The 57,671-nt window shown below is 27.0% G+C and carries 43 protein-coding genes, 1 other RNA gene and 2 pseudogenes (2 of these 46 cut by a window edge); 15 read left to right on the top strand and 31 right to left on the bottom strand.

The window, feature by feature from the left end:
• A protein-coding gene (locus tag T324_RS17830; RefSeq protein WP_156920183.1) for an alpha/beta hydrolase family protein crosses the window boundary here: on the bottom strand, window positions 1–10 show its 5' portion. It extends 488 nt beyond the left edge of the window; 10 of the gene's 498 nt are visible here — the first part of the coding sequence; the start codon lies at window positions 8–10; the stop codon falls past the left edge of the window.
• Between the two features lie 176 nt (window positions 11–186).
• On the opposite strand from T324_RS17830, the gene T324_RS0115665 reads away from it, so the two are divergent.
• Window positions 187–1,788 (top strand): peptide ABC transporter substrate-binding protein, encoded by a 1,602-nt coding sequence (locus tag T324_RS0115665; RefSeq protein WP_028331110.1) that lies wholly within the window; start codon window positions 187–189, stop codon window positions 1,786–1,788.
• Window positions 1,789–1,871: 83 nt separating this feature from the next.
• Window positions 1,872–2,312 (top strand): MarR family winged helix-turn-helix transcriptional regulator, encoded by a 441-nt coding sequence (locus tag T324_RS0115670; protein WP_028331111.1) that lies wholly within the window; start codon window positions 1,872–1,874, stop codon window positions 2,310–2,312.
• Between the two features lie 626 nt (window positions 2,313–2,938).
• Here T324_RS0115670 and T324_RS17580 read toward each other — a convergent pair.
• Both T324_RS17580 and T324_RS17585 read right to left on the bottom strand, forming a co-directional pair.
• Window positions 2,939–6,336: pseudogene (locus tag T324_RS17580) on the bottom strand (DUF4132 domain-containing protein).
• Window positions 6,337–6,717: 381 nt separating this feature from the next.
• Window positions 6,718–10,177 (bottom strand): annotated as a pseudogene (locus T324_RS17585) (DUF4132 domain-containing protein).
• A gap of 520 nt (window positions 10,178–10,697) precedes the next feature.
• Here T324_RS17585 and T324_RS0115685 point away from each other — a divergent pair.
• Together T324_RS0115685 and T324_RS0115690 are read left to right on the top strand one after the other, a co-directional pair.
• On the top strand, window positions 10,698–11,564 hold the full coding sequence (locus tag T324_RS0115685) for an ankyrin repeat domain-containing protein (RefSeq protein ID WP_028331112.1): 867 nt from the start codon (window positions 10,698–10,700) through the stop codon (window positions 11,562–11,564).
• 307 nt (window positions 11,565–11,871) lie between these two features.
• Window positions 11,872–12,657 carry a hypothetical protein gene (locus T324_RS0115690; protein WP_028331113.1) on the top strand — a complete coding sequence of 262 codons (786 nt, stop codon included), beginning with the start codon at window positions 11,872–11,874 and terminating at the stop codon, window positions 12,655–12,657.
• Between the two features lie 27 nt (window positions 12,658–12,684).
• Here T324_RS0115690 and T324_RS0115695 read toward each other — a convergent pair whose 3' ends face one another.
• Window positions 12,685–13,551 carry an Rpn family recombination-promoting nuclease/putative transposase gene (locus tag T324_RS0115695; RefSeq protein WP_028331114.1) on the bottom strand — a complete coding sequence of 289 codons (867 nt, stop codon included), beginning with the start codon at window positions 13,549–13,551 and terminating at the stop codon, window positions 12,685–12,687.
• A gap of 140 nt (window positions 13,552–13,691) precedes the next feature.
• Between T324_RS0115695 and mutS the strand changes: the two genes are divergently transcribed.
• Window positions 13,692–16,355, top strand: a complete 2,664-nt coding sequence (gene mutS / locus T324_RS0115700; protein ID WP_028331115.1) for a DNA mismatch repair protein MutS — start codon at window positions 13,692–13,694, stop codon at window positions 16,353–16,355.
• 60 nt (window positions 16,356–16,415) lie between these two features.
• Entirely contained in the window at window positions 16,416–16,739 is a 324-nt protein-coding gene (locus T324_RS0115705) for a cupin domain-containing protein (RefSeq protein ID WP_028331116.1), read from the top strand.
• A gap of 45 nt (window positions 16,740–16,784) precedes the next feature.
• On the opposite strand, the gene T324_RS0115710 is transcribed toward T324_RS0115705, so the two are convergent.
• From T324_RS0115710 to dcd, 6 genes are all read right to left on the bottom strand, one after another.
• On the bottom strand, window positions 16,785–17,585 hold the full coding sequence (locus tag T324_RS0115710) for a MetQ/NlpA family ABC transporter substrate-binding protein (protein WP_028331117.1): 801 nt from the start codon (window positions 17,583–17,585) through the stop codon (window positions 16,785–16,787).
• Between the two features lie 34 nt (window positions 17,586–17,619).
• On the bottom strand, window positions 17,620–18,420 hold the full coding sequence (locus T324_RS0115715) for a MetQ/NlpA family ABC transporter substrate-binding protein (RefSeq protein ID WP_028331118.1): 801 nt from the start codon (window positions 18,418–18,420) through the stop codon (window positions 17,620–17,622).
• Window positions 18,421–18,450: 30 nt separating this feature from the next.
• The gene (locus tag T324_RS0115720; protein ID WP_028331119.1) at window positions 18,451–19,257 is read right to left on the bottom strand and encodes a DUF169 domain-containing protein; all 807 of its coding nucleotides are present in this window, start codon (window positions 19,255–19,257) and stop codon (window positions 18,451–18,453) included.
• Between the two features lie 10 nt (window positions 19,258–19,267).
• A complete protein-coding gene (locus T324_RS0115725; protein ID WP_028331120.1) occupies window positions 19,268–19,924 on the bottom strand; it encodes a methionine ABC transporter permease in 657 nt (218 codons plus the stop codon).
• A 2-nt stretch (window positions 19,925–19,926) separates the two neighbouring features.
• Window positions 19,927–20,889, bottom strand: a complete 963-nt coding sequence (locus T324_RS0115730; RefSeq protein ID WP_028331121.1) for a methionine ABC transporter ATP-binding protein — start codon at window positions 20,887–20,889, stop codon at window positions 19,927–19,929.
• A gap of 298 nt (window positions 20,890–21,187) precedes the next feature.
• A complete protein-coding gene (dcd, locus tag T324_RS0115735) occupies window positions 21,188–21,706 on the bottom strand; it encodes a dCTP deaminase (RefSeq protein WP_028331122.1) in 519 nt (172 codons plus the stop codon).
• 104 nt (window positions 21,707–21,810) lie between these two features.
• Between dcd and T324_RS0115740 the strand changes: the two genes are divergently transcribed.
• From T324_RS0115740 to T324_RS0115750, 3 genes are all read left to right on the top strand, one after another.
• Window positions 21,811–23,142: a glucose-6-phosphate isomerase gene (locus T324_RS0115740; RefSeq protein WP_028331123.1), complete on the top strand. Its 1,332-nt coding sequence runs from the start codon at window positions 21,811–21,813 to the stop codon at window positions 23,140–23,142.
• 107 nt (window positions 23,143–23,249) lie between these two features.
• Entirely contained in the window at window positions 23,250–23,894 is a 645-nt protein-coding gene (locus T324_RS0115745) for a cyclodeaminase/cyclohydrolase family protein (protein WP_028331124.1), read from the top strand.
• Between the two features lie 343 nt (window positions 23,895–24,237).
• Window positions 24,238–24,534: a helix-turn-helix domain-containing protein gene (locus T324_RS0115750; protein ID WP_028331125.1), complete on the top strand. Its 297-nt coding sequence runs from the start codon at window positions 24,238–24,240 to the stop codon at window positions 24,532–24,534.
• Window positions 24,535–24,548: 14 nt separating this feature from the next.
• On the opposite strand, the gene T324_RS0115755 is transcribed toward T324_RS0115750, so the two are convergent.
• Genes T324_RS0115755 through T324_RS0115765 form a run of 3 tightly spaced genes read right to left on the bottom strand, consistent with a single transcriptional unit; the run spans window position 24,549 to window position 27,788 of the window.
• On the bottom strand, window positions 24,549–25,649 hold the full coding sequence (locus T324_RS0115755) for a glycoside hydrolase family 3 N-terminal domain-containing protein (protein WP_028331126.1): 1,101 nt from the start codon (window positions 25,647–25,649) through the stop codon (window positions 24,549–24,551).
• On the bottom strand, window positions 25,613–26,569 hold the full coding sequence (locus T324_RS0115760) for a glycoside hydrolase family 3 N-terminal domain-containing protein (RefSeq protein ID WP_028331127.1): 957 nt from the start codon (window positions 26,567–26,569) through the stop codon (window positions 25,613–25,615). The genes T324_RS0115755 and T324_RS0115760 overlap by 37 nt, the downstream gene beginning before the upstream one ends.
• A 7-nt stretch (window positions 26,570–26,576) precedes the next feature.
• Window positions 26,577–27,788, bottom strand: coding sequence for a DegT/DnrJ/EryC1/StrS family aminotransferase (locus tag T324_RS0115765; RefSeq protein ID WP_028331128.1), 1,212 nt, complete (start codon window positions 27,786–27,788; stop codon window positions 26,577–26,579).
• Between the two features lie 251 nt (window positions 27,789–28,039).
• Here T324_RS0115765 and T324_RS0115770 point away from each other — a divergent pair, with 251 nt between their 5' ends.
• Window positions 28,040–28,807: a sulfite exporter TauE/SafE family protein gene (locus tag T324_RS0115770; protein ID WP_028331129.1), complete on the top strand. Its 768-nt coding sequence runs from the start codon at window positions 28,040–28,042 to the stop codon at window positions 28,805–28,807.
• Window positions 28,808–29,468: 661 nt separating this feature from the next.
• On the opposite strand, the gene T324_RS0115775 is transcribed toward T324_RS0115770, so the two are convergent.
• Window positions 29,469–30,932, bottom strand: a complete 1,464-nt coding sequence (locus tag T324_RS0115775) for a PDDEXK-like family protein (RefSeq protein WP_028331130.1) — start codon at window positions 30,930–30,932, stop codon at window positions 29,469–29,471.
• A 316-nt stretch (window positions 30,933–31,248) separates the two neighbouring features.
• Here T324_RS0115775 and rnpB point away from each other — a divergent pair.
• Window positions 31,249–31,594: RNase P RNA component class A (gene rnpB, locus T324_RS17835), an RNA gene on the top strand.
• Window positions 31,595–31,599: 5 nt separating this feature from the next.
• Here the strand turns inward: rnpB and T324_RS0115780 are convergent.
• Window positions 31,600–33,243, bottom strand: coding sequence for an FAD-binding protein (locus T324_RS0115780; protein ID WP_028331131.1), 1,644 nt, complete (start codon window positions 33,241–33,243; stop codon window positions 31,600–31,602).
• Between the two features lie 206 nt (window positions 33,244–33,449).
• On the opposite strand from T324_RS0115780, the gene T324_RS0115785 reads away from it, so the two are divergent.
• The 3 genes from T324_RS0115785 to T324_RS0115795 all read left to right on the top strand — a co-directional run bounded on the left by T324_RS0115785 (window position 33,450) and on the right by T324_RS0115795 (window position 37,692).
• The gene (locus T324_RS0115785; protein ID WP_028331132.1) at window positions 33,450–34,166 is read left to right on the top strand and encodes a 5'-methylthioadenosine/adenosylhomocysteine nucleosidase; all 717 of its coding nucleotides are present in this window, start codon (window positions 33,450–33,452) and stop codon (window positions 34,164–34,166) included.
• Between the two features lie 320 nt (window positions 34,167–34,486).
• Window positions 34,487–36,253 (top strand): phosphoenolpyruvate--protein phosphotransferase, encoded by a 1,767-nt coding sequence (ptsP, locus tag T324_RS0115790; RefSeq protein WP_028331133.1) that lies wholly within the window; start codon window positions 34,487–34,489, stop codon window positions 36,251–36,253.
• Complete coding sequence (locus tag T324_RS0115795; RefSeq protein ID WP_028331134.1) at window positions 36,250–37,692, top strand: hypothetical protein; 1,443 nt, start codon at window positions 36,250–36,252, stop codon at window positions 37,690–37,692. Before ptsP ends, T324_RS0115795 begins: the two co-directional genes overlap by 4 nt.
• Before the next feature lie 73 nt (window positions 37,693–37,765).
• On the opposite strand, the gene pta is transcribed toward T324_RS0115795, so the two are convergent.
• The 16 genes from pta to T324_RS0115880 all read right to left on the bottom strand — a co-directional run bounded on the left by pta (window position 37,766) and on the right by T324_RS0115880 (window position 56,385).
• Window positions 37,766–38,773, bottom strand: coding sequence for a phosphate acetyltransferase (gene pta, locus T324_RS0115800; RefSeq protein ID WP_028331135.1), 1,008 nt, complete (start codon window positions 38,771–38,773; stop codon window positions 37,766–37,768).
• 159 nt (window positions 38,774–38,932) lie between these two features.
• Window positions 38,933–40,153, bottom strand: a complete 1,221-nt coding sequence (gene arcA / locus T324_RS0115805) for an arginine deiminase (protein ID WP_028331136.1) — start codon at window positions 40,151–40,153, stop codon at window positions 38,933–38,935.
• Window positions 40,154–40,196: 43 nt separating this feature from the next.
• Window positions 40,197–41,663: a sodium:solute symporter family protein gene (locus tag T324_RS0115810; protein WP_038375363.1), complete on the bottom strand. Its 1,467-nt coding sequence runs from the start codon at window positions 41,661–41,663 to the stop codon at window positions 40,197–40,199.
• A 179-nt stretch (window positions 41,664–41,842) separates the two neighbouring features.
• Entirely contained in the window at window positions 41,843–42,997 is a 1,155-nt protein-coding gene (locus T324_RS0115820; protein ID WP_028331138.1) for a serine/threonine protein kinase, read from the bottom strand.
• Between the two features lie 97 nt (window positions 42,998–43,094).
• Entirely contained in the window at window positions 43,095–44,027 is a 933-nt protein-coding gene (arcC, locus tag T324_RS0115825) for a carbamate kinase (RefSeq protein ID WP_028331139.1), read from the bottom strand.
• Window positions 44,028–44,107: 80 nt separating this feature from the next.
• The gene (gene argF / locus T324_RS0115830) at window positions 44,108–45,106 is read right to left on the bottom strand and encodes an ornithine carbamoyltransferase (protein WP_028331140.1); all 999 of its coding nucleotides are present in this window, start codon (window positions 45,104–45,106) and stop codon (window positions 44,108–44,110) included.
• 359 nt (window positions 45,107–45,465) lie between these two features.
• Window positions 45,466–46,344 (bottom strand): DMT family transporter, encoded by an 879-nt coding sequence (locus T324_RS0115835; RefSeq protein WP_028331141.1) that lies wholly within the window; start codon window positions 46,342–46,344, stop codon window positions 45,466–45,468.
• A 50-nt stretch (window positions 46,345–46,394) separates the two neighbouring features.
• Entirely contained in the window at window positions 46,395–48,035 is a 1,641-nt protein-coding gene (locus tag T324_RS0115840) for an ankyrin repeat domain-containing protein (RefSeq protein ID WP_028331142.1), read from the bottom strand.
• Between the two features lie 142 nt (window positions 48,036–48,177).
• On the bottom strand, window positions 48,178–49,539 hold the full coding sequence (mgtE, locus tag T324_RS0115845; RefSeq protein WP_028331143.1) for a magnesium transporter: 1,362 nt from the start codon (window positions 49,537–49,539) through the stop codon (window positions 48,178–48,180).
• A 62-nt stretch (window positions 49,540–49,601) separates the two neighbouring features.
• Entirely contained in the window at window positions 49,602–50,270 is a 669-nt protein-coding gene (locus tag T324_RS0115850) for a hypothetical protein (protein ID WP_028331144.1), read from the bottom strand.
• Between the two features lie 121 nt (window positions 50,271–50,391).
• Window positions 50,392–51,150 carry an MBL fold metallo-hydrolase gene (locus T324_RS0115855; protein WP_028331145.1) on the bottom strand — a complete coding sequence of 253 codons (759 nt, stop codon included), beginning with the start codon at window positions 51,148–51,150 and terminating at the stop codon, window positions 50,392–50,394.
• Window positions 51,151–51,245: 95 nt separating this feature from the next.
• Window positions 51,246–52,439, bottom strand: coding sequence for a class I SAM-dependent RNA methyltransferase (locus T324_RS0115860; RefSeq protein WP_028331146.1), 1,194 nt, complete (start codon window positions 52,437–52,439; stop codon window positions 51,246–51,248).
• 8 nt (window positions 52,440–52,447) lie between these two features.
• Complete coding sequence (locus T324_RS0115865) at window positions 52,448–53,326, bottom strand: Rpn family recombination-promoting nuclease/putative transposase (RefSeq protein WP_028331147.1); 879 nt, start codon at window positions 53,324–53,326, stop codon at window positions 52,448–52,450.
• Between the two features lie 50 nt (window positions 53,327–53,376).
• Window positions 53,377–54,654 (bottom strand): GNAT family N-acetyltransferase, encoded by a 1,278-nt coding sequence (locus tag T324_RS0115870; protein WP_028331148.1) that lies wholly within the window; start codon window positions 54,652–54,654, stop codon window positions 53,377–53,379.
• A gap of 57 nt (window positions 54,655–54,711) precedes the next feature.
• Window positions 54,712–55,542 carry a RecB family exonuclease gene (locus tag T324_RS0115875; protein ID WP_028331149.1) on the bottom strand — a complete coding sequence of 277 codons (831 nt, stop codon included), beginning with the start codon at window positions 55,540–55,542 and terminating at the stop codon, window positions 54,712–54,714.
• A 21-nt stretch (window positions 55,543–55,563) separates the two neighbouring features.
• Window positions 55,564–56,385 (bottom strand): ankyrin repeat domain-containing protein, encoded by an 822-nt coding sequence (locus T324_RS0115880; RefSeq protein WP_028331150.1) that lies wholly within the window; start codon window positions 56,383–56,385, stop codon window positions 55,564–55,566.
• 261 nt (window positions 56,386–56,646) lie between these two features.
• Here T324_RS0115880 and T324_RS0115885 point away from each other — a divergent pair, with 261 nt between their 5' ends.
• Window positions 56,647–57,671 carry the 5' portion of a hypothetical protein gene (locus tag T324_RS0115885; RefSeq protein WP_245580749.1) on the top strand. 199 nt of this gene lie beyond the right edge of the window, so the window shows 1,025 of its 1,224 coding nt (coding positions 1–1,025); it begins with the start codon at window positions 56,647–56,649; the stop codon falls past the right edge of the window.

Consider the following 57,671-nt stretch of genomic DNA (forward strand, 5'->3'; position numbering starts at 1 on the left):
AAAACCTCATAATTAAATCTCCTAATTAAAATTGTCTATATTATAATTAATTAAATTTTACTGTCAATGCTGAAAAATAAATATATATTATTATTTATGTAATATTATAAATTTATTTATAGTTGACAATACTAAATTATGAAATATAATTCTAACTAAAAAACTACTATACTAAGGCTAGGTAAAATGAAAAAGTTTTATTTAATTTTAATAGTTTTTGTTATTGTTATTTCATGTTCTAATAATAAGTCTATTGATGATAATACGGTATATGTAAATCTTGGTGCAGAGCCAAAGACAATAGATCCAGCATTAAATATAACATTGCAGGGTTCTACTTATGTAACACATTTGTTTGAATGTTTAACCACAAAATATAAAGATATAGAAATTCAGCCAGGGGCTGCTGAAAGCTGGGATATATCCGAAGATGGGCTTACGTATATATTTCATTTAAGAACCAATGGAAAATGGTCTGACGGAAAACCTTTAACTGCTCATGATTTTGAATATTCATGGAAACGTGTTGTTGATCCGGATACAGCCAGTGAGCCTAGCTATTTGTTTGAACCTATACTAAATTTTTCTAATGTTAATGGCGGATATATGCCTGTTGATGAATTTGGTATAAAAGCTATAGATGATTATACTTTAGAAGTGAAATTGGAATATCCTACAGCTTATTTTTTGGAGCTTGTTAACTTACCTGTATTTTCACCTGTTAGAAAAGATATGGTAGAGCAAGACCCGGATAACTGGACTAGAAATCCTAAAACTTGCGTTGGTAATGGAGCTTTTGTACTAAAAGAAAGAAAGCCTGATGAAAGTATTACAGTTGTAAAAAATACTAATTATTGGGGTGCTGATACTATAGTTGCTGAAAAAATTAAATTTGTTCTTATGGATAATCCTAATTCTGCTGTTGCAGGTGTTAAAGAAGGTTCATTACATTTTTCTGATCAATTTCCATATCAAGATATAGATACTCTTAAAGAGGAAGGATTAATCGATATTGCCACTAGAATAGGTACTCAATACTATGCTTTAAATACAACTAATGCAACTTTAAAAGATAAAAGAGTTAGAAAAGCATTATCATTGGCAATAGACAGAAATTATATAGTAGATAATGTACTTAAATCTGGAAAGCCTGCTGGTGCATTAGTTCCTTGGGGAGTTACTGATGTTGAAGGATATTTCAGAGATAATGCTGGTGAATATATAAGCACCAATAAAGAGGATTATCAAAAAAATGTAGAAGAAGCTAAAAGATTAATGGCTGAGGCTGGTTATCCTAATGGAGAGGGCTTCCCTGTACTAGAGTTTTTCCTTACTTTCAGCAATGATATACCTATGTTTGAAGCTGTTCAGAATATGTGGAAAGTTAATCTCGGAATAGATGTAAAACTTACTCAGATGGAATTTGCTCCGTTTATTCATGCATTTAGAACAGAAAGAAATTATACTATGGCTGGTGCAAGCTGGACTGGAAGTTATAATGATCCTACTACATTTTTAGGGATGTTTGTAAGCTATTCATATAAAAATCACTCATTATTTACAAATGCAGCATTTGATGAGGCTATAAGTATTGCATCCAAAACTATAGATCAGAATATAAGAATGAAAGAATTACACAAAGCAGAAAAAATACTTATAGAAGATGAGGCTGTTATAATACCTATAGCATATTTTGAACCTGCTGTATTAAAAAGTCCAAATTTGAAAGATGTATTTTATATACCTTTTGCTCAATATAAATTCTCATATTCATATTTGGAAAAATAAAATTTAATGCATTATAAAATGGTATACTGCTTGTTTTTTATATAAAATTTCATATAATATAATATGAGGATAATGTCAACTTTATGGAAGATATTTTTATAGGTAAATTAATAAAAGAATTACATACAGCTTTAGATAATAGGTTCAATAGATTTTTAGAGAAACATAAATTAACTGCGTCTCAAATGGATATAATTATGTTTCTATATCATAATGAAAATAAAATAGTTAACCAGAGAGATATAGAAGGTTTTTTAGGACTGAGCAATCCTACCATAGCGGGTACTTTGTATAGATTAGAAAAGAAGGGTTTTATAAAAAGAAAAGTAAGCAGTGAAGATAAAAGATATAAAGAAATATATCTCACAACAAAAAGTAAAAAACTAAAAGAAATTGTATTCGAAGATATTAGAAAGAATAATGAATTAATGTTTTCTAATATGTCAGCTAAAGAAAAGGAAACTTTGGTATTCATTATAGAAAAGCTGCTTAACAATATACAAAATAAAGATAATCCTTTTTAATATAACTTTAATTTTTTATATACAAGTTATATTTCTATTTGTATAAATAAAACTTTTACTCTAATTATCACTCTTTAAGTTTTATTATTTTATTTTTATATTTAATATTATTTTCATTAAATGATTAAATAAAAAACAAGCCCATCAAAAATTTAAATTTAGCGTTCATTTTATCCGCACGGTAAATAGATTTTTTATATAATAAAAATTGTATTATTAATTTATTTATAAACTTCATTTAATTTAACGTGCGTTGTATGGTATGCATTCCAAATTTTAAAAAAATCTTGGGCGGGCAGCTAAAATTACAGTAGAAGTAAAAAAGAAAAATAATATAGAAATGAGAGAAAAGATTGAAAGTTTAAAGGGTGGGCAAATGTAATTAAATTTTAAAACTTTTATTACAAACCCGCCCATTATTCTTTATTAATTTCATTTGCAATTTTAATTTTTTCTTTCTTATTTGCTTAAACAGAATTTTAAAGCCCCACCCTAGCATTATTTAAATTTTTCGCGAATAAACCGCACGATAAATAAAAAACTAGTTAATAATTAAGCTTTGAATTATTAACTAGTTTATTTTTTTAATCTATTTACCGTGCGTATTTGCTATTAATAAATAAAAATTAATCTCCGAAAACACTTTTTACTATACTATAAATAGAAGAAGCAAATCTCTTATTAACTTTTAAAGGATTAATCAAAGTTTCAATGCCGTCAGTAATTTCACAAAACTCAATATCACCGAAATTAATATCTTCATTAGCGTCCATTCCAAAATACATATAGTCGAATGAAATGTGAACTGATATGTTGAGGTAAGTATCTTTTAATATGTACTCGCAGAAAGTTCCTCCATCCATAGCCTCGCCTCTAGCCATATCATACTTGCTTGCTAATGACATTAACACTCCTGCTTTTATTGTTTTGGAGTTTAGAGAATTAATTTTGTCTTCATTAATGTCTTTCTCTGTAATCTCTTCATATTTGAAATCAAGCTGCTCTATTGGCTGAACTATCTCATAATCGGATAACTGAGTTTTCCATTTTGCTATAGTGTTAGAATCCAATTCTGAAGGGTGAACCAGAGTTATTAAACTATTTTCTTTTAGACTGTATTCTTCTTCGTCAACTGTGTTAAATGTGCCGTCTTCCATATATCTAAAACTTTCTATTAAATTATTGTTCTCATCATAAGCACCCCAAATGAGTTTTAAAGCAAATATGTTCATTATTGGGTTTTCTACAAATACGGTTTTGAAATTGTTGTAAGTCCATTTTCTTCCGTTTAATAACACTCTTTGAAGTCTTATTTTCTGATTCTGTATTAAAGTTTTTATCTCTTTTTTGAGAGTGGTGCATTCTTTTTTGGCACTGTCAGCTTCTGCTTTATCATCTTTGCTGTTTGGTGCAGGGAGTGATTTTATTATCTTTCCTTTTTCATTATCTGTAATTGTAAGTTCAAGGTCATTGTTTATCGATAATGTAAAAGTTCTTTTTGCCTCTCCGCCGTAGTTTAGAACTTTTTCGCCTTTTTGACTAAATCCAAAATTAGGTATTATTCTATCCGAAAGCTCATCGGCGGTCATATCAAGCATATAAGCAGCATTCTCCATTGTTTCTATTGCTACTTCTTTTATCTTTGCAGTAGGTGCTTTTCTTGTGAGTCCGTCTACCAATATTAAGGCATAATTTTTTCCGTTTAATGCCATACATCTTATAATAAATGCCGCCATAACAGTACGTGAACTTTTTGCAAACTCTTTTACAAGAGGATAAACTTTATCTACTTTCAAATCATCAGAATATATTAAATAAGGTATTAAAATATTTTTCTTTGTTGCTTCGTAGTTAGAATCTCTCCAATGAATATATAATATTTCCAAAGCATCGGTAAATGAAGCAGTATCAAGAATACCCGCAATCATATCGCAGTCTTTTAATTTTGCAGGCTCTACTAAATTCATATATTCCATAATAATATATTTAAATATTCTCTCATCAGCCTCTTTGCCGTTCATGTATAAAACTTTTGTAAGCTTAATATCATCCAAAAACTTTATATTTTTCTCATAATTTGTATTGTAGTAAGTGTCAATAAACTCTAATCTTCGTCAATACTCTTAAAATTATCGCCGTATTTTTTTAAGTTCCAATTCTTAATAATATTTTTTAAAGCCCCTTTAAGTTCTGATGATCTTGCTTTCTCTGACATCTTCTCAACATATTCTCTTGTAATAGATTCATTGTCAGAAATAACTTTAATACAATGCCTTTTTACTTCTACTCTCTTTGTATTTTCAAGAACTGTATAAATTAAATGATAATCATTATAATTATATTTATTATATAAAGTCTTTAATATATCTAAGGCTGTATTTTTATTGCCTGCTATATTATCCTTTATAAACTTATCATCATTTAATATATTTAGCACTTCATCAAAATAGCTTTTAAATAATTCATCTTTCACACTATTTATAATAACATTATTATTTTCATCTAAGCATCTAAGCTCTCTATATAATGTAGGAAGAGATTCGTCGCCATATTCATAATCCCAATTTGAAATATCTCCTACATAATCAAAATAGTATGATAATAAAATTTCTTTTAATGTAACATTCAATTCTTTATTATTTAATAAGCTATCAATAACTTCTTTTAAAGTTTTACTTCCTACAGATGCCTGCACTTCTATATATTTTCTTATTCCAATCTGAATTGGTAAATATTTAAGAATATCGAGAGCAAACTTTTTATAGTTTTTCATTTCAGGAATGTCATAATTAAATAAAGAGAATAAATAATAAAGATCTGTATTAAGACTATATCCAGGGAGAGTATTTCCCCATCTGTATGTACTGTATAGATCGTATGTATTTTTTTTGTCTGTATAATAATCTATAAGCGTATCAAAGAGTTTATTTTTATCTTTATCAAATATTTCTTCAATATTTTCTGTAGAAGTGAGAGTAGGTCTTGGATTATATATATCAGAGGTGTCTTTTGTAAATTCATTAACTATAGTTTATAATACAGCTGCAGATTTTTTTAAATTATTTGTATCTATTTTATTATCATTATGCTCTAATAAAACACTGCTAAGTATTATGAATATTCTTTTGTTTCTATCATTATTTCTATCACTATTTAAACTGTTTTCTACAAAATTATAAATTTTATAAAAATCTTCTTTATGATTTAAATATAAATCTCTTGCTCCATAAATGAACTCATAATGATAATAGTTATCAAAATGCTGTGCTATAAATGTGAAATCATTTGGATAATTTATAGCTTTAAAGAATTTCTCTCTAGCTTTATAAGGATTTTTATAGTCTAATAATCTTAAATGGTATCCAAGTATAATATTAATATCAATTATATATTCTTCATTTTTATTAAGCACTTCTATAAATTTATTTTTTATAGCCTCATTTTTATCTAAAATAGCAGCAATTACATTTAAAGTGTCATAAAGATTAGGAAGAACATCGAATGATTTTACAGCTGCATTAATATATTTTTCATCACATTCTTTATTATTTTTTATCACAGAACATATTGCAATCAATGGTATTACAGCATCTCTGTCCATTTTTTTTAATATTTTTTTATTATCATTGTTATTAATAATATCAACATATTTATCTGTATATTCTTGAAACTCTTTACTGAAGTATTTATTAAAATTTTCAAAAACTTTATATATTGAACCTTGACCATATAGAGTTCTTACATTCTCTTTATATTTTTTCTCATATCCATAAAGAAGATATCTGAGTGATTTTTCAAAATCTTTATTGACTATATAATCAAAAATAACATATTTAGTTCCGCCTTCTCCTCCCTTATCTCTTCCATAAATAATTATCTTCATTAAATGTTCATATCTTTTCTTTAATTTATCATCTTCTATAGAAAAATAATCTTTCAAAAAATCATCTTGTTGTCCACGAAAATAATCATAAGTACTCCTATTTATTTTGCTTAAATCATTTGTAGATTCGCATTTTGCCATATCATCTTTTATAGAAGAGCTTTGATAATATTGTTCAAGTTTTTTTCTAAATCCATAACATCATCCATAATTTTTTATTATATATGTTTTTAAAAATTATGAAATACTAAAATATATATAAAATTATAAATTACTCTTTTAAAGAATAGCACTTTCGCGAAGCGTGCCCGAAGGGCGAAAACTTTGACGAAGTCCGCAGAGCGAAGGCGGGAAAAAGTGGAATAAAAACAGAAAGCCTAAAGGACGGGAAAAAGAACAGCAAAAAAATTAAATTTTTTTAGTCTACACACCGCACGACAAACAAAAAGTAGTTAACAACACAAATTGCATTATTAACTACTCTGTCTTTTTTAATCTAATCACCGTGCGTATTAAATAAATTTACTCTCCAAAAATGCTTTTAACTATGCTGTAAATTGATGAAGCAAATCTCTTGTTCACCTTTAGAGGATTAATCAAAGTTTCAATGCCGTCAGTAATTTCACAGAACTCAATGTCCCCGAAATTAACATCTTCATTAGCATCCATTCCAAAATACATATAGTCAAATGAAATGTGAACGGATATATTGATGTAAGTATCTTTTAATATGTACTCAGAGAAAGTTCCTCCGTCCATAGCCTCGCCTCTAGCCATGTCGTACTTAGTAGCTAATGACATTAATACACCAGCCTTTATTGTTTTAGAATCAAGAGAATGAATTTTATCTTCTTTTATGTCTTCTTCTTTAATCTCCTCGTATTTAAAATCAAGCTGTTCTATAGGCTGTGATATCTCATAATCTGATAACTGAGTTTTCCATTTCTCTATAGTATCAGCATCTAATTCTGAAGGGTGAACCAAAGTTATTAAACTGTTCTCTGGTAAAGTGTACTCTTCTTCATCAACTGTATTGAAAGTGCCGTCTTCCATGTATCTGAAACTTTGTATTAAATTATTGTTCTCATCATAGGCACCCCAAATAAGTTTCAAAGCAAATATGTTCATTATTGGGTTTTCAACAAATACAGTTTTGAAATTATTGTAAGTCCATTTTCTGCCGTTTAATAAAACTTTTTGAAGTCTTATTTTCTGATTCTGTATCAAAGTTTTTATTTCTTTTTTGAGAGTAGTACATTCTTTTTTAGCACTGTCCGATTCTGCTTTGTCATCTTTGCTGTTTGGTGCTGGAAGTGATTTTATTACTTTTTGTTTTTCATTATCTGTAATTGTAAGTTCAAGATTATTGTCTATTGATAATGTGAATGTTCTTCTTGCTTCTCCGCCGTAGCTTAAAATTCTCTCCCCTTTTTGACTAAATCCGAAATTAGGTATTATTCTGTCTGAAAGTTCATCGGCTGTCATATCAAGCATATAAGCAGCGTTCTCCATAGTTTCTATTGCAACTTCCTTTATTTTTGCTGTAGGTGATTTTCTTGTAAGTCCGTCTACTAATAGTAAAGCATAATTCTTTCCGTTTAATGCCATACATTTTACAATAAATGCTGCCATAACAGTACGCGATCCCTTAGCAAACTCTTTTATGAGTGGATAAACTTTATCTATTTTCAAATCATCAGAATATATTAAATAAGGTATTAAAATATTTTTCTTTGTTGCTTCATAATTAGAATCTTTCCAATGAATATATAGCATCTCCAAAGCATTAGTAAATGAAGAAGTATCAAGAATTTCAGTAAGCATGTCGCAGTCTTTTAATCTTGCAGGCTCTACTAAATTCATATATTCCATAATAATATATTTAAATATTCTCTCATCAGCCAATGTTCCATTATTGTATAAAACTTTTGTCAAATGAACATCATCTAAGAACTTTATATTTTTTTCATAATTTGTATTGTAGTAAGTGTCAATAAACTCCAAAGCCTCATCAATACTTTTGAAATTATCACCATATTTTTTTAGATTCCAATTCTTAATAATATTTTTTAATGCTCCTTTAAGTTCTGATGATCTCGCTTTCTCTGACATCTTTTCAACATAAGGTCTTGTAATAGATTCATTATCAGAAATAACTTTAATACAATGTCTTTTTACTTCGGCTCTCTTTGTATTTTCAAGAACTGTATAAAGTAAATGATAATCATTATAATGATATTTATTATACAATGTTCTTAATATATCTAAGGCTGTATTTTTATAGCCTGCTATATTTTCCTTTATAAACTTATCATCATTTAATATATTTATAACTTCATCAAAATAGCTTTTTAATAATTCATCTTTTACGCTGTTTATGACTACATTATTATTTTCATCTACACATCTAAGCTCTTTATATAATGTAGGAAGATATTTTCCTCCATAGTCATAATAGTAATTTGAAAGATCTCCTGCATAATCAAAATAGTATGATAATAAAATTTCTTTTAATGTAATATTTAATTCTTTATTATTTAACAAACTATCAATAACTTCTTTTAAAGTTTTACTTCCTATAGAGGCTTGCACTTCTATATATTTTCTTATTCCAAGCTGAATTGGAAAATATTTAAAAATATCAAGAGCAAACTTTTTATAGTTTTTCATTTCATCAATATAATAATTAAATAAAGAGAATAAATAATAAAGTTCTGTATCAAGACTAACTTCTGGAGTACTACTCCATCTGCTGCCATATACATTGTATGTATTTTTTTTGTTTGTATAATAATCTATAAGCGTATCAAAGAGTTTATTTTTATCTTTCTCAAATATTTCTTCTATTTTTTCTGTAGTAGTAAAAGTAGGTCTTGTATTATATCTATTAGATTTATCTTCTGTAAATTTATTAACTATAGTTTCTAATACAGTTACAGATTTTTTTAAATTATTTGTGTCTATTTTATTATCATTATGTTCAAGTAAAATACCGCTAAGCACTATGAATATTCTTTTGATTCTATCATTATTTCTATCATCGTTTTTATCACTATTTAAACTATTTCCTACCAAATTATAAATTTTATAAAAATCTTCTTTATGGTTCAAATATAAATCTCTTGCACCATAAATGAATTCATAATGAAAATAGTATTCAAAATGCTGTGCTATAAATGCGAAATCATTTGGATAATTTATCGCATTAAAAAATTTCTCTTTAGCTTTATAAGGATTTGTATAATCTAATAATCTTAAATACTGTCCAAGTTCAATATTAATATCAACTATATATTCTTCATTATTATTAAGAACTTCTATAAATTTATTTTTTATAGCTTCATTTTTATCTAAGATACCAGCAATTACATTCAAAGTGTCATAAAGATCAGGAAGAACATCAAATGATTTTATAGCTGCATTTATATATTTCTCATCACATTCTTTATTATTTTTTATAACAGAACATATTGCAAGCAATGGTATTACAGCATCTCTTCCCATTTTATGCAGTATTTTTTTTATTATCATTGTTATTAATAATATCAATGTATTTATCTGTGTATTCTTGAAACTCTTTACTGAAGTATTTATTAAAATCTTCAAAAACTGTATATATTAAACTTTCACCATTTAAAGTTCTTGCCTGCTCTTTATATCTTTTCTCATATCCATAAGCAAGATATCTCAAAGACTTTTCAAAATCTCTATTTACTATATAATCAAAAATAACATATCTAGTTCCGCCTTCTCCATGCTTATCATTTCCGTAAAGGAGTATCTTCAAAAAATGTTCATATCTTTTCTTTAATTTTCCATCTTCTATAGTAAAATAATCTTTCAAAAATTCATCTTTATAATGAAAATAATCATAAGGATTCCTTCTTATTTTACTGAAATCATTTGTAGCTTCGCATTTCTCCATATCTTCTTCTATAGAAGAGCCTTTATAATATAATTCAAGTTTTTCTTCTAAATCCATAAATTCACCTCTTACTAATCTATATTAATAGATAGTATATATATTTTTTGTTTATTGTCAACTTATTTAAGTTCTATTTTACTGATATAACACCAATCTTATGCAGTATAAATAATATTATTCATACAATTTATACTATAAAAATAATAATGCATTTACCATGCATGAAATAGATTTTAAATTTAATAATCACTTGGGTGGGTGCTGTAATTTCTAATAGAGCATCATAAAAATTTAAATCATAATTTCAAAATAAAACATAAAAAAATAAAGGGAGGGAATGTAAATAAAATCTTAAATTTATTATCTTAATTCTGTTATTGATTTTAATTAATATCAGTACAATATATTGAAGAAACTTATTACTACATATTTTACTTAATAACTATTCAAAGATAAAGCAAATAAAAACATTAATTATCATAGCAAAGTATTTTAGAATTAATAAAAATATATTGACACAATATACCGATATACTGTATAATCAAAAAACTAATATTAAATTAAAAAGAGGTTTATGATGAAAGTATTATGTATTATTATATTTATTATTAGTTCTTGCATTTCTTATGCTCAAGTGAGTGATGATTTTAAAAATTTAGCGGCAACAAATAAAGAATCAGCATTATACAAATCAGTAATATCAGAAAATATTGATGAATTTAAATATGTAATTGAAAATATTGAAAACAATAAAGAATATATAACTTACTCTATAACAAACATTGAAACATGGTATAACTATATACCCAATTTAAGCACCAATAGTTTCTCTAATTTCGTAAAAGTTTTATTAGATAATGGAATGGATATTAACGAATCTGGAAAAAATCTTATACTTGATGTAAGTAAGTCCTACGATTCACATCGTAAACCTAAATTCGGTACAAGTGAAATTATAGGAGTTCCAGATAGTAAATATAAAATTGAAACACTTATAAATCTCGGAGCAACAAATATTAATATACAAGATAATGACGGAAATGGTATACTTCACTATATACTTTCCAGAGATAATATAGCAACAGAAGAATATGATATTATTGAAATGCTTATAAAAAACGGAATCAATATTAATTTACAAAATAATGATGGAGATACCGCACTTCATAAAATTTCATATAAAAAAGATAATGAGTATAGAGATATTGATATGGAAAAAAAAGTTATATCTCTTTTGATAGAAAATAATGCAGATAAAAACATAAAAAATAATAACGGGAAAAAAGCGTATCCAGGCGTATTTACATATAATATAAAATTAATTTTTACTGGAATATTTAATACTTTATTTAATATTTTTAAGATTGTACTTCTAATTGTAATTGGTATACCTGCATTAATATTACATTTTATAGTTTTTAATATTTCAGAATTTTTCAGATAATCGATTTTTATGCAGCTTAATACTATACTTATTTCAAAACTAATTTAATGAATGTTTATAGTATTTTTAATTTAATTATTGGGGCTTTGCTGCGAAGTACACATTCGTGCACCGATCTGCGTACTACGTAACACCAACACTTCTTTTGCAACCGCAGGGAGTGCCCCTCGCTGTGCGTGCCTTCGGCAGGCGAGAAGCAAAAAAGACTGCATATTTATATCCACTATTATAATATTTTACAACATTAAAAATAAAACAATTATAATTATTCTAGTGTTTAATTTTGAAAAAAGTATATAATAATATTATGAACAAATATGCATCTCCAATATATAAATTTAAAGGAAGAGTTAATTTAATTATCTCTTTAATATCAGCTTTAATAAATTTAACAGCATTACTCAATATAAACATAACATTTAATGCAATATATTTATTCAGCTTCTTTTCAGTATTTATGTTTATCAATTCCCGTACAGTTTATGCTAATATTTTTAATAATTACAAGAAAGAAATAAAAAATAAAATTTTATTCTCTTTTATTGGTTTTATTATATCTTTGATTTTATATATCCTGATTACAAAAATTGTTTTTAATAAAGCAGTAGTATTTAGATATGCTCTTCTTCCTATCATGAATTTTATCTCTATAATACTAGCTAATACAGTATATTTTATATTAGAAAAACTTTTTATAAATGAAGATAAACATTTCTTTAATATTAAATGCATTTCAAATATATTGTTAATATCATTTGTGTATACATCAGTTTTTATAGCATTATATTTATTTTATGAATCTAAATACATTATTATTTTATTAAGTATATCAAACTCATTATTATCATCAGCAATGCTATCAGTTTTTAATATAATGTCATCGAAGTTTATGAATCCTTGGAGCAGGTTTATATTTGTAAATGCTAGTTATATAATATCTTTTATTTTATCTTTAATAATATCTTATATTATAATAGCGATTTTCTTTACATTTACAATAAAAATATTTGTTATTACTTCTGTAATAATATTATTCTCATTTATAATTTCTCTTTTATTAGCCCATTATATAAAAGCATATTCATATTTATAAATAGAAATCAAAATATAGTTTTTTATATTATAATTTTTCTATTATTTCTATACTAAGTCCTGTTAATTCGCTTATAAGATTTAAATCCATATTTTTATTTTTCATATTTCTAGCTAGAGAATATTTTTCTTGTTCTATACCTTTTTGCATTCCTTCTTCTATGCCCTTTATACGCTCCTCATTAAGCATTAAAACATTAAAATAATCTCTTTCATAATTACTGTAGCCATTATATAAATCATTACTTTTTACAAATTTATTATATTCTTCATATACTTCTTTCATTATAGGATTTTTCTTTACTAATATTTCCATAGTATCCTCCAATTTATCTTTCGAATTTAAAAACTCAAACCAATCTGATAAACCTTCATATAAATTATAAGAATTGTTAAATTTTCTAAGTTCTAAAAAATGAAGCTCCAAATGATTCGTTAATATATGATTAGTTTCTAACTCTTTAATAAAATAACAGCTATGAGGTTTATCTATGCCTTTTATCAAATTAAAATCAAGAATATTAATACTTATTACAGGTGTTAAATCTGAATATATATCCTTAGATTTTAAATTTGTAAAATAATTCTTAGACCAATAATATAAACTTCTATATATAAATGAATGATTACCTATTCTTTGTATTTCTATTATTATAATTTCGCCTGATTTTGTTTTTGCCTTAACATCTGCTATTGATTCTTTATCAAATACATTTTCTTTTAAATTAAATGTATTAAGTATTTCTACATATTCAAACGGCTCTTGATTAGAGTCTATCCTAACGGAGTTAATAAGATTTTTAAGTATATGCTCATGCCCCTCTTTAGCGAACATATAACGCATAAAATAATCATTAAGCACATTAAAATATTTATTATTTGGTCTCAATTCCATAAAATTATTATAATGAATTTTTATTCTTTGTCAAATACCGCATATTTTATTATTTGGCATATAAAAGAAAGAAAATTAAAATTTGATTAAAGAACAAAAATATATTATACTAATCGAAAAATTTATAAACGGATAACTATATGCAGGAAACATTTTTTGGAAGCGATAAAGAAGATAATCAAAAACTCACTCCTATGATGAGACAATACAAAGAGATAAAAGATAAATATAATGACAGTATACTTCTTTTCAGAATGGGAGATTTTTACGAAGTATTTTTTGATGATGCAAAAGTAGTGTCCGATATATTGGGGCTTACACTTACAAAAAGAGCTAATGTTCCTATGGCAGGAGTTCCTTATCATGCTATAGATAATTATTTATCAAAATTAGTTAAATCTGGAATGAAGATTGCTATATGCGATCAAATGGAAGACCCTAAAACAGCAAAAGGTATAGTAAAAAGAGAGGTTACTCAGGTTATAACTCCTGGTACTATTTCAGAAAATAAATATTTAGAATCAAAAAGCAATAATTATTTAGCTTCTATAATAGTATCAAAAAGTGAGAAAAATGCTGCTTTATCTATATGCGATATTTCTACAGGAGAGCTTTATGCTACAGAAATAAATTCTAACTTAGAAAATCATAATGAAGCTTTAAAAGAAATCATTAATGAACTTACAGAAGAAATTATAAGATTCTCTCCTAAAGAGATTATGACTATAGAATCCGTTTCTGAAAGCATTATTATAAAAGAGATTCAAAATAAATTTAATAATATATTCTACAGCACTACTCCGAATTACACTGCAGAACATTCTTATGCATATAAAACTTTAACAAATCATTTCAAAACAGTATCATTAAAAAGTTTCGGTATAGAAGAAAAGCCTCTTTTGATATCATTATTAGGATCTACTATATTTTATATACAGGAACTTTCAAAAACTTCTCTTGAGCATATTTCAAATATTAAACTATATAATAGAAAAGACTCCATGACTTTGGATTATGCTACAATAGCAAGTTTGGAAATATTAGAAACTATAAGAAATGATAATAATAAAATGACATTGTTTGACACCATAGATAGAACAAAAACTTCTATGGGGGCAAGATATTTAAAAAGAATAATTGTAGAGCCATTATTAAATATAGAAGAAATAAATAAAAGACTTAATAATGTAGAGTTTTTCTATAAAAATCAAAAGTTTATGTATAAAATAAGAGATTTACTTCAGGATATTGGAGATATAGAAAGACTTGCATCAAAATTGGCGTTAGGAAGGATTAACCCTAAAGAATTAGTATCACTAAAAAGATTTTTAGTAACTTCTCTTGAAGTTGTTACAGAACTTGCTATGAATGAATTTGAAGAAGTTAATTTTGAAGAGGTTAATGATATAAAAATAATAACTGATTTGATAGAACGTGCGATATTAGAGGATCCGAAAGTTGTTATAAATGAAGGCGATATAATAAAAGATGATTACAATGAAACATTAAGAAAATATAATGAAGCAAGAAGAGAAGGACGTTCTTGGATAGCAGAACTTGAACATAATTATAAATTAGATACAGGAATTAATAATCTTAAAATAAGATATAATAATGTTATAGGTTATTATGTAGAAGTAACAAAATCAAATGTATCATCTGTGCCAAGCGATTTTATAAAAAGACAAACATTAATAGGAAGCGAAAGATATACCACAAGCAAATTAATGGAATATGAAACTATTATAAATGAAGCTAATGAAAAAAGCTATGCATTAGAATATGATATATTTATTGAAGTGAGAAATAAAACTAATGAATATTTAAACTCAATATTAAAAATGGCAAGAGTAATTTCTATAATAGATGTTTATTCTTCTCTTGCATGCCTAGCTAAAGAAGATAATTATGTTAAGCCAATAATAACAAATGACGGCATAATAGACATAAAAGACGGAAGACACCCTGTTGTAGAAGTTAATCTAAAAACAGAAAGCTTCATTCCTAATGATACATATTTAGACAATAAAAATGAACATCTCCTTATAATTACAGGTCCTAATATGAGCGGTAAAAGTACATATTTAAGACAAACTGCTTTAATAGTATTACTTGCTCAAATAGGTTCATTCGTTCCAGCAGCAAGTGCAAAAATTTCTATAGTTGATAGAATATTTACACGTGTTGGTGCAAGCGATAATATAGCAAGAGGAGAAAGTACATTCTTAGTAGAGATGAATGAAACAGCATACATACTAAATCATTGTACAGATAAAAGCCTTGTTATAATGGATGAAATAGGAAGAGGTACTTCAACTTATGACGGACTTTCTATTGCTTGGGCTATAGTGGAATATTTAGTTCATGAGGAAAACAAAAAAGCTAAAACTTTATTTGCTACTCATTACCATGAACTTACTATGCTTGAAGATTTAGAAGGCGTTAAAAACTATAAAGTATTAGTTGAAGAATACAAAGATGAAATAATATTTATGAAAAAAGTTACTGAAGGAGCTGCTCAATCAAGCTATGGTATATATGCGGCAAAAATAGCTGGTGCCCCTAATAAAGTTATAAAAAGAGCCACTGAAATATTAAAAAAATTAGAAGCTGATGCCAGTGTTCAGGTAGAAAATATAGAATTGAATACTCAAAAATCGAAGGATATACTTCCGCTTTATGAAGAGCCTAAAATAATGGAAAAAGAAAGCGAAATAGAAAATGAAATTAGAGATTTAAATATAAATGAAATTACGCCTATAGATGCTTTAAACTTAATAAATAAATGGAAAAAATCCTTATAAACATAAACTCAATTTTATGGTATTACAATCCGAAATTATATTATATAAATGAGGGCTGTTATGACTGGACAATATTATTATAAATCAACAACAGAAAGAGAATTTGACTGTATAAAAGATGATGAAAAATTAATAGAAACTTTAGCAGATAGAGGATATACAGTTTATTCTATTACTCAAAAGCCTAATCAGCTTATACCATATCATGAACATCCTTCTGAAGAAATGGTTATAGTACTAAGCGGAAAAATCAGATATATAGTAGAAGAAGAAATAGTAGATTTAGAAGAAGGCGATATTATTAGAGTAAGACCGCATTCTGTACATTCTATGATAGGAAGAACCGAAGAAGAAACTTCTAATCTTTTATTAGTTTTCATATAAAAAAATAGGAGCTTTATTTAATATAAGCCCCTATTTTCATAAAATTTAAAATATTATATAAGCACCTTGAAATATCTCATTAAATTTATTCTTGTACTCTTCTGTTTGAGTTACTTTCACTAAATCTTTACTCCACTGTGAAGTTTCATTACCCTCATTTACAACTAAACCTGTTGGAAAATTATTATATTCACCATCCTCTACTATATATGAATGAGCATCAAAACCTGCATTTTTCATAACACTTGAAAAAGTTATAGTAGCATCTACATCTTTATAAGAACCAGCTGTGGAGGTTGTTTCAACTTCTAAAAAATTAATATTCTTTGGATTTTCTTTTATATCTAACATAGTATAAAATTCACCGGTTTTTTCTCCTAATTTTAATAAACCCAATCTTTCAAGAAATCTTAAACCTCTATCCATATTGCTTGGGTCATTAGATATTGTTATAGTAGCTCCATCTGGTATTTCTTCCACACTTTTATGTTTAGATGAATAAAGAGCATTCAAAGAAGCATATTTAAATCCATCTACTAATACTAAATGAGAATTATTAGCTTTATTAAAAGTATCTATCCAAGGTTTATGATTTAATATAAGCCCATCAATCTCATTAGCACTTAAAGCCAAAGCAGGAAGATTATTTCCATCAAAAACTTTAATTTCAATTTTATACCCCTCATTTTCCATCAACCTTTTAATTTCTTCAACAGCCTGAACATTTAAAGGCATACATCCTATAACTATTGTATCATTTTTACTTTTTACTTTTTCTGTATTATTGCTATTAGAACAAGAAAGCAATAATACCATAAACAATATTGATAATATTTTTGTTTTCATTATTTAACTCCTTAATTTATTTTAAATTGTTATATTACAATATATAAAAAGCACTCTGAAATATTTCATTAAATTTAGTTCTATATTCTTCTGTTTGAGTAGCTTTTACAAAATCTTCAGCCCACTGCGAAGTTTCATTACCTTCATTTACAAATAATCCAATTGGAAAATAACCAGACTCTCCATCCTCTGCTATATATGATCTTGCATCATAACCTGCATTTTTCATAGCAATAGAAGTGGCTATTGTAGCATCTACATCTTTATATGAACCAGCTGTTAAAGTTATTTCTACTTCTAAAAACTTTATATTCTTTGGATTTTCTTTTATATCAAGCATACTATAAAATTCACCGGTTTTATCTCCTAATTTTAATAATCCCAATTTTTCAAGAAACCTTAAACCTCTATCCATATTGCTAGGATCATTAGATATTGTTATAGTAGCTCCATCTGGTATTTCTTCCACACTTTTATGTTTAGATGAATAAAGAGCATTAAAAAAACCATATTTAAATCCATCTACCAATACTAAATGAGAATTATTAGCTTTATTAAAAGTATCTACCCATGGTTTATGATTTAATATTAATCCATCTATTTCATTGGCACTTAAAGCCAAAGCGGGAAGATTATTTCCATCAAAAATTTTAACTTCAATCTTATATCCATCTTTTTCCATTAGTTTTACAGCTTCTTCTACAACGTCTTTATTTGAAGCCATACATCCTATAACTATTGTATCATTTTTACTTTTTACTTTTTCTGTATTATTGCTATTAGAACAAGAAAGCAATAACACCATAAACAATATTGATAATATTTTTGTTTTCATTTTTATTTCCTATTTAATATATTTAATTTTTTATCTTTTTACAATTCCACCAATATATGAACCATCATCATAATTCTCATTCATTCTAATATCTAATAAATCAGTTAAATTATTTTTTTCTAATTTTTCTTTGATAATTTTTTTGTGTTTATTTCTTTCAAGAGGATTAACAGTTTTAATAATACCATCCAAAACATTTAGAAATATTCTATATGGCATTCCAATACCCATTTCATCATCTTTCCAACCAGATAACATTCTAGTTCCCGAACACATCATAGATATATTAAAACAACCATTTTCATAGGGATAAGAAGTACATTCTTCACAAATAGCTTGCATACCAGATAACTTTATACTATCAGCATGTCCATAATGATATGCATAACCCTGTGATATACGCATAGCTTGATACGGTTTGCATATAAATATAACTACATCTGGTTCCTCTTCATAGTCTTTTAAAGGCATAATCGCAGTTCCAAAAATTCTATGTTCACAATACATCATATTTCTAGACATTTTTCTGCTTACACCTAAATCTCTATATGTTTTAACTTTTCTTCTTTTTATACCATACTTAGTTTCTTCGGGTACATCCTGAAAACCTAGTGCCATAGCACCGCCTGAGCATGCATTATGGCCTTTGTGTATTTTTAATTTTCTACCTTTACTAGCTTTACTGACAAATCCACAATAGGATGTTTTATTTTTTAATTCCTCAGCATTAAAACTATTATATTCCTCTTCAGAAAATAGAAACTTTATTCCAACAGGATATCTTTCAAGTTCCAATAAACTAAACAAATATTTAGATCTTTCCTCCATTGAATTCATAAAATTCTCCTTACATTAATTTTTTATATATAAAATCACCTATATATTGTGCAATATTAACAAATAGAAACATTACAAAAACAGAAAAATATAATATCGTATTATTAAAACTTTGATAACCATAAGTCAAAGCAACAGCTCCTAATCCGCCGCCGCCTACAGCACCAGCTATTGTAGTAGCAGCTATATAATTAACAGTAGCCATAGTTAAAACAGATATAATAGAAGGTACAGATTCTTTTATAATTACTCCAATCATTATTTGTATATTTGTGGCACCGAAAGATTTAGCAGCTTCTATTAATTGTTTATCTACTTTAATAAAACTGCTTTCTAATAATCTAGCTATGAAGGCAGTTGCAGTAATAGATAATGGAAGTATAACTGCTTTTTCTCCTACTGTTGTACCAATAACCAAACGTGTAAAAGGAGATATAGCAACTATTAAAATCAATATTGGAAAAGATCTAATAGTATTAACAATAAAACTTAACACCATATAGAATTTCTTTTTATAATTTAAACCATTTGGACCATACATTGTAAGTAAACTTGCTATTATAAAACCTAAAATAAAACCTATTAACATAGTAAAAAATACTATTCTAATAGTAACTATAGTAGAAGGTAATATTAATTTAAAAAAATAATTTATATATGTTTCCAACTTTATTCTCCTAATATTTTATAATGTTTTATACCAATGGATTTAATATATTCTTCTAATTTTTTTATATTATGATTAGAGATATTAATGATAACTTTACTAATAATACAATTTTTATAATCTTCCATAGCAAAATTAATTATATCAACATCATATTTTTTTATTAATCTTTCAATGATATTTTTTGTATTATCATTATTTACATACATTATTTCTATATTCTTACCAGAATTAGGAAGTAGAACCTTATTCTCCCCTAATAAATTAATTAGAGAATTAGGTTCATCAATAAATATATCTTCAACTTTTCCTGTATCTTTGATAATCCCATCTTCTATTATAGCAATATCATCACAAATTGATTTTACTACATTCATTTGATGCGTTACAAGAACTATTGTTATACCCATAGATTTATTTATATTATTCAGTAGCTCCATAATAGAATCTGAATTTTTAGGATCAAGTGCAGATGTTGCCTCATCTGATAATAATATTTTTGGATTCATTGATAAAGCTCTAGCAATAGCAACTCTCTGTTTCTGTCCGCCTGATAAATCTCTTGCCAAATTATTAATTTTATCATACATTCCTACTATATCAATTAAATACCTTATACGATCATCCATTTCCTTTTTATTCCAATGCCAGCATTTCATTGGAAAAGCTATATTATCATACACACTTGCTCTAGTAATCAAAGAAAAATGCTGAAATATCATACCTATATCTTTTCTAAATACTCTTAATTCTTTATTATTAAGAGTATTAATTTGAACACCATTTACCTCTAAATACCCATAATCATATTTCTCTAATCCATTTATACATCTCAATAAAGTAGATTTTCCAGCACCGCTTCTACCTATAATGCCAAAAATTTTTCCTTTTTCTATATTAAGATCTATACCTTTTAATATTTCTATATTATTATAATTCTTTTTCAATGCAGATATTTTTATCATATTGTACCACTAATAATTTATTATAAAATTGAATTAAACTATAAGATTTTATTTTAGTTTAGAAAGAATTATTTAGACTCCCTGCCTAATCAAGAGTTATTTCTGGGGAAAATAATGAAATTTCAAAAATAAAAATGGATTAAAATACATAGTTTTTTATTATACCTTTGATGTATAATCATAAATTAAAAAAAAGAAAAATCAACATATATAATACTATATATTATAATTAACCAAATATAAATATATTACTAACGATTAATAATCATACTATTAAAACATTTTATGAAAAAATTAATTATTTGAAATCTTTATAAAGCATGCTAGGCTGAACATCTGTATTATTCTGATATTTACTGCTTGTATATTCTTCGTATTCACCATCTATTGTATGATAATAAAGCTGTGCTATTTCAACTTCCGGGTATACTATTATTGGTTTTATACAGAATATTTCCAAAGTCCAATATCCTGCAAATCCTACATCTCCAAAACCAGCAGTAATATGTATAAATATTCCAAGTCTTCCTATAGATGATCTGCCTTCTATCATAGGTACATAATTTTTTGTATTTGTATATTCTAAAGTTCTTCCTAAATATAATTCATTAGGCTTTAATTCATAACCGCTTTTTGGTATTATTATTTCTTCTACTTCATTTGGTTTTTTCATATCTAATATTTTATCTTTGTATACTAAAAGTTTATTATGTAATTTAACATTGTAGCTATTCGAATTTAATTGTTCTCTATTAAATGGTTCTATTATTATATTTTTTCCTAAATTCTTTTCTATCTCAAGTCCTGATAAAATCATTTATACAAAATCCTATTGTACTATTAAATTTAATAAATTTTTCTTTATTTTTCGGTATTATTATAGTATAATTTACCAACTAAAATAAATTGATGGAGTTATTAATGATATCTATAAATTATAAAAATGTATTAGGATTTTTACAAGAGCATGAATTAGAATATCTTGCTGAACGTGCTAAATATGCAAATGAACTTTTAGAAAATAAAAAAGGTGCAGGAAATGATTTTTTAGGATGGGTTAATCTTCCTAGTGAAGCACTAAAAATGGTTAAAGAAATTGATGAATTAGCTAAAGAAATAAGAGAAAATGCTGAAGTTTTAGTATCTGTTGGTATAGGAGGTTCTTATTTAGGAGGAAAGGCAGTTATTGAATCATTTTTAAATCCTTTCTCTCAAGCTAAAAAAGGAAATACTCAAGTTGTATATGCTGGCCATAATATGAACGGAGAATATTTCAAGCATTTATTAGATTATTTAGATGGAAAAGACTTCTATATTAATGTAATATCTAAAAGCGGTACTACAACAGAACCTGCTATAGCTTTCAGAATGTTAAAAGAATATGCTGAAAAAAGATATGGTAAAGAAGGTGCAGCTAAAAGAATAATAGCTACTACAGATAAAGCCAAAGGTGCTTTAAAAACTTTATCCACAGAAAATAAATATAGAACTTTTGTTATACCAGATGATGTTGGAGGAAGATATTCTGTACTTACTCCTGTTGGTTTAATTCCTATTGCTGCTGCTGGAATAAATATAGAAGAGTTTGTTAAAGGATTTGATTCTATGGCAAAAATAACTAAAGAGATGGATTATAAGAAAAATCCTTCTATGTTATATGCTATGCTTAGAAATGCTCTTTATGCTAAAGGATACAGCACTGAAATAATGGTTAACTATATACCTAGAATGCACTACATATCTGAATGGTGGAAACAATTACAAGGAGAAAGTGAAGGTAAAGATAAAAAAGGTATATTCCCTGCTTCCGTTGATTTCTCTACTGACTTACACTCTTTAGGTCAATTCATACAAGATGGTAAAAGAGGTTTATTTGAAACTGTTATAAGAGTTGATAAAGAAGACATTGACTTAAAAATGAAAAAAGAAGATTCTGATTTGGATGGACTTAATTATTTAGATGGAAAATCTTTGCATGAAATTAACAAGTCAGCATTAGAAGCTACAGTTCTTGCCCATGTTGATGGAGGAGTACCAAATATAATAATAGATATTGATAAAATTACTCCTTTTACTATTGGAGAACTTTTATACTTCTTTGAAAAAGCATGCGGAATATCTGGGCATATACTTGGAGTTAATCCATTCGATCAACCTGGTGTAGAAGCATATAAGAAAAACATGTTTGCTATGCTTGGTAAAAAAGGCTATGAAGAAATGGGTAAAACTTTAAGAGCTAGATTAGAAAAATAATTTTTAGAATTTAAAAAAGGAGTTAATAAATATATTATTGACTCCTTTTTAATTTATATTATAATATCCAACACTATCTATACAATACAAATATTTCGAGGTAAATTATGAACAAACTTATAAACTTGAAACTAGAAGAATATATTAATGAAGTGGATTCTCCATCACCTGCTCCAGGAGGAGGAAGTGTTATGGGCGCTGTAGCTAGCTTGGCATCTGCATTAGCTGGAATGGTGGGACATCTTACTGTAAACAAGAAAAAATTTTTAACATTAAGCGAAGAAGAACAAAATATATTTAATAATTCCATAGAACAAATAAAAAAGATTAAAATTAATTTAATTGAAATAGTTGATAAAGATGCTGAAGGTTTTAATCTATTTATGGAAGCTATGAAAATGCCTAAAGATACAGAAGAGCAAATTAATAAAAGAAAAGATGCTATGTCAAATGCTGCAATAAAAGCTATAGAACCTCCTTTTAATACTCTTAAATATTGTTATGAATTAATTGAATTATTTGATGTAGTTTTAAAATATGGAAATCAGGGAGTTATTACAGATATCGCATCAGCATATATACTTGCTTTTGCTGCTGCTAAAGGTTCTATTTTAAATATAAATGTTAATATTCCAATGATAAATGATGAAAATGTTTTAAAAGAAATTAAAACAGAAAGCATTAAATACATAAAAGAAATTGAAAATAGATATTTATCTATAGAAAAAGAAATTTCTTTATTCAGCATTTAATACAATTATCTAAAATATTTAATCATATCCCTATTTGATATTATATTTATGAAAATATATTATTATAATTGGTATATTTTTATACGAATTCTAATTTTGTTTTTTCATATTGATATTTTGTTTATAGTATGATAATCTTTACAAACAACAAGGGTTTATAAAATATACTAAGAATAAAATATAATAATATAATTTTTTAAGTTTATTCTTGTATTTTGATGTAATTTATCTAAATTGCTTTAAAATAAAAAACTATTTTAGTTTATTGCATTACTATGTTTTTTTAAAATCTACTTGTGACAATTTTTTAGTTATATGTATTCTTTTTTTATAGGAGGTTCAAATGAGCATAACTACTAAACATATGATATCCTTAACTGAAGATGAAAAAGAAAAAATTAAAGAATTCATCAAGAAAGAAGGAAAATCTAAAAGACTTATATCAAGAGCTAATATTATTTTAGCATTAGATGATAAAAAAAATACAGGATTAACTCATACAGATATTGCTAAACAATATAATGTTACATATCATACAGTAGTAAACATTATAAATGAGTACATTAAATCAGGATTGGATGAAACCCTGACATATAAGAGGAATCCTAACAGCAATAGAAAAAAGAAACAGGCTAATTAATATGAAAAAGATTTTTATGTGCGAGACAACTTATTTTCTGAAATTATTTTCAACACTCTCGCACATGAGAGAATATCCGCTTTAATATCATTAAACATATATTCTGAATTTTCATAAATATTACTAATTAAATTAATTCCGAAATTTATACCTTTATCTATCTTTCCAGTCATAGCTAAATCATCTGTAATCACGACCCCATCAAATCCTAAATCTTTTTCTAAAATATCAGCATATATTCTTGACATACTAGCAGGCATTTTATTATCTATATATTCATTTTTTATATGAGATACTAAAACCATTTCAGCACCTGCTTCTATTCCTTTTTTAAATGGAATAAACTCTTTTATATCTAATTCATTTGTAGTTTTATTTATATATGGAAAATCATCATGAGAGTTTACAGTTGTATCTCCATGTCCTGGAAAATGCTTTAATACGCTTATTATTCCTGCATCTCTCTGAGCCTTTACTGTAATAGCTGCCATTTCGGCAACCTTATCAGTATTAGTAGAAAAACTTCTATTATAAATATAAGAATTTTTATCATTAGGTATATCGCATAATGGACCTAATATCATATTGATACCCAAATCCAATAAAAACTTTGATTTCTGATATGCTATTTCATATGCATATTCATCACTGTTAGTATCCCCTATCATCTTTGGAGAAATATTTTTTAATTTATCAAATTTTATTCTATTAACTTCTCCCCCCTCCTGATCTATAGAAATTAACATATTTGAGTTAACATATTTTCTTAAATCTGATGTTAATTGTTTTAATTGATTTTCATCTTCTATATTATAATTAAATAATATAACTCCCATTATATTATTATCTTTAAGAGTTTTTATTGTTTCTTGTGAAAGTATTTTATCTTTAATACCTACCATTAAAAGCAGTCCTTTCCTTTCTTTCTTATTCATTCTTCCAACTTCATCTATATATTTAGATAAGGATGGATACTGCTCTTTTAATTTTGATATGTATATTTTTTCCTGAACAATAATAACAATAATTCTTGCTACACATATGAATATTAATAACAAAAATAAGCATATTATTGTTTTTATAATCTTTTTATTAATTTTAACACTTTTAAACATTCTCTTTCATCCGTTTCTTTCATATTATTTTCTATAATGTATTTTAAATTATTAATATCTTTATAATAGTTAGCTGAAAATACATTTATTCCATAACTAATTATATTTTTATCATCATTAATGTAATCGGTCATTATAATGCCTTTAAACTTCATATCATTAAAAAGAAAATCTTTATACATGCTATGATTTTTTATATGGGACATTACAATAATATCAGCATCAGCTTTTATACCTGCTAAAAAAGTCTCTCTATTATCTAATATATTTTCTATATTTTTTATTTCTTTATCTATATATAACTCATCATCATAGTATTTTGGAAAATATTTTAATGCTGTTATAAGTCCTGCATCTTTTTGTGCCTTTACGGTTTGATATATAAGTCTTGAAGCTAATATTTTATCATTTGTGAATATATTTTCTTTTAAATGTGATTTTTCATTACAATAGGTATTACATATAGGAGATAAAATCATATTAATTCCAATAGATTTTAATTTTACTGCTCTTTCATATGATATTTTGTATGCATATTCTTCATTTTTTTTCTCTCCTATATAACTGGGATAAACTTTAAACTTCTGATGATATGCTATATTATAAGTAGATTTATAATCCTGATCTAAGGCTATAAACATTTTTCTATTAATATTTCTTTTTATGTTTTTTATAATTATAGAAAGTTTATCAATATCCAAATCATCAATATTTATAATAATACCTGATATACTGCTTGTATTTATTATGTTAATTAATTGATTGTCATAATTTTTTATAGAAATAAAAGTTAATATTTCTTTAGGATTATCAATATTATTTAAATCTGTTTTTTTATTATTATCAATATTAATATGTGTAACAAATAAAAAAATTAATACAAAAAACAGTATTACAGTAATAAAAATAATACACAGCATTATTATGTTAATTCAAATATTTTATTATATTAAGAGCGATATATTCAGCATCTTCTTCTTTTAATGTGCTGTATAAAGGCAAAGTTATTTGATTTTTATATAAATTAAATGCATTTTTATAATCATCAATATTATATCCCAAATCAATATAAGCCTTATGAGCTGGTAATGGCAAATAATGAACATTCAATGTTATTCCTAATTCTGACATTTTATCTATAAGCAAATCTCTGTTATCTTCTTCACAATCTTTCACTCTAATTAAATAAAGATGATAAGAAGATTCGCTATCATTATTTTTAAAATTAGGAAGTATTATTCTACTGTTTTTACCTAAAATATCATTATAAATATTAACAATTTTTTTTCTATGATTAAGCATAGAATCATATCTTCTTAACTGTGATAAACCAATAGCGGCATGCAAATCGCTCATATTACATTTATATCCAGGTAATTCTATATTATATCTCCAAGCTCCTTTACCGCCTTTATTCTTATCGAAAGCACTTTTACTTTGTCCATGTAAAGATAATACAGAAAGCTCTTTATATATATCATCAGCATTTATATTTCCTATATCATTAAAAGATAATGCTCCGCCCTCTGAAGTTGTTATATTTTTTACTGCATGAAAAGAGAAAGAAGACATATCAGCCTGCGAACCTGTTTTCTTTCCTTTATAAACAGCACCTATTGAATGAGCTGCATCTAATAAAAATAATGGTCTTTTTAATTCTTTTTGATATTTATTTTCTGATGCTTTAAATAAATCTTTTTTACTTTCTAAAATTTTTATAATAGCATAATAATCACAAGGCATTCCTCCAATATCTACGGCAATAATAGCTTTTGTTTTATTTGTAATAGCTTTTTCAAGTCTTTCTAAATCTATATTAAAATCATCTTCTTTAGCATCTATAAATACAACTTTAGCACCCAAATGAACTACAACATTAGCAGTAGAAGCATAAGTATAAGCAGGTACTATTACTTCATCACCCTCACCTACTCCGAATATTTTTAATGCCAATTCCATAGCGGATGTAGCACTGGATAATAATTTGAATCTTTTTACATCTATATATTTACAAAGTTCTTCTTCAAATTCTCTATTTACAGGACCTGTTGTAATCCATCCTGATTTTAATACATTAACCACAGCCTCTATTTCACTATCTGTTATATCTGGGGGTGAAAAAGGTATTTTCTTATTCATATTTCATATCCTTCATATACAATATTATGTTTAGTTTACATATTTAAAAATTATGTTTACTAAATAATTAATATATAATATATAAAAAATAAATCAATAAGAATTAATATAAATTATTTGACAAAAAATCATCATAGATATAATATTTATGGCTAATAAAAATTGTTTTTAAAGCTCTGTTAAATATAGTTCCAGATACCTTCAATTTTTATAATGATTTTATAATATAAAAAAATTAGTGGTGCTGATTTATGCTGAGTATAGAAAATTTAATTATAATAATTATAGGCTGTTCTATAGCCGGCTTCGTTGATGCTGCTGCAGGAGGAGGCGGACTTATAAGTTTGCCTGCTTATTTAATAGCTGGTATTCCTCCTCATACTGCTTTGGCTACAAATAAACTCACTTCTACATCAGGAGCTGTAGTTTCTGCTTTTACATTCTTCAAAAATGGAAAACTTACAACCAAACTAATAAAGTTTTTAATACCTATGACAATATTAGGCTCTATTGTTGGAGTTCAAGTTATTGTACTTATAGATGCAAAAGTATTGCAGCCTTTGATAATGATACTTATTTTGGCAGTTGGTATTTATACTTTATTTTCAAAAACTTTTGGAACCGAAAACTTATTTGATGAAAATAATCTAAAAGTTAAAAACTATATAATAGGAATGTTTTTTGCTTTTCTTTTAGGTTTTTATGATGCAGTATTCGGACCCGGTACAGGAAGTTTTTTAATAATGTTTTTTGTACTTTATTATAAAATGGATTTTCTTCTTGCCTCTGGTAATGCTAAGGCTTTGAATCTCACAAGTAATTTATGTTCATTAATAATATTTGCTATAGAGGGAAAAGTTAACTATATGGCTGGTGTATTCGTTATACCTTTTATAATGACATCAACTTACTTCGGTGCTAAGTTCGCTATAAAAAAAGGAATAAAAGTTATAAAACCTATATTCGTAAGTATTTCATTACTAACTACATTGAAAATATTAATAGATATAATTAGATAGAAAATATAGTATATACCTAAACAACTATATTTTGTCAGAAATAAATTTATATTTTTATTTTTATATCTGGGGCTTTGCCCCATACCCCACTTCTTTTGGTGCCCCAAAGAAGCAAAAATGCTACATATAGGCTTTAATTTAATAGGTTATCTTACATATAAAACAATTTTAATATGATTTAGTACTAATTTTATACCTTGCACTTTTTGCAACTTTTTGCGGCGGGAAAAAGTTGAATAAAAAATTGACAAAATATACCTAAACAACTATATTTTGTCAAAATTAAAATTATATTTTCTTTTTAATATCTGGGGCTTTGCCCTTACGAAGTACACAGCGTGCAGAACCCCACTTCTTTTGCGACCGAAGGAAGTACTGCGACTGAAAGGAGTACCTTTAGGTATAGTATTGGTATAAGGCACAGCCCGCCTTCGGCGAGAACCTATATCCTCGACAGGCTCAGATACGCTTTGCGAAAGACTACATATAGGACTTTAATTTAATAGGTTATCTTACATATAAGACAATTTTAGTATTATTTAGTACTAATCTTATACCTTGCACTTTTTGCAACTTTGACGAAGTCCGCAGAGCGTGTGCGACGGGAAAAAGTTGACAATACATTTATAAAAATTTAAAATTTTCAGTATATATCAAATAATCATAAATTATTTTTCAAAAGATTATAAAGCTTAATCATAGCTTCAGCAATTTCCTCTGGGCTGTCTTCTTCTATATTTATGTTATATCTAAAAAATTCATTTTTATCTTCTGTTTTTATAAATTTATAAATATATGCATTATCATTTTCTAATGATTTTAATTTATTATATATAGATTTATATATTCTTTCATTTTCATCAATTTCTATATAAACACATAAATCAAAACTATTCCAAGTGTGATTATATAAATAAAGACCTACATAACCATTTTTAAATAAAAATTCAATATAATGAGAGAAACCATCATTATTATTAATATTATCAATAATATCATTTTCATTTATTATAGAATATTCTAATTCTATATTACTTTTTAAATACAATAATATTTTTTTTCTAAATTCTAAATAAGGTTTTATATATTTAATAATATTATTCTTTTTTATTTCTGACTTTTTATTTTCAAGAAGTTCGTTAACACTATTAAATATTTGTTTATATTCTTCTGCATCCTCTACTGTTTGTATATATTGAAAAAGATGTTCTTCCAATAGTTTTTGTATTTTTTCTTTTGTCATATCAAGCTCCTTTGTATTATTGCTTAGCATGTTGGCATTATGTATAGTCTGTATCATAGCAGATTTCAAAAGCCTATAATCTCTTATATATTTATTATCATTATCTTTAAATAAAATATTTGAATCATGAAGAAAAGAATATTTTTCATTTCCTAAAATATTCTCAAGCCATAAAGCTATATCGCTATGCTTTAATGTTTGAAAATTATTTCCAAGTTTTTTTTTTGATTCCTCTGATAAAGTATAAGGTTCATAACCTGAAGGAGTGAGAAAAATCATATATAAATTTTTATAATTATCTTTTTTCTTATTCTGATAATAATCATCTAATTGATTATCTTGCTCTCCAGCGTATATTTTATTTTCTATTATAATTGCAAAGTCTTTTTTATAAGATATAAATAAATCTATTCTTCTGCTGCCTGCATACTCTTCTCTTTTTATTCTTATATCTGAATGATTTATTTTTTCTAATTCTTCAATATTTTTTAATCCATAATTCCAACCAAATTCTTTATCTTTATGCAGATACATTAAAAAATCTTTAATAAAACTTAATTTAATAACTTCATTCTCTATATTTATTTCAAGAAATTTTTCAAGTAAATTACTATTATAATTCTCATATCTTTGTAAATTTATTGCATCAAATATACAAAACTGAGGAGGAAATTTTTTCATTTCATTTTTTACTTCTTCTATTATTATTTTAATTTTAGAAAAGATTTCATTTAATCTATTTGTTTTTAATTTTTCTTCATCTAAAAATGATTTATGTATAGAATATATAGTATTGCTTACAGCGTTATATTTTTCTTCTTCATCTTTTTTGAATTCATTTATTAAAGTTAATAATGTATTTTCAATAATTTCTGTATTCATATATTGAGTATAGTAAATAAGCATAAAAAAATCAATTAATTTAATATTTAAAAAATTATTTACATACCCCACCCTATATCTTTATTATTTTATCTTAAATTTTAATCTTTATTTCCTTACTGCTTCAAATAAAAAAGCATGCCCGCCCAAGTTTTGATTAGATTTATAATTAACTAAACGCACGATTAAGAAAATATTTTTAATATTAATAATATTGTGTATTATAACTTATTTATATTTGCCGTGCGATATTGAATTTTTTTATTAAATAAAAATTATGATTGACATTTTATAAGTTTTATAATAGAGTAATCGGCATGCGGAGCGGGTAAACGCAGTATTTAAGTAACTAATACTGAGGAAAGTCCGTACCTCTAAAGGGCATCATGCAAGCTAACGGCTTGAAGGCGAAAGCCTATGGAAAGTGCAGCAGAAAATATACCGCCAATTTGGTAAGGGTGAAAAGGCATGGTAAGAGCATACCGCATTCGTGGCGACATGAATGGCAGTGTAAACCCCATGAGAGGCAAGAGCAAACAGAAACGATATCAGATTGCCCTTTTCGATGTTTCAGGTAGCTCGCTTGAGTACTGCAGTGATGCAGTATCTAGATAAATGTTTACCTTAAATGACAGAATACGGCTTATAGCTCCGCTTATATTTAAAATTAATTATTAATATATTTTTTTGTTATTATAATTTTATTGTTCTCACGCGTTATCTGCAATTTATACACGTTATCCGATGAACATTGAAAATCTTCTCTATAATGTGCCCCTCTACTCTCCTCTCTTTCAAGAATACTTAAAGCTAATATTTTAACACTTTCTATTATAAGATAAATTTCTATAGAACCTTCTTTAATATTCTCTTTTATGCTGTAATTATTTCTAATATCTTCAAGTTTATTTAATACTTTTTGTATTTTATCTCTGCTCCTTACAACAGATAAATTTTCACTCATTAGATTTCTTATATTTTCTAATACTTCATTTTTATTAATATTATTTTCTTTGTCATCTTTTGAAATATCATCAACCCAATTATTAAATTCTTTTTCTACATAATTTAATTTTATATTATTAAAATCATCGAAGTTATTTTTTTTAATATATTTATACGCACTCCTTACAGCATTATTTCCAAATACCAAAGCTCCACCAACAGAATTTCCTCCAAGCCTATTAGCTCCTTCTATGGCAGATGACAATTCACCTACTGCATATAAGCCATTAACTCCAGTAAAAGCATTACTGTCTATTTTTATTCCTCCATTGCAGCTATGAGCAAAATGAGTAATAACTGTTTCATCTTTTAATAAATCAATATTCATTTCATTTTTAAGCCAATTCAAATATACTGTGTAGAACTCCTCTTTATCTTTGTATAAATCTTCTGAATATTTTAGTTTTACTCCCTCAAAAAGTATTTTTAAATCTATTTTCTTGCTTTCAAAATCATTACTGAAAGGAGCATAAGCACTTCTTTCTATCCATAATTTTTTAATCTCTTCATTATTTATACCATCTAAAATTAATTTATCATTTATATCATACATTCCTATACAATATTTTAATGTATGCTCTCCGAATAATACATTATATTTAGGCTTCAAATATGCAGGTATAAATTGTACAAACTCCATATTCTGTGCTATTGCTCCTGCATCTAATACTGCAACGTTACCTACACCATTAATATTTTTAGGATATAAACTATTTTTATAATTTCCAGCAATTCCTCCCGTAGCTAAAATTATAGCCTTTGACTTTATAAAAAAGAATTTATCTTTATTTTGAAATACAGCACCAATAACTCTATTATTATTTTTTATTATTCTTATTAAAACACTATCTTCAAATATTTTTAATCTTTTATTTTTTTTAAATATCTTTTTTGCTCTTTCTCTTGCTTCATTCCAATTATTAATCAAAAAAATATTTCTTGAATATTTAGCAAAACATGCAGGTCTTGAGTCATTTCTAAGCCAAGGTTTAAATCCAATTCTTTTTAATAAATAAAGATCTTTTTTAATATTAGCAATATAAGTCTTTATTAATTCTGGATTTTCAACACCTTTTCCCATATTAATAATATCTTCATAATATTTATCATAATCGTTATTATCCTTAGTTACTTGTATTCCTAATGTAGCCTTCAATGGAAAATAAGAAGCTCCGCTGCAAATTTTGCCCGTAGTAGCAAGGCATACATTTTTAAAAACATTAATAGCTCTCTCTGCAACAATAAGCCCTGCTATTCCAGCACCAACTATTAATACATCGCAATTAATTTGTTTTTTTATATTCATAAACAATGCTCTTTAAATAAAACTTTAACGCAATTCTAACATTTTATTTTTTTAGTTACAATATATCATAAACTTAATTAATTAAATCTTATATTTTTTTATAAAGGTATAAAACAAAAAACTTAAATAATAAGTTTATAAAAATCAGCTTTTAATATATAATAATTGATATTAATATATTTTCATTATTTTAAGGAGATTATTTTATGTCTGAAGTTAAAAGAATTGCTATAATAGGTGCTATGGATTCTGAAATTACTAATTTTAAAGGTATGATAGAAAATATAGAAGAAATTGAAATAGCTAATATAATTTACTATAAAGGTACATTATGCGGTAAAAACATAGTATTATTAAAATCCGGCATAGGTAAGGTTAATGCTGCAATTGCCACAACTATTGCAATAGAAAGATTTAATGTTGAAAAAATCATATTTACAGGAGTTGCCGGTTCAGGAAATCCTGATTATGATATATCCGATATAGTTATTTCAAAGGATCTAATAGAACATGACTTTGATACAAGTGCTTTAGATGGAGATGAGCTTACTGTATTGGTTAAAGGTTATGATAAGAATTATTATCCTGCTGATAATTCTTTAATACAATTAGCGAAAGAATCTGCACAAAAAGTTATTACCGATAATAAAGTATATATAGATACTATAGCTACAGGAGATCAATTTGTAGGAGATAATAATAAAGTTAAACAAATACATAATAAATTTAAAGCAGGTGCTATAGAAATGGAAGGTGCTGCTGTTGCCCATGCTGCTTTAATGTATAAAGTTCCTTTTGTTGTTATACGTTCATTATCAGATAAAGCAGACAGTGATGCTGTAGTAGACTTCCCAAAATTCGTAGTAAAATCTGCACAAAACTCAATGAAAATCGTTGTTGAAATGCTTGAAAACATGAAGTAATACTATAAAAAAGAGAGTCGAAGCCAGCTAGTGAGTTTACTCACTAGCTTATTGTAGGCGTAGACGAGAATAACAATAATAAGTTATTAGCTATTTTTTTAGCGAGTTTATCGCTAGCAATAATAAAAATAAATTAATATATTCTCTTAATCATAATAAAAAAATATAGTATTTAAAATTATAATCTTTTCAAAAATAGTTATTTAAATATCAATATCATTAATGAAAAATAATACTATTTACAATAAATTTACTATTGAAAATATTTTATATTTATAATATAATTAACATAATCATATTAACATAATATCGGAGAGTTCATGCCGGATAAAAGAACGATACTGAATGGAAATGGAGTTGGCGACGATGTTTCAATAGGGAACTCCTTTTTATATACTGCATCATTAAGTACACCTGTATATAAAATAGAAGAAGATGATATAGAAGATGAATATAAAAGGTTTGATGAAGCTATAAAAAAATCTAAATTAGAAATAGAAGAACTTCAAAAGCATGTAGACAATAATATAAAAAATATATTAGCTATGCATATATTGATGCTTGAAGATAATGTTATTATAAGACAAGTTAAAGATGAAATTAAATTAAAATTATTTAATGTAGAATATGTATATGATAAAATAATATCCGGATACTTAGATAAATTATCAAAAATAAATAATAAAATGCTCTCAGAGAGAACAAGCGATATTATAGATATAAAGTCAAGATTAATAAGGAATTTAATACAGCCTAATTCCGGAGATTATTCTCAAGTTCCTAAAAACAGCATAGTAATAGCAAAAACTTTAACTCCAAGCGATGTTTTAAAATTTAACAGTATAGGAGTTAATGGATTTATAGTAGAAAGCGGAGGCTATACTTCCCATGCTGCAATACTTGCAAAATCATTCGGTATAACAACTATATTTAATATAGCAGATATATCAAGCAAGATAAAAAACGGAAGAAAAATAATAATAGACTGCAGAAGCAATATCGTAATAATGAATCCTAGTGAAAAAGATATAAAAAATTATACGATATTGTCAGAAAATATAAAACAATTCAAAGAACAATCTATAATAGATGCAAGAGAGCCCGCAATAACAAAAGATAATATAGAAATAAAAATACATGCTAATATAGATATACCAGAAGAAACAGAAAACATACTAAAACATGGTATAAATTCAATTGGATTATACAGAACAGAATTTTTATATATATTCTCAGAAGAAGATAATTCCGCCACTTTGCCTACAGAAGAATTACAATTTAGTGTATATAAAAGAATAGCATCTAAAATGACAGGCAGAGTAATAATAAGAACTTTAGATATAGGCGGAGATAAAATGATGCCTGCTTTAGGATTGGATTTTAAAGAAGATAATCCATTTTTAGGGTGGCGTGCTATAAGATTTTGTTTATCCAATAGACAAGTGTTTAAAGATCAAATAAAAGCATTGCTTAGAGCATCACATTATGGAAATATAGAAATAATGATTCCAATGATAAGCACTTTGGAAGAATTTGTAGAGACTAAAAAATTTATAGAAGATATAAAAAATGAATTAAAAAAAGAAAAAAAAGAGTTTAATGATAATATCAAAATAGGAGTATTAATAGAAACACCATCAGCAGCTACTATAATAGATTTATTGGTAAAAGAGGCTGACTTTTTATCTATAGGTTCAAACGATTTAGTACAATATATGATGGCATGTGATAGAACAAATGAAAAATTGAGTTATCTTTATAATCCAATAGATATATCTGTTTTAAGAGTTCTCAAAAATGTAATAGAAACAGCCAATAAGGCAAATAAAACTATAACATTATGCGGTGAAATGGGAAGTGTAGGATTATATACTCCTATATTATTAGGATTGGGAATAAGAGAATTATCAATGTCCGTTACATCAATAGCTAGAATAAAAAATATTATTAGAAGCATAAGTATAAAAGAATGTGAAAATTTGGTAAATGAAATGTTGAGTAAATGTGACAATAATTTTTCTAAATCTATTTTAAACAGTTTTATAAAGAAAATAAATGTAAAAAACTATAAAGGTATAAGTGAATGAAAAGGATTTTGCTAAACACTATTATTTCAGTATTATTTATAATATCATTAGAGTCATGTAAAGTTGCAGATTCTATAGATGAGTATCAAAAGTTAAAAACTATAGAAAAAACAGAAGATTACGGTTCTTTAAGTGATTTTTTAAAAAATTTACCTAAAACAGAAGAAGAAAATGCTCAATCTCCATATAACGAATTAACAGCATTTATTACAGGAAGAAATCAAATATTATCTTCAAACTATAAAGAAGGTTTTGAGACATTAGCAAGATTTTTATTTACTTATCCTTCAAGCTATTATGAAAGTGAAGCTTCATATTTATTGGGTCAGGCATTAATATATATGGTTGAAAACGATCCTCTTTATATAGAAAGATTTTATACCCAATTAATATCAGAAGGTATAGTTGAAGGTGAAGAAAATAATGATGATGCTGTTACAAATGTAAACACTTCTTTAACAAATATATATCGTCAGCTTGGAATTATAGTAAAAGATGGAAAATATTCTTTTAATGGATATACATTTGACAGAATACTTCAGGATGAAGAGAGTGCTTTTCCACTTAAAGATTTTGCATATTACTTTAGTATAAGACATAGATTCAGCAATATAGAAACAGCAAATGATAAGTATAAATTTATAACAAATGTAAGTTATTTAAAAAGATTTTCAGACAGATACAGAACAAGCATACTTCAAGAAAATATATTGAATAATAAATCATATTTTCCAGATACTTGGCAATTTGACTTAACAGCAGAAGAAAAGAAAAACTATGATGAAATAATAAAAATTGTTAGAACTAGAATAGATGATATAAAAGCTAAATATGATGAACCTAATTATGTTATAGGTAATGGAGTTATTATAAGAGATAGGATACCTGCACTCATTAGCGGAGAAAAAGAACTTTATAGATTATATAATTATGATTTTGTAAGCATATTAAATAGAACAAATGTATATAATCCAAAAACTAGAGAAAGCGAAGATTGGGCATTAGTAAGATATGATACATATTATGGTCCTATAGTTGGATGGAGCTATGCAAGATATATGACTAATGATGTAAAAGACATAGAAGATATATTTGAAAATTATAGATCAGCTATGAATTGTTATAAGAATTATGATTATTTGAAAGCATCTGATTTCTTTTCTTATGTATTAAATAATGCTCAAACTAACTATTTTACAGATAAATCCGTATATTTCTTGTGGAAAGTAAATAATAAAATAGGAGAATTAGTTAGTTCTAAAAGCAATCCATATTATAATTACGTTTTAGACTATCCTAAATATTTCTATTACAATACAAATAATAATGTACTTCAAAGTTCAACTTTACTATATAACTATTTAGTAAAAATATTACCAACTAATCCTTACAGATTTGTTATAAGTGGAGATAGTGAAGCAGAATATAGTGTAGATTAATAAAAAATAAGTAAATCTTAAAAATAGGCTGTCAGTAAAATTGACAGCCTATTTTATTTTTAATAAAAATAGATTATGAAGCTTGTAATGAAGTTAAAACAGCCAAATCAGCAATATCCTGAGCAGAACATCCTCTTGAAAGGTCATTAGCAGGTTTAGCTATACCTTGAAGCATAGGACCTATTGCAGTACATTTTCCAACCCTCTGAGCTATTTTATATCCTATATTTCCAGCATTCAATTCTGGGAATATAAGTACATTAGCATTTCCTTTAATAGGAGAACCAGGAGCTTTTTGTGCACCAACTTTTTCTACTATGGCAGCATCAAATTGCATTTCACCATCATAATCGAAATTAACATTACGAGAATCTAATATTTTTTTAGCTTCTATAACTTTATCAACGCTTTCATGCTTAGCAGAACCTTTAGTAGAGAAAGAAAGTAAAGCAACTTTAGGTTCAATTCCTGTCATAATTTTATAAGACTCAGCAGTAGACTCAGCAATATCTGCTAATTGTTCAGCAGTAGGATCTGGTATAACAGCACAATCAGCAAAACAAGCTATTCCATTGCTAAATAAAGATTTATCAGGACTTTCTACAAAGAAAGTAGAAGATAATGTTTTAATACCTTTTTTAAGCCCGATTAAAAATAAAGCAGCTCTAAGCATTTCACCTGTTGCATATACAGCTCCTCCAACCATACCATCAGCATCATTAGCAGCAAGCATAGCAGCACCTGTGTAAACAGAGTTATTAATTATTAAATCTTTAGCCTGATCCTTAGTCATACCTTTTTTCTCTCTAGCCTTAAAAAGCATATCAATATAACCTTCTGTTCTAGCATCCTTGTTAGGATCAAAAATTTTTGCAAAATTTCCATCTAATTCTAATGCATTCTCTTTTGCCAAAGCCTCTATTTTTGCTGTATCTCCTACTAATACAACTCCTTTAACTAATTGATCTTTTTTTAGTATAACAGCGGCCTTAACATGTCTTTCATCATATCCTTCGGCTAAAACTATAGTCTTAGGATTAGATTTAACTTTTTCTTTTAAATTGTCCATAAATGAAGCCATAATAAAAACCTCTTTAAAATAAAATTACGCTTCTATTTTAATACATAAACAATAATTTTGCAAACATATACCCATTATATGTAATTTTAATAAAATAAATTTTTTATATAAAAAAAGCACCCACTGTTAAAAACAGCAGGTGCTAATATATTTATGAAATTATAGATCTTCTCTATTAAAAGGCATAGACATACATCTAGGACCGCCGCGACCTCTAGATAATTCAGCAGAAGGCATTATATGAGCTTTTATTCCAGCATCTTGTAAAATTTTGTTAGTTACAGTATTTCTAGAATAAACAATAACCTCACCAGGAGCGATAGCCAAAGTATTAGAACCATCATTCCATTGTTCTCTAGCAGCAGCAATCAAATCATTACCTCCGCATTTAAGAAGAGTAACTTTATCTAAGTTCAAGTATTTAGCTAAAGTTTTATCTACATCCATAGTTTCTTCTTTAATAGCAATACCACCATTTCCATCTCTAGTAATAGCGTAAGTAGTTAAAGGTCCTTCGATTTCAGGATGCATTACAAACTTATCTCTGTCAATCATAGTAAATACAGTATCAAGATGCATGAATGCACGTTTTTTAGGAATATTAAATGCCAATACTGTTTTGAAAGAAGTGTTAGCATTAAATAAGTTTATAGCAAGTTTTTGAACAGATTCAGCATCAGTACGTTCAGAAATACCAATAGCAAGAAGCTCTTTAGAAAGTATTAATTCGTCACCGCCCTCTATAGATGTAGTATCATTTCTCTTATACCACATAGGAACTTCTTTTCCTTTAAATCTAGGGTTGTGTTCAAATGTGTACTTACCAAATAAAGTTTCTCTGTTACGAGTTACTGTACGCATATGATTTAAAGATACACCATTACCTATAATAGCGAATGGGTCTCTAGTAAAGTACAAATTAGGCATAGGATCAACAGCAAAAGGATAATCTGGGTCAAATACGTCAAAAAAACTACCTCTATATCCGCTAATTTCCTCTTTTCTTACACCTGCCATCATTTTCAATACGAGCTGTTTATTATCTTTGATATCGGAATAAAACTTTAATAATAAGTCTTTCTTTTTACCATAAGCATTCAAATCATCAACAAAGTCCATAATAAACTGATCTCTTACCTTAGGGTCAGATATACTTTCAGCAGCTAAATCTTCCAAATATAATACTTCTACTCCATTATCTCTTAAGATTTTAGCAAAAGCATCATGTTCTTCAACAGCTACATCATAATAAGGTATATCATCAAATAATAATCTTTCAAGTATATCAGGAACTAGATTTTCTAATTCGAGATATGGTCTGTGCAATAACACAGTTTTTAATTTTCCAATTTCAGAATAAACATTTAAACCGTTGTCCATAAAAATTCTCCTTTTATCATATCACCTATTATTATTGTTTTTATTAAGCTTTTTTAGCTTGAAGATCTTCATCTGGGAATCTTTTCATTCCATTTCCAACAAATCCTACTATTAAATAAACTATAGAGCCTAATAAACCAGCAAGTATAGGAGCTTCAACCCAACCAACATTTAATTTTAATATAAATATTGTACTAGTTATTAAACCAACAAGCATAGAAATTAAAGCAGCAGTTATATTAGCTTTAACAATAGGTCTCATCATAATAGGACCAACAAACATAGCTATCAAACCACCTGTACCTATATAAGCTATTTGGTTAAGCATACCTTGAGGAGCAAGATATGTTAAAATTACACCCCATACACCTGTAAATATAACACCGAATCTATTGATTAGTGGACTACTTTTCTCAGGGTTTCCAGAAATAGAAACTACTAAGTCGTGAGAAAGAGCAGAAGCCAAAGCCTGTAATACAGAACTTATAGTAGATAACATTGCAAACAATATGAACAATATTATAAGTCCTCCAATTGCAGGTGGCAAATAAGTAGTTAAGAATACTGGCATAGCACTGTCTGGATTAGCCAAACCAGGTTGTTTATAGAACATATAAAGACCTGTTATAGGAATAAGACTTAATATAATTCCTATAGGAGCCATTATAAGAGCCATTAATGGTATATTAACATTATCTTTAAAAGATAAGAATCTTACTGACATATAAGGTAATGTAGTTGTAAATAAGAATGCATAAATAAATACCAAGAATACACTATATTTAGCCTCACCATAAGGAATTGAACTTTCTGGGTTAGTAAATTCAGGTTTCATTTCACCTACTTTTTGTATAAGTTCCAATAAAGGTATATCTTTAACTATAGTAAAGTATACTATCAAAGAAGCTATAACCATACCCATACACATTATAGTATCAGTAACAGCAACTGCAAGCAAACCGCCTTGTACTGTAAATATAATGATAACTATCATCAATATAATAGAAGCTGTATGTTCAGGAATACCAAGCCATTGAGAAGCAACCAAACCAACAGCTCTAATCTGTCCTATTATATATACAGATAAGAATACAAAAGTAGCTAATCCACCTAATCCATGTACAATTCTTTTCTGTCCGCTTGGACCTCTATGTGTTGAAGAGATGTATTCAGGAACAGTAAAACCACCGCTTTCCTCTGCTCTTCTTTTCATAAATCCAGCAAAAAATAATGTACCAAAAGTTATAGCAGGAGCAAAGAAGAAATTAGCAAATACTTCTATAGCACCATAAGCATAAGCAGTACCAGGAGAACCAATAAAACCCCAGCCACTGTAACCTGTAGCCATTAAAGTACCAGCACCTACAAATGCACCTATAGATTTAGCTCCTAATAAGAAACCTTCAGATGAACCACCAGCATCACCTTTTTTAATTTTCATTTGAGACCAAAAACCAACTCCTATAAGAGCTAAAGAAGATAGTATAAAGATAATCCAGTTAGCAATCATTATTTATTACCTCCCTTATTCTTATTCATTGCCCTCAAAACACAAGCTATTATAGGTACAATAACCAATACAACGCACCCATAAATAAAATAATCCATTAACCAAGAACCAGTCATATTTCACACTCCTTGAAAAACAACGGGAGGCTTTAACCTCCCGCTAAAAAATTTTAATTTATTTTACCATTTTTTAACTTCCCATTTTTTGTAAGTAACAAGAGTAGGATCATCAACTTGTTTAGGGAAGTAATCCTGACATGTTCCTTCACGATAAACGTCAGCAGTAGCACAGTGTAAACCGCCTCCGAATGGGTAAGCATCACGGAATGGAACAGGAATAACATTCATTCCTAATTTATCCATTTGCTCTAATTGATTAGTTTCGCTAGCTTCTACTAATACTGTTTTGTGGTCTAATACAAGACAGTTCATAGACAACCAAACACTAGAATAACAAAGTGGTGGTGGATCTTTGTGAGCAGGCATTGCAGCTTCAACGATTTCCCAACCATTAGCTTCAAAGATTTTTCTTTGTTCTTGAGGAAGTTTTCTAGTAGGGTTATTAATTATCAAACCAGGTCTCAATGGTACAAATGTAGCATCGATGTGGATTGGATAAGGGTCACCAGGGAAGTTTACAGCGTGTACTCTAAAGTCTGGATATTGTCTTCTTAACCATTCCATAGCTTTTCTATTAGTAGTTAAACCATGTTGACAGAACAAGTCTTTACCAATTCTCATAACGTCAGCAGCATCGAAAAGTATTTCATGCTCAGTTGTTACCATGTGTAATTTTGCTGTTCTTTCTAATAAGATTTCTTCTGTTACATGTCCATCAAAATAATGCATATCATAGCTAGCATCGCCAAGTTCTGGACGAGGAGCTGATATCCATCTGAATTCTGGGTCATCATCAAAATATTTTCTTAATACTGGAGAATAAGCCAAATATTCAAAGAACCTAGACCTGAAAGACATAGGAGCACAAATGATATCGCTACCTATTGTAAGAAGTACGTCTCTAGGAGGCATACATCCAAACATACTTCCTGTCATAAAGTGAGGTGTTACTACTGCCTGATTCCATTGAATAGGAGTAGGTCTGTCTACTTTTACGCCATGTTTTTCCAAGATTTTGCAAAGGTTATCTAATTGAGCATTAGCCTTTTCTACTGTATCCAATGGTCTTGGACCTGTCATACCACGCATTGGACTGTCAAGAGGTACTTTAGCTTTTGAAGCAGGTTCAGAAGGTGCAATACAACAATTGTCTGCTCTACCTACTATAACGTGTTTCAAAGGATCAAAATCATTCCATGAATTAACTATTTTCATATGGATCTCCTTTTATTTTTTTATATAAATAATTGATTATACAACTATTTACTTCTTAATTAAATTTTACTAGAATATTAAATCTAGTTTTACAAAATTATTTTATAACTATTGTTCCTGTTTTTCCTGCTATACCATCTGCAGCTTTTTCTAAAGAAGTAATTAAAGCTTTACGTCCTGCTTTAGATTCTGCAAACATCATAGCTGCTTTTACTTTAGGAAGCATAGAACCAGGGGCAAAATGTCCCTCATCTATATATTTTTTAGATTCTTCTATAGTCATTTTTGATAACCATTCTTCATTAGGTTTACCAAAATTTATAGCTACTTTTTCTACTGCTGTTAATATGATTAAATAATCAGCATCTAATATTTCAGCTATTTTAGCAGATGCAAAATCTTTATCTATAACAGCTGGAACACCAACTAATTTATCACCATCAACATAAACAGGTATACCGCCGCCGCCTACAGTTATAACAACTGTACCAGCATCCATTAAAGTTTTTACTGTATCTTTTTCTACAACATCAACTGGTAAAGGTGAGGCAACTACTCTTCTATATCCTCTTCCAGCATCTTCTTTGAATACATCACCTGTTTCTTTTGCCTGTTTTTCTGCTTCTTCTTTTGAATAAAATGAGCCGATTGGCTTGGTAGGGTTTTGGAAAGCTTTGTCGTTTTTATCAACAACAACTTGTGTGATAACTGTAGCCACATTCTTATTAACTTTCCTACGCCTCAATTCTTCACTTATAGCATTTTGAAGATGGTATCCTATATAACCTTGACTCATAGCTCCACATTCTGGAAAAGGCATATTTGGTATATTAGAAGCTGCTTTAGAAGCAGTATCAAATGCTAAATTAATCATTCCTACTTGAGGACCATTACCATGTGCTATAACTACAGTATGTCCCTCTTGTATTAAATCAACTATAGGCTTAGCTGTATGTATAACTGCTTCAAGCTGTTCTTTTGGATTATTACCTAAAGCGTTACCGCCTAATGCTACTACTATTTTTCCCATTTCTTATATCTCCATCACTTATTATTTACAAGCGATAAACTAACAAATCGCCAGTTTACCGCTAATATATTTTTAATTAATTATAGTTTACCAATAGTTGCTACTATAACTGCTTTAATAGTATGCATTCTATTTTCTGCTTCGTCAAATACTCTTGAATATTTGCTTCTGAATACTTCGTCTGTTACTTCCATTTCTTTCAAACCAAATTTTTCATGTATTTCTTTACCTGTTGTTGTATTTAAATCATGGAAAGATGGTAAACAATGTAAGAAAATAACATTAGGATTTCCTGTTTTCTTAATCATATCCATATTTACTTGATAAGGTTTTAACAATTTGATGCGTTGTTCAAATTGAGCTTCCTCACCCATAGATACCCATACATCTGTATAAATAACATCTGCACCTTTTACATCTTCTACGCTATCGCTGAAATTAATAGAAGCACCTGTTTCTTTTGCTACTTCTTTCATTTCTTTTACTAAATCCTCTGATGGCCATAATTCTTTAGGAGCAATACCCCAGAATTCCATACCCATTTTAGCAGCACCAATCATAAGTGAGTTACCCATATTGTTTCTAGCATCACCAACATATACAAATTTAACTTTATTAAATGGTTTTGGTACATATTCTCTTACTGTTAAGAAGTCAGCAAGAATTTGAGTTGGGTGATAAAGATCTGTTAAACCATTCCATACTGGAACACCAGCATTGTTAGCTAAGATTTCTACAGTTTCTTGTTTGAATCCTCTGAACTCTATACCATCATAGAATCTACCTAAAACTTTGGCTGTGTCCTCTATAGATTCTTTCTTGCCCATCTGGCTATCGCTAGAACCTAAGAATGTAACACAGCCACCTTCATCCATAGTTGCTACTTCGAATGCACACCTTGTCCTAGTTGATGTTTTTTCAAACAAAAGAACTATATTTTTTCCTTCTAAAAGATTTCCTTTTATTCCTGCTCTTTTTTTAGCTTTTAAATCAGCAGCTAAATTTAATAGATAATCAATCTCATCAGGAGTAAAATGTTTTAATGTTAAAAAATTTCTTCCTTTCAAATTTACTGGCATTGTTCAACCCCTATTTAGTTTATATTTTGTTTAAGAAATAATTACTAAAGTCACTAACTTATTTAATTATTTATACAGACTAGTATATAAACTTTTAATTACTTGTCAAGGAATTATTTAAAAAAAATATACAAATCACACAATTAAATAAAAAATTTAATGTAAAATGTGAACACATAATCTTTAATAGTATTAAAACAAAACAATAATATGCGTGTAATATAAATTTAATAATAACCTATAAATAATATTAGATAATAATTGTTATATAAAACAAATACATCAATACAATACCTCAGAATAGTATCATTAATAATAAAACAAAAATATATTAACAATAATCAATAACTTTTGATTTTTTAAGAGGACTTTTTTATATTACCGCCTATCTCACATATAAATATAGCAGATATCATACATATACCTCCTATAACAAAATTAAAGGTTAAAGGGTCTTTCATAAAGATAATACCGCATAATGCACCTAAAAATGACTCTAAACTTAATATTATACCTACTTTATTAGGGGCAACATATTTTTGAGACACAGTTTGTAATAAATAAGCTATTCCTGTAGCGCCTATTGCCAAATAAGTAAGAGAATATATAGTTTCACTTGATACCGAATCTATATTAAGTGGTCTTGAACTAATAATTCCTATTGATAAAGATATTAAACCTGCTATTATAAGCTGCAATGCTGCCATTATAATACCATCTACATAATCAAGAATCTTATCTACCAGCATCAAATGTATAGCAAAAACTATAGCACATAAAAGTACAAATAAATCTCCAATTTGTACAGATCCCAAACTATCTAATGATGTAAGTAAATACAATCCAACTATAGTAATAATAGCCGCTATAAATGCTGCAGGATGAGGTCTTTTTTTATACATTATCCAAGTAAAAAATGGCAGTAATATAACATAAGAACCTGTAAAAAATGCTACTTTTGAAGCTGTTATAAATTTAGAACCCATAGTTTGAAGAAAAAAACCTAAAAAAAGAGCAAGTCCTACCGGAATTGATAACAATATATCCTTTTTCTTAATTTTTATCATTCTTTTACAAAATACAATAGATAAAAATATTCCTCCTGCTAAATTTCTAAAACCAACAAGATAAAAAGGATCTATTTCTTGAACAACAACTTTAACTGCAACAAAACTATAACCCCAAATTAATGCAGTTAAAAATAATCCAATAGTACCAAGTCTCTCTTTATTAGCCATATTTACGAACTCGCTTATATTTAAATATTACTTTTAAGAATTAGTAATAATTAAGATTTTAATTTACTTTGAAATAGATTTACTATTTTATTGTAACCTTTTTCTTTAGCAATACAATACTCTTTCTCAACCATAGTCTTATTAAAATCAATTAATTCATAATATTTAATTAATTTTTCACATATCTCAAAGTATCCTTTTGAAGATGCAATATATAAAGCTGTACATCCATTAATATTTTGATCTTTGATTGATGCATTATTATCCAACAAATATTCTACAACATCTAATTTACCATTATCTGCCGCTATCATCAATGCTGTTTCTTTTGATTTACTCTTTTTATTAATAATATCAGGATATATCTCTAAAATGTATTTAACTATATTCATATATCCATTAGCACAAGCAAACATAAAAGCATTCCATCCATTAACATCACTATCTTCTATATTTGCCTCTTTTTCTATTAAATATTTTACCGACTTAAGATTATCATATATAACAGCCCACATTAAAGGAGTAATGGTATCTTTACTAGTTTTTAAGGACATACCATTTAATAAAAGAAGCTCTACAACATCAATATTTCCTGCTATTAGAGCATGTACAATAGCATTTCTATCCATACTGTCTATAGCATCTATATATGCTTTATTATCAAGTAAAGTTTTAACTATTTCTATATTGCCTATATATGCAGCATACATCAAAGGAGTAACATCATCATCATCACATTGATTAATATTAACATTATATTCTATCAATAAATCTATAATTTCCTTATTTTCATTTTCTATAGCCAATATTAAAGGAGATTTACCGTTATCATTAACCCCATTAGGAGATATTCTATTCATAAGTAAATACTTAACTATATCTTTATGGCCAGAAGAAGAAGCAATTGCCATAGCTTTAGGAGCTTTCTTTTTTGAATTATCAAAGAAATATCTTACAACATCTAAATGCCCGTTATAGGCAGCTGATATAAATGCACTTGAAAATATATTATGCTGTTTATTTGCCCCTAATTTTGAATGTATATAGTGAACCAAAGCTAAATTTCCGCTTATAGCAGCTATAGTTAAAGAATATTTCGGTATTTCTATATTACCTTTATTAAGTATGTATTCAACTATATCAATATTACCGCTGGATATGGCATAAGATAGAACACTTTCCTCATAAATATCGACATCATCAATATTAGCATGATGCTCTATTAAAAATTTAACAGCTTCAAAATTAGATTTCTGACATGAATACATTAAAGGTGTAACATTAGTATCTGTTTTAGCATTAACATCTGCCCCATTTTCAATAAGAATCTTTATTATATCAAAATAATTTTCAGAACAAGCATAATGCAGAGGGGTTTCACTATTACAATTACTTAAATTGATAGAAGCACCATTTTTTATTAAAATTTCTACTATATCTGCATGTCCGTTAGCACAAGCATTCATTAATGGAGTTATGTATAATTGATCTGGTTTATTCGGATCTGCACCGGCTTTAAGCAATAATTCGACTATTTCTTTATATCCTGATTTTGAAGCATGTGTTAAAGGTGTTAATCCTAATATATTACTTAAGTTTACATCTATATCTTTATTTTTCAATAAAATTTCAACAGCTAATATATTATTATTGGCTGATGCCTCATGCAATTCTATCTCAATTTCTCTCATAAATAATAAACCTCATTTATTATAAATTTAATATAAAAGATTAAATAGTCAAATATATTTTTATTATAAATTAATTATATCAATTTCACAATATTCTTTTAAATAAAATTTTAAAAACACTAAAAAAAATATTACTGAATATTTATTGATTCAATATCATAAATGCAGCTGTAGCTATAGAACAATATACAGCTGTACCAATTATATCACATATAGAAGTAAGCATAGGGGCACCGCTTATTGCAGGATCAATATTCAATTTTGTCAATATAAAAGGCAAAGATAAACCTATAACACTGCCTATAAAAACTATACTAAACATCGATATTCCAACAATAAAAGCTATTTCAAATCCACCGCGTATAATGCCAAGTATATAGGCTCCTGCAGCCATACTTAACCCTAATATAAAAGCCACTACTACTTCTTTTGAAAGCATATAAAACCAATCTTTCAATACAACATCTCCTATTGCAAGAGAACGTATAACAAGCGTAGCAGACTGACTTCCTGCATTCCCACCGCTTCCTATAAGAAGAGGTAAAAACACAACTAATACTATATGTTTTTGCAAAGTATTTTGAAATATACCTATTACACCTCCTGAAAATATATTAATAAATACTAATATCAAAAGCCATAATATTCTTTGCTTGTATAAAGTTAATATTGGTGTAATTTTCAAATTATCATCAAATTGATCTTCACTTGATGTAATACCTGCCATTTTATGAAAGTCATCTGTATATTCTTCTTCTGCAATATCCATTATATCATCTATTGTAACAATACCTATCATACTATGTCTATCATCAACAACAGCAAGAGAATGCAAATTATATTTTTTCATTATATCAATAGCATTTTCCTGCTCATCATAAACAGATATATAAGGACAATTATTTATTATCTCTGATATTAGTGTATCTTTATCTGTAAAAAATAATTTTCTTAAGGTAATAGAACCCATTAATGTTCTTCTTGAATCAATTACATATATGGTTGTATAAGTTTCAGAATCCGCTATATTACTTCTTATATATTCAAAAGCCTCACCTACAGTCCAATCCGGCTTTATTGTTATATACTCAGGAGTCATTAAACGTCCGATACTTCCTTCAGGATATGCAAGCAGCCAAGAAGCTATTTCTCTTTCCTCGCTTCCTAACAATTTTAATATATTCTCAGACATATCCTCAGGTATAGACTCTAAAAAATATGTTCTATCATCCGGATTTATATTTTCAAGCAAATCCTTAATATCAGAATTTTCCATATTCTCAATAAGTCTTTGCTGATCTATAGGAACAAGTTCTGGAAAAACACCTAATTTATAATCCCTTGGAAGTATATTAAAAACTTTATATTTATCTTCATTTTTTAAAGAAGTTATCAAATTAGCAGTTTCTACCTCCTGCCATAATGGAAGTATATCGCTTAATGCATCCCATTCTTTTTCTTCTATCAAATCTTCAATTTCCGGCTGTAAAAGTTCTTTAAGCATACTTCAATATACCTCAAATATAAAATAGTAATATCAATAATTTATAAAGAAATAAATTATAATTAATTTTTAGTACCAACCAAATATGTACCTAATTGTATTCCAAAATCAAATGAATGTATATTATATCTTGAGTAATTAGGATTTTTATAATTCATACCGAAATCATAGTTAAAATATAATCCTGCGGCAACTGCTGCAAAACTGCTTAAATTATATTTAAAATCTATTGTAAATTTAAGATATGGAATAACTGCTGTTGTAAAAGAATTTTTTATATCATCACTGTTTAATTTAGCACTATAATCTCCATCTTTAATATTTGCCGCTAAAGGTATTTTAACTCCGGAACCAATTCCTAATGACAGAACCAATACAGTAACTCTAAACATAGCACCGACATTTACAGTATCAAAAGTATATGAAACTAAACTTCCATCAGTAGAATTTCTATAATTATATGAACTTCTATAATAACCAATATCAGCAAGAGCATCAAAACCTAATAATCCTCCAAAATCATAAAAATATCCTGGCTGAACTAATACTCCAAAATCAAAAGCGCTTCCGCTTTTAAGTATATCTATTTTGTTTCCATCAAATCCTCTAATATCAGCAAATGCAAAACTACCTGTTAATGGTACAAATAAAGCAACACCTCCGCCATGCTGAGCAAACATAACCGAACTGAACATAAATACAAAAAATATTGATGCTATAATTCTCTTCATAATATAATACCCTCTTGAACTGTGTATTTATTACTACTATAATATAAAAAAATTATATAAAGTCAATTATTTATTTAAAACAACATATATAAAAAAACAGTTAATAACTAAATAATAAAAATCAAACTTCTATAGTAAGTCCATCATAAGCAGGATGCATATTATGAGGAAGCTCCCTTTCTAAATGCCTATGCAAAACATCATGAGTCATATGTGTAAAATACGCTTTTTTTACTCCAAGTTTATCAGCTATATTTACAGATTCCTGCAATGACAAATGAGTATGATGAGGCCTATATCTTAAGCCATTTAACACCAAAACTTCTGTACCTTCAATCAATTTTAAACTTTCATCGCTTATATAGCTCGCATCTGTTATATAAGTAAAATTATTAAATCTGTATCCTAATATATCCAAAATACCATGCTTTACAGAAATAGGAATAACTTTTATATCATCAAATACCATATCTTTTTCTATATGATGAAATACAACCTGAGGAAGTCCTCCCCCTATTTGAATTGGATTAAAAAAATAATCATATTTATCTCTTAAATTATCCATAGTATCTTTGCTTCCATAACAATTTATAGAAGTATGCATTATAAAATTTAATGATCTCAAATCTACTATCCCTGAAGTATGATCTGCATGAGAATGTGTATAGAATACGGCCTCAAGACTATCAATATTTTCTCTTAACATTTGCTGTCTGAAATCTGCTGAGGTATCAACTATATAATTCTTATTATTATGCTGAATTAAAATAGACGAGCGGGTTCTTTTATCTCTTTTATCTTTACTTGTACAAACTTTACATTTACATCCTATCATAGGTACACCATCAGAAGTACCTGTTCCCAAAAATGTTACTCTCATAATTTTACCCTCCTCTATTATTTATAATTGATATTATATAGCTTTTATTCTTAATATCAATACAGCAATAATTTAAGATAAATAATAGCTAAAAATTATATTCTTTCAAAATATGAAATAAGTTCTATATGGTAAGTATGAGAAAACATATCTATAATATTTAAATCCTGCATTTTATAATGATCTTTTAGTATATAAGCATCACGTGAAAAAGTCATAGGATCGCATGAAACATATATAATTTTTTTAGGCTTAATCCTAATTATATTTTCTATAACTTTTTTATCAATACCTTCTCTAGGAGGATCAACAAACAAAACATCTATATCATAATCAATATTTTTCAATGTTATTAATGCACCTTCATTTATAATATTTAAACCATATTTATTTGCCGCATTTACAGAATCTTTGTTTATTTCAGAAGAAATTAATTTATAATCTTTATTAAAGTTTTTTAATTTATTTTCTAAAGCACATGTAAAAAATCCGCTTCCTGCATAAAGCTCTATCACAATATTATCATTATCTTTTATATACTTCACAGCCTCATCTTGAAAATCATCAAGTAAATGCAAGTTGCTTTGAAAAAATGTTTTATGCCCTATTGGTATATTACCATATTTAGTTTTATAAAGTATATATTCAATTCCATAGCTTTTTATATTTTTATTATGCTTTACAGTTATTCCATTAAAATATTTTTCAAAAGATTTTATATTTGTTTTTTTACTCAATTCAATAAATGCCAGAGCTTCATTATTATTATTTTCTATGGCATAAATACTTCCTGTAATATTATTTTCAGAGACAAAATATTTTATTTTTTCAAATAAACTTTCTTTCAAAATACAGCATTCTTCAACATTAACAAAATCATTACTTTTAAATCTATAAAAACCAACTTTACCATTATTGGCTATCATATTAACTCTAAGTCTATAATTGGAATTTTTATTGAAAATGATTTTTATATCTTTTTTAAAATCAATATTTCTAATGGCATTTAAAACAATATTTTTCTTTATATCAAGCTGTTTATTATAATCAATATGACTGAATAAACATCCGCCGCAAATACTAGAATATAGACATTTAGGTTCTATTCTATATTTAGATGCATCTATTATTTTATTTATAGAAGCATAAGAAAATTTTTTATTTTCTTTCGTTATAATAATATCTAATATATCGCCTTCTACACTATGAGATATAAATATAACCTTTCCATTTTCATCTTTTGCAATTCCGTATCCGCCGTAAGCAGTATCTATAATTTTAACTTCCATAAATTATATTAAAGTTTCTCTACTTCCTCTATAGTTAATCCTGTATTTTCACTTATAAATTTATTATCTAAACCTGATTTTTTAAGACTTCTAGCTATAGATACAGCCTTATTTTTTTCTCCTTGCTCAATACCTTCTTTTTTTCCCTCTTCTTTTCCTAACCTTCTTTCCTCATCAAGCATTATTTGATTACCATATAAATAAGCCTCTTTTCTATCATATTCCATCATCATTAATTTACTTTTTACAAAATTATTATATTTTTTTTGTACCTCTTCCATTATAGGTTTTTCTTTCACGATTTCTGACATAGAAGCCTCCAAATTTTTACTTGTAAACATTTTTAACCAACAGTTTAAATCTTTTGCTAATACATTCTTCTTAAATTTTTTTAACTCTATTATATGTATTTGCAAATGATCTGTGAGAAGTCTCTTATCATTCATTTCATAAAGCATATAACAGGAATGAATATTCTTTGTTTTTTTATCTAAATTAAAATTAAGAAGATTTATGCTTATTACAGGTGTCAGTTCATCATATTTTTCACCATGTTTTAATAATTTACTATAATTAATCGCCCAATAATAAAGTATTCTTTCTGGAAACCTTGAATTTCCTTGTAATTGTATTTCTATTATAACAACTGTTCCATTTTGTGTAATACACTTCACATCTGCAATAGTTTCTTTATCCTCATAGTTTTTTTTATAGTTAAAAGGCGTTAAAATCTCCACTGATCTAAAAGTTTTCATATTAGAATCAAGCATTATTGAATTGATAAAATCAAGTAGTATTAAATTACTGTCCGATGACGAGAATAAATATCTAACAAAATAATCATTTAAAGGATTAAAAGTTTTTACCGCATTTAAATTTTTTCTCATAAATATATTATACTGAAAATTATAAAGTTTGTCAAAATAATATTTTAATATTAAAAATAATCAGAAAAATATGCCTGTTCTTTTGGTATAATAGACTCTAATAAATTTATACCTTTTATACTAGCTTCTATTCTTCCTATCTTATATAAATAAGAAGGAGATTTATAACTCATAAGCATAGTTGTAAGAGTTTGAATATTCATTTTTATAATATATCTGTCTTTTCCGTTTCTTTTATATTCTTTATTCAATCTTTTACAAACAATATTCCTATCTTCATCCCAATAAATTAAAAAACTTCCATTATTCCATTTAGCCATATTGTCTTTTATTATCAAATTAATTTTTTTATTTTTAGGCTTTCTCAAAAAAGGATAATTATTTATAAATGCTTTAACATCAGTAATTCTAGCCATTATATAAGGTCTTATAGTTTCTTTTATTTCACTGTCTTCAAGCAAAAATGCCATAGGCTCATTAGTATAATTATAACCATGCACTTTATCTACCATAGAGAAATGTGCTGATATATAATTCCAAAGTCCAAGCCTAGCATCATAATCAAGATAAACAAGTTCTTTTATGTGAAATATATCATTTTCTATAACATAGACTAAAAAACCTTTAGCCTCATCTTTTTCATCATAATATATAGCAACTATAGTATCATCAACATCCCATCTCCAATACTCCTCCCATTCTAAATCTCCTCTAATTAATGCACCATGTCTAATATGAGAAAATTTATTATAAAGTTCTTTTAATTCTTCGCTATCGGTAGAAACCCTCTCTACTCTACCCCTATTTGTTATTGTTTTTGGAAGCTGAGTATCTTTAATATCAAAACTCATCTTATCAGAAATAATTTCCCAGCCTTTTCTTCTATAAAATGGTATTGAATAAGGATATAATACAGATATAGTTTGACCCTCTTTCTTCATATTCTCAATACTTTTTATCATTAAATCATTCATAAGTCCCAAATTAGAATACTCTGGATAAGTGGCAACTCCTGTAACTCCAGCCATTTTATATATAATACCATGTATATTCATTTTCATAGGATACACTGCTATCTGAGAAGCCAATTTTTCTCCGTCAAACCATCCCAATACTTTAGCCTTACTCAATACAGCAGATTTAGCCTGTTTTATTTCATCTGCCTCATAACCTAAATTTATAAGTTCATTATTGCTCACTTGAAATGCATATCTCAAAAGATTATTGAAATCATCTAGATCTTCTAATGTTAAATATCTTATTTTAAACTTATCTTTCTTTCTCTTAATTATATTTGCTTTTGACTCTTCTTTATTATGGTTACTCATAAAAAATCTCATACTTTACATAATACATAAATAATATACTAAAAATATTTACAATTGTCAATTATTATCAGAGTTCTCAATATTAGCCATGAATAATTCATCAGAAGGAAGAACTAAACTATCAAGATTATCTTCTTTACCTTGACAAAGTTTAAAGAAATCGCAAAACTCGCAATGCCTGCCAACTTTTTTATCAAATATTCTATCATATCTTATATCATCAACAATCTCATCGAACCATTCTCTTAAATAGTTAATAGACTCTGGAGTAAATTCTATAGTATCAAATTTATCATCTTCAAAGTGATAATAAGAACCGCTTGTTACCTTGCATTTAAGCCCATCTAATATACAAGCATACAATTTTAACTGCATAGTTTTTCTTTCTCTCTCCTCATTATCCTCACCGACATCATAATACTTAGTTGTTTTATAATCTATTATCTGCAAAGTACCATCAGCTGATAAATCGATTCTATCTATTCTACCAAAAAGAATATAATCCCTAACCTTATTCTCCATATAACTTTCCATTCTATATGGAACTTTTTGACCAAAAGAATTAAAAAAATTAGAAAGCATATAAAGCCCTCTCTCTCCCAATTCTTTTTCCTCTTCCCTGCTGTTAAAAAAAGCTCTTATACCGCTTCTTTTCCAAACATTTCTAAATATACTATATAAATTTTCCAAAGTTCTCTCTTCAGCTCTTTGCGAATAGAATTCTTTACATGCTAAGTGAACAGCATTACCAAATATAAAATAAACATTAACACTTCTCTTTTGTTTTTTAAAAGGTTTCTCTATATATGTATACCTATACTTTCTAGGACAAAGCAAGTATGTAGACATACTATATTCACTAAATCTTTGTAATTTTTTAGCTTCCATAAAACATATTATTTCAATTATTTAAGAAGTATATTTATTTAAAAGTGCTTCTATATCTGTATCATTGCATATATCCAATGGCTTTTTACCATCTAAATCAACTATATTTGCATCCGCATTATTTCTTAAAAGTATATCTGTAGCTCTGTAGCTATCTGAAGCAACAGCAAAATGCAAAGCAGTCCATCCGTCATCATCTTGCAAATTGATATCTAATTTATATTTCATTAATAATGCTATAATAGAAACCTGATTATTCATAGCAGCCCACATTAAAGGAGTAGTACCTGTATTATCTCCAATATTGACAATATCTCTACCGCTATTTTTTGCCGAATTAGATTCCAATATAGCTGAAACTACTGATGCATATCCTCTTGCTGCAGCAATATGAATAGCCATAGCCTCATCTATATCATCTTTAGCAAGTATATCTGCTCCATAATTTAAAAGCATTGTTACTATATCAGAATATCCATAATATGAAGCAAGCAAAAGAGGTGTTTGTCCGTCAGCATACCATACATTATCATTTTCTGTAAGTACGGTATCAGCTGGAAGTTTTGAATTCATATCAATTCTTTTATGAGATAATAATTCTCTAACTATTGCACTATTATTAGCTTTAACAGCAACATGCAAAGCTGACCATCCATCATTATTTACACTATTAACATTTATACCGCTGGAAATAAGTTCTTTAACTTTATTTACATCTCCATTTTCTATAGCTTCAAATAATCTATTATCAGAATTAACATTTTTTTCTTGATTAATTAAATTTTGAGAATATAAACAAAAACTCAACAAAAATAATATTGCAAAAACATATTTTTTCATCATAAATAATATACCCTTAAAATAATATTATCATTTGATAAATTATAGTATAAAAATTTAAAAATACAATAATATTATAAAAATATTTTTTCATAATAAAACATCAAAATATAAAACATAATTTCTCAATATATTTGAAATTAATTGACTTTTTAATAATTATAAACTATATTATGACAAAATATAGTTGGGGTATATATTATGTTTACTAATTTTAAAATTAATATTATATTAATATTATTGTGTACAATATTCAGCACATTAATGTCTCAAACAACAAACACAAATACAAATATTAAAAGATACGGACAATTATCGGCTTCTTTAGAATTAGTAGCCTATGGGAGAATGAGCGATCTTATTGAACAAACAGGCAATGAAGATACACTAGGCGTTTTATTATACGGAGATTTACATTATATAAAAGAATATAAATATGCATCAATAGAAGCAAATATAAATGCAAGATTTTATGAGCCATTATCGCATAAGGCAAGATTCTATAAAAATATGTCTCCGCCGGTATTTGATTTTTCAAAGATGAATATATTTGTAAATTTTAAATATATTGGAATAAGAGCAGGTGTTTTAGAACCATATACAAAAAATATACCTATGACATCATATTTTCCTACATTATTTTATTATCATACAGTAAGCAGCAATAAAGCAACAGTTCTTTCAGGACCAAGAGATATGCCTATAGGATATGAAACACAATTCATTCCTAGATATGATACAGGATTAATGCTGGAATCTTCTTTTTATGGAGTATTTATAGGAGTTGGACTAGTAAACGGAGAGATGGGACTCGATGCTAATTCATCAAAAGGATTAATGGCAAAAATATCTTATAGTAATGATTATATTAATACTGGTGCCGCATGCATAGTTACAGAACTAGGTTCTCAACCAATTAAGGAATGGGGAGATAGTGTTAATGCATTTTTCTATTTTAGAAATGGCAAAGATGGAAGATTTACTGTAGGAGTTGAAGGATTTTGGTTCAGACATGGAATAAGAATAAACAATGAATATTTCCCAGGGCAAGATAATACCAATAGACCTAATTTCAATAATGGTTATTATACTGATTTCTCTATCCAAACTTTCAATGGAGGAAAACCTTATTACGGTATGAGCGGATTTATATTCTTTGAAGTTAGAAAATTATGGAAATTTGATATTACAGCACATGTAGGTATACATGATAATAATATATTGTCTAATTTATATGATATTTATCAGCTTAAATACAGAGCATTTTTAAAGATAACATTCAATATAAC

Origin of the sequence: Brachyspira alvinipulli ATCC 51933 (genome assembly GCF_000518245.1) — a bacterium.
GTDB lineage: Bacteria > Spirochaetota > Brachyspiria > Brachyspirales > Brachyspiraceae > Brachyspira > Brachyspira alvinipulli.

Bases quoted from the DNA above. Each gene is read 5' to 3' on its own strand.
- T324_RS0115765 (WP_028331128.1), bottom strand. From the start codon at position 27,788: ATGAATAAGAAAATACCTTTTTCACCCCCAGATATAACAGATAGTGAA.
- T324_RS0115755 (WP_028331126.1), bottom strand. From the start codon at position 25,649: ATGTTTAAAAGTGTTAAAATTAATAAAAAGATTATAAAAACAATAATA.
- T324_RS0115780 (WP_028331131.1), bottom strand. From the start codon at position 33,243: ATGAATATAAAAAAACAAATTAATTGCGATGTATTAATAGTTGGTGCT.
- T324_RS0115685 (WP_028331112.1), top strand. From the start codon at position 10,698: ATGAAAGTATTATGTATTATTATATTTATTATTAGTTCTTGCATTTCT.
- T324_RS0115880 (WP_028331150.1), bottom strand. From the start codon at position 56,385: ATGATGAAAAAATATGTTTTTGCAATATTATTTTTGTTGAGTTTTTGT.
- T324_RS0115840 (WP_028331142.1), bottom strand. From the start codon at position 48,035: ATGAGAGAAATTGAGATAGAATTGCATGAGGCATCAGCCAATAATAAT.
- T324_RS0115715 (WP_028331118.1), bottom strand. From the start codon at position 18,420: ATGAAAACAAAAATATTATCAATATTGTTTATGGTGTTATTGCTTTCT.
- T324_RS0115695 (WP_028331114.1), bottom strand. From the start codon at position 13,551: ATGGAATTGAGACCAAATAATAAATATTTTAATGTGCTTAATGATTAT.
- arcA (WP_028331136.1), bottom strand. From the start codon at position 40,153: ATGGACAACGGTTTAAATGTTTATTCTGAAATTGGAAAATTAAAAACT.
- argF (WP_028331140.1), bottom strand. From the start codon at position 45,106: ATGCCAGTAAATTTGAAAGGAAGAAATTTTTTAACATTAAAACATTTT.
- T324_RS0115795 (WP_028331134.1), top strand. From the start codon at position 36,250: ATGAAAAGGATTTTGCTAAACACTATTATTTCAGTATTATTTATAATA.
- T324_RS0115835 (WP_028331141.1), bottom strand. From the start codon at position 46,344: ATGGCTAATAAAGAGAGACTTGGTACTATTGGATTATTTTTAACTGCA.
- T324_RS0115730 (WP_028331121.1), bottom strand. From the start codon at position 20,889: ATGATAAAAATATCTGCATTGAAAAAGAATTATAATAATATAGAAATA.
- T324_RS0115745 (WP_028331124.1), top strand. From the start codon at position 23,250: ATGAACAAACTTATAAACTTGAAACTAGAAGAATATATTAATGAAGTG.
- dcd (WP_028331122.1), bottom strand. From the start codon at position 21,706: ATGATTTTATCAGGACTTGAGATAGAAAAGAATTTAGGAAAAAATATA.
- T324_RS0115770 (WP_028331129.1), top strand. From the start codon at position 28,040: ATGCTGAGTATAGAAAATTTAATTATAATAATTATAGGCTGTTCTATA.
- T324_RS0115870 (WP_028331148.1), bottom strand. From the start codon at position 54,654: ATGAGTAACCATAATAAAGAAGAGTCAAAAGCAAATATAATTAAGAGA.
- pta (WP_028331135.1), bottom strand. From the start codon at position 38,773: ATGGCTTCATTTATGGACAATTTAAAAGAAAAAGTTAAATCTAATCCT.
- T324_RS0115710 (WP_028331117.1), bottom strand. From the start codon at position 17,585: ATGAAAACAAAAATATTATCAATATTGTTTATGGTATTATTGCTTTCT.
- T324_RS0115860 (WP_028331146.1), bottom strand. From the start codon at position 52,439: ATGGAAGTTAAAATTATAGATACTGCTTACGGCGGATACGGAATTGCA.
- T324_RS0115875 (WP_028331149.1), bottom strand. From the start codon at position 55,542: ATGGAAGCTAAAAAATTACAAAGATTTAGTGAATATAGTATGTCTACA.
- T324_RS0115760 (WP_028331127.1), bottom strand. From the start codon at position 26,569: ATGCTGTGTATTATTTTTATTACTGTAATACTGTTTTTTGTATTAATT.
- T324_RS0115665 (WP_028331110.1), top strand. From the start codon at position 187: ATGAAAAAGTTTTATTTAATTTTAATAGTTTTTGTTATTGTTATTTCA.
- arcC (WP_028331139.1), bottom strand. From the start codon at position 44,027: ATGGGAAAAATAGTAGTAGCATTAGGCGGTAACGCTTTAGGTAATAAT.
- T324_RS0115705 (WP_028331116.1), top strand. From the start codon at position 16,416: ATGACTGGACAATATTATTATAAATCAACAACAGAAAGAGAATTTGAC.
- mutS (WP_028331115.1), top strand. From the start codon at position 13,692: ATGCAGGAAACATTTTTTGGAAGCGATAAAGAAGATAATCAAAAACTC.
- T324_RS0115785 (WP_028331132.1), top strand. From the start codon at position 33,450: ATGTCTGAAGTTAAAAGAATTGCTATAATAGGTGCTATGGATTCTGAA.
- T324_RS0115750 (WP_028331125.1), top strand. From the start codon at position 24,238: ATGAGCATAACTACTAAACATATGATATCCTTAACTGAAGATGAAAAA.
- T324_RS0115820 (WP_028331138.1), bottom strand. From the start codon at position 42,997: ATGAAAATAGTTAATTCATGGAATGATTTTGATCCTTTGAAACACGTT.
- T324_RS0115740 (WP_028331123.1), top strand. From the start codon at position 21,811: ATGATATCTATAAATTATAAAAATGTATTAGGATTTTTACAAGAGCAT.
- T324_RS0115670 (WP_028331111.1), top strand. From the start codon at position 1,872: ATGGAAGATATTTTTATAGGTAAATTAATAAAAGAATTACATACAGCT.
- T324_RS0115720 (WP_028331119.1), bottom strand. From the start codon at position 19,257: ATGAATTCAATGGAGGAAAGATCTAAATATTTGTTTAGTTTATTGGAA.
- T324_RS0115850 (WP_028331144.1), bottom strand. From the start codon at position 50,270: ATGAAGAGAATTATAGCATCAATATTTTTTGTATTTATGTTCAGTTCG.
- T324_RS0115855 (WP_028331145.1), bottom strand. From the start codon at position 51,150: ATGAGAGTAACATTTTTGGGAACAGGTACTTCTGATGGTGTACCTATG.
- T324_RS0115690 (WP_028331113.1), top strand. From the start codon at position 11,872: ATGAACAAATATGCATCTCCAATATATAAATTTAAAGGAAGAGTTAAT.
- T324_RS0115775 (WP_028331130.1), bottom strand. From the start codon at position 30,932: ATGAATACAGAAATTATTGAAAATACATTATTAACTTTAATAAATGAA.
- ptsP (WP_028331133.1), top strand. From the start codon at position 34,487: ATGCCGGATAAAAGAACGATACTGAATGGAAATGGAGTTGGCGACGAT.
- T324_RS0115810 (WP_038375363.1), bottom strand. From the start codon at position 41,663: ATGATTGCTAACTGGATTATCTTTATACTATCTTCTTTAGCTCTTATA.
- T324_RS0115865 (WP_028331147.1), bottom strand. From the start codon at position 53,326: ATGAGAAAAAATTTAAATGCGGTAAAAACTTTTAATCCTTTAAATGAT.
- mgtE (WP_028331143.1), bottom strand. From the start codon at position 49,539: ATGCTTAAAGAACTTTTACAGCCGGAAATTGAAGATTTGATAGAAGAA.